This is a genomic window from Legionella nigrisilvae, from assembly GCF_977063395.2.
Genome location: NZ_CDRUGZ020000011.1, coordinates 288,358 through 346,028, shown reverse-complemented (window position 1 = coordinate 346,028; position 57,671 = coordinate 288,358). Strand labels below are relative to the sequence as shown.

Sequence of the window (57,671 nt, the reverse complement as noted above, 5' to 3'; positions counted from 1 at the left end):
AGGTGGTCAGTTAGATAATCCTGCAGATTTTGTAAATCGAGTGAACAAATTATTAGTTTCCTCTGCAGTTTAATAGGATTTTAATTTTTTGTAGTGTTATAACCTCTATCCACAGTTTTAGGGTGATAGAGGTTATACAAGTAACGGAACAGGACACTTAATAATAGAAATTATTTATGAGTAGAAGTGTATCCCGTAAAATCATCTATTTCTGGTGCTGTTGGTTTGTAGTTATCATGATTTATAGCGGAAAGAGATGGTTCGCTAAGGAATATTTGGCGGCTTGGGTAGATGACTTCTACTTTTCTTGCGCGTTCTAATTTTAATTCAGCTTTTCCATAAATATCTACGTACTCAGCAGTTGCCTTAAGAATCTCTTTGTCAGCTTTACTGATTTTAGTTTTAAGCTCCGGAATTTTCTTTTCTTCTAAATCATGTATCTCACTATTTTGCATTATAATTTTTGTGCAATTAAGTTCAATTGTACTTTTATTGTTATCTAATTTATTTTGATCAATACTTGCATTGATTGCATAGACTAAGGCTGCAATGAAGATACTCAGTGTAATAACAGCAAGTAATGCAGCAGGAGCAAAAACTAAAGAGGTAAGTGCGATTAATCCTCCCTCAATAGCTAATCCAGTTCCGGTTGCTCCACATGTAAAAAGAAGAGAAAAAAGTCCTGCTTTTGCAAGGGTATTTCTAGTGTTACGTGAGTTTTCAATCGAAATTTCTAGTCGTTTATTCTCTTCCACTAAAGCTGAATTTGCGGATGCCAACTCTGGATTTGATTTTTTAAATTGTTCGATCTTTTTTTCATGTTCGTCCAATTTTTTTACTAGTTGACTCTTAGAGCGCTGAGCTTCATCCATGATGCCTTTTTTAACGTACTCTATTTCTTTAGTTTCAAGATAGTCTTTCATGAATTGAATTATCTGTTTTAGCGCTTGATTTTCTGGATAATTTAGTTTGATTACGCGGTCTATTAGGTTTTCAAGCATGTTTAGATAAATTTGATAACTGATCTGCTTGGCGTTTTGCAGTAATTGTTCGTTTAGTTGGATTAATTTTTTATGTTCCAACTTAATTGCTGCATTCACTGCACTACGGTTTTCTTGTGAAAGTTGTAATAAATTGGGATCGTTATATAAACGAGCCTGATTTCTATAATCGCGTCCAAGAGCACGTTCCTTTCTTTGATTCTCTTTTAAGGGAAATTTTAATAGTTTTTCCTCTATTAATTTTTGGTGTCGTATCTGTCCCTCACAAGCTAATTTTTTGTTTCTCAGATCAATTTCATGGGAATTGAGAGTTTGAAGCAGTTCTTTTTTTTGGAGTTCAAGTTGAGATGTTGGATGTCCATGTTGTGTTGCATTTAAATGACTAGGAGATGTATGAATTTCTGGACTTATGGGAGTATGGGTAGTTACGGCGTGTTGTTTTGTTGAAGGATGTGTATGCTCCGTTGAATCATGCTGTACAGTTGTTTTAGGATGGGTATGATTATGTGGGGATGTTTCCGTTTCTGAATGGGAGTGATGATGTGTTATATCCTCTGAGTGCGGGAGGGGTATAGTAATTTGTTCATCAACCCGTTGTAAAAGAACCTGGATATGCTTAATTTGTTCTTGGTGGTGTTCTATCTCTTGCTTATTTTTTCTTATTTGTTCATTAACTTCTTGTAATTGACTTTTTAAATGTTTTTCTTCGCGCCAATCCTCCATTTCTTCTTGATGGTCAGCTTCGTTCTCCTTAAAATCCTGTTCTTGCTGCTTCATACATGCTTTCAAAATTATTTTAGAAGAGGATGTCTGTTTATCCTGAGAAAGCATTTCAACGAGTTGTATAGCAACCGCATCAGTTACAGCTGTAACTGGCAATGGGAGAATACAAGGATTGCGCAGTGCAGAATAGTCTGAAATATGAGCGTAAATGTAGTCAGACGTGCATCGTTCAACCAAGTCTTGGATATTTAATTTTGCTAGAGACATCCTATTTATTCCTTAATCAAAGATTTGCCCCATTCTATACGAGTTCATTAAATAGTCAACACGTGTTAATTTTAATTAGTCAATCCTGGAAATGTGTTTATATCTCCAGGATTAATGAGTATTTAGATAGGGGGTTAAGCATATGGAAGCACCAGTACAGTGGTTCCTACATCAATAAAATTCTCGTTAAGCCATTTGGCCGCCCCAGGTAGGACACGAATACAGCCATGACTGCTATTATACTTAGGAACTTCATAAGCGGCGTGAATCGCATAGCCATCATGGAAATGCATACAATACGGCATTTTAGCACCACCAACTACATGACCATCACGGGCAATAGGATATTCATTGGATTTGCAGTCAGCCCCTTTTTTATTGAACACATGATAGATACCAGTAACAGTGCGACATGTTTCATGAATATCGTCACAATAGTCCATTCCACCCGAAGCACTACCTGTCATGACCCTGTTCCCCTGGGCATCATAAGCAGCCCATGCATAGGCCTTAGGATCAAAAATAAAGAGTTTCTTGCCATGGACATCTTGTTTCATGGGAAAAACATTACGGCCTCTTGTATCATCTTGATAAGGAGTTGTGTAGTGTAATTGACCTGCATCATCTGCAATCACATCAGGTTTGTCAGTCACGCACGAGGTAAGAAAAAGGCCTAGTAAGGGCGTGAGATACATTATTTTTTTCATCAGGTAATAATCCTTAAAAACAATGAAACGTTTACTGTAAAAAAAGGGCTCGAATATCGAGCCCTTTTGAGAGACATAAGTAAATTGTGATTTAAATAGATTATTCGTCAGTTAAACGAAAATATTTAGTTCCAAAATATCTTTGAAGTTTCTTTCTGATTGTGCCGCGGCTAATGCCTAGCATCTTAGCAGCTTGCAGTTGATTGCCACGACGTTTTTCCATTACTGCTTGCAGTAGCGGAGGCTCAACTTCAGATAATATCATATCGTAAAGATCGTCAATGTTTTTGCTTTTGTTTTCAGCGAGAAAACGAGAGACTAGATTGTAGACTAAATCTTGGAGACCTTGGTCTTGTTTAGTTATGCTTGAAGTAGCTTCAGGTGTTTCAATGACAGTCATCTTAACTTCCTTATTATTAATTAAATCACACATTCCAATTGCTAACATTTAAAATGAAAGCAAAATTAATTGTACATGAAGCATAATTGATATTCTATATTTTTAAGAGAAAACTATGCATTTTTTTCGAGCAATTCATTCACCACAAGATCAAATAATGTGCGATCGGATTTTTCTGAAGACAATGAATTTTTTACTTTATTTAAATTGGAAATCATTTTCGTCGGTTGGCTTGGGTCCTTATAAAAATCATCTACATAACGGCTTAATTCATGAGCGTTACAATCATATTGCAAAAACTCAGGAACGATCATTCTGTTTGCTAAAAGATTACACAAGCCAAAAAATTTAACTTTAATAAATCTCATCGCTAACACATAGGAAAGAAAGGAAGACTTATAAATAATACACATGGGTTTTTCTAATAAAGCACATTCAAGAGAGGCAGTCCCTGAGGCAACAATAATAAAATTTGCAGCAGCCATGCAGTTTAGCGCTCGGCCTTGTACAAAGCTAACAGGTATATTCACATTTGAAAAATAGTGTTTAATTTTCTCTGGGTTAATGGTATCTGCAATAGGAATTACAAAATGCAAATTGGGGTAACGCTGATGCAAAAGGAGTGCAGTATCACGTAGGACAGGCATATGATATTTAATTTCATTTGCTCGACTACCTGGTAGAAGGGCGAAAATGTTTGCTTCTTGGGGAAGTCCTAATGCGGTACGCTGTAATTGGCATTCGTCCACAGAGGCTATTTTCTCCACTAGCGGATGACCAACAAAGTTTACTGGAACTTGAGCCTTTTCATATAAAATTTTTTCAAAAGGCAAAATAACTGCCATTCGATCCACACATTTCTTTATAAGGTGAATGCGATTGGCTTTCCATGCCCAAATTTGAGGGCTGATATAATACAGAATTTTAATACCTAATTTTAGCTTGGCGTATTTTGCTAGTCTCAGGTTAAAACCTGGATAATCTACGAGAATCAGTAGATCGGGTTTTTGCTGATTCAAATGTTGTTTGATTGCCAGAAATGCCTTGCGAATCACATGTAGATTACGGATAACTGCCGTAAGCCCGGTCACACCAAGATGCGCTAAATCTGAAATAACTTCTGCTCCAGCTTCTTGCATGTGTCGCCCCCCAATTCCACTAATTTCAAGATTGGGGTAGGTGGATTTTAATTGGCGAATTAAGACAGATGCGTGAACATCTCCCGATTCTTCGCCAGCAATAATAACAACGCGTTTAAATTCCTGCATGACGTTCAATTAAGTTATTGTGTATCAAAGAAGTAATTGTTTCTGCAACTTTCAGTGCTTGTAGACCATCTTCACCCGTCACCAGTGGTGTATTATCTTCTTGGACGCATCGGAGGAATGATTTTATTTCTTCCAATAATGCATCTCCTTGTTCGTATGCTGTTTCTTCACGCACTATATCAGGAATTCCGGGGAACATTTCACCGGTTCCTTTTTTGAATACAGCTACTTTTTTGCTTTGATAATCAATTGAAAGATACGAGTTTTTTTGGAAGATTCTGGTTTTGCGTTCTGTTTTAAAACTTACTCGACTGGCTGTAAGATTAGCTACACACTGGTTGGCAAAAGCAATGCGAGCATTAGCTATATCAATTGCCTTAGTCAGTATAGGCGTACCCTGTGCTAGAATGGACACTATAGGGCTCTTAACAATATTTTGAATTAAATCTATATCATGGATCATCAGGTCAAGAATGACATTGACATCTGCTCCCCGTGGTTTAAACGGAGCTAATCGCTCTGATTCAATAAATAAAGGAGTTTCTAAATAATCATCTAAAGCCAATCGCGCGGAATTAAAACGCTCAAGATGCCCAACTTGTAACTTTACTCGATTTTTTTTGGCAAGTTGAATTAACTCATCTGCCTGAGATACAGTTTCAGTAATTGGTTTTTCAATTAATACATGAATGCCGTGCTCCAAGAAAGCTTTGGCGATTTCAAAATGTTTGTTCGTTGTCGCGGCAATACTAACTGCATCAACTTTGCCAAATAGCTCGTGATAATCGTGATAACCAGCAACATTCAGTTCTTGAGATACAGTTTCTAATGCATTGGAATTCAGATCGCAAACTCCAACTAGTTCTGCATTTGGAAGAAGTTGATATTTTTGTGCATGAAATCTTCCTAGATAACCTACACCAACCACAGCACAACGAGTTTTATTCATTTATAATTCATATATATGTTAATTATTTGCGCGAATGATCGCATTTCCTGGATGATAAATCAATTTTAAAAGAGTATTATTGGCCAACATTATGTCTATCCATACACTGATTTTAGATACAGGGAATAATAATATTATGCTTATAGCTGGAGTTGATGAAGTAGGACGTGGTCCTTTAGCGGGTGCTGTTGTCACCGCAGCAGTAATTTTAAGAGCACCCATAGAGGGACTGGCAGACTCAAAAAAATTAAGTCCCAAAAAACGTGAATTGTTATCTATACAAATAAAGGAAGAGGCTATTGCATATGCTTATGGCAGGGCAGAAGTAGATGAAATCGATAGCCTAAACATTCATCATGCTACTCTGCTGGCTATGCAAAGAGCAGTTGAGGCCTTACCAATCAAACCCGATCAAGTATTGGTTGATGGCATACATCTCCCTAAGTTGAGTATCCCTTGTAAAGCGATTGTGCAAGGGGACAATTTGATTCCCGAAATTAGTGCCGCATCAATTCTTGCAAAGGTGTTGCGAGATGCAGAAATGGTTGCCTTTGATGCTATCTATCCGGGGTATGGGTTTGCGGAACATAAGGGATATGCTACGGTTGCTCATCGAGAAGCCTTAAATCGTCTCGGTCCTTGTATGATTCACCGTCGAAGCTACGAGCATGTAGCCGCTTTGCTATAATTTATACCGTTTGAGTGCACTGCAGCTTAAAGAAGTTAGAGCATTTTGAGTCACTTCGTGCTGCAGTCATAAAACATTCTAAGGGTTTCCTAAGTTAATGGGATCAATATGATGCAGAAAGGCCTCTACTAGTGGAAACACTTACTTATGATTTCTCGATAAACCATACCCATCTACTTCAACGTAAACTATTAAATAGAATTTTATGTGAGCTGATAGACATCAATATTCCAAAGCTTGCTAAAAAGGTAACCATTGCCGTTCCTCCGTAACTAACTAAAGGCAAGGGGATGCCTACAACAGGAATAATTCCCATAACCATTCCAATATTAACAAAACCAGATAAAAAGAAAGACATTGCAAGACTTGCGGCTAAAAGACGAGTATATGTTGTTTGAGCATTCGATGCGATATTCAAGCTTCTTAGTGAAACCAAAACAATCAGTGCGATGATGGCAAATCCCCCTGCAAAGCCGAATTCTTCACTGGTCACAGCAAAGATAAAATCTGTCGCATGTTCAGGCAAGAAGTTAAGATGGGATTGGCTTCCTTGTAACCAACCTTTACCAGCTAATCCACCTGAACCAATAGCAATTTTGGACTGAATAATGTGATAGCCAGCTCCAAGTGGATCTTGTTCCGGGTCAAGAAGCGTATATACTCGTTGCTTTTGATAGTCATGCATTACATGCCAAATTACTGGAATAGCTGAACTGACTAAAAGGATCAGCAACAAAATAACTTTAAATCGAATTCCAGCTAAAAATACTACACAAAGACCCGCCGCAGCAACCATGATCGCCGTACCTAAATCGGGTTGTTTGGCAATAAGTAGGGCTGGAACACAGATGATTAGTCCGGCTATGGCCAGAGATTTAAAACTACTCGGACGCGTCTGTCGATCAAAGTACCATGCAGCCATCATAGGAACAGCTAACTTCATGATTTCAGAAGGTTGGAAACGAAATAACCCTAATTCAAGCCAACGCTGGGCACCTTTGCCAATTTTCCCCATAAGCATTACAGCGATTAATAAAGTTAATCCAATGCTATATATCCATGGGGTCCATATCTTATATTTATGAGGGGGGATAAAACCGAGCACAACCATAATGAGGGATGCGAAAATAAGTCTCATTGATTGTCGTAAAATCATCCCCGAGTTAGCATTCGATGCACTATATAAAATTAAAAGACCAAAGCAGATTAATAAAAGCAATAATCCTAATAAGGGAAAATCCAAATGGAGTGATTTTGCGGTGAAGCGATAAACGGGTTTACTGTGTCGTCTGTTCATTTGTTTTCATCGGATAAAGTTGGTAGTAAGTATCAAGGACTTTGCGTGCAACTATTGAAGCAGCAACATCATTTTCTACAACAACTGCTAGGGCAATTTCAGGTTTTTCAACCGGAGTAAATGCAATGAACAAGGAGTTGTCGCGTAATGCTTCTGGAATATCCTCATATTTTGTTTTTTCATATTGTCTGCCGCTAAATACTTGTGCTGTCCCGGTTTTACCAGCAACAGGATAAGGTGGGTTGCGTCCAAATCGATACCCTGTACCTTCATTGCTGGTTAAAACGTTGTGCATTGCATCTGCAACGACTTCCCAATTAGCTTCATCCTTAAGATAAATTGGATATTCTTCGACCGGCTTATATTGCTCCGTCTCTCCACTGTCACTGTTAACCGTTTTAGTTAACAAATGAGGTCTAAATCGTTGTCCATGTTGACTCAACGAAGCGGTTGCATTTGCCATTTGCAATGGTGTAGCGAGCATAAAACCCTGACCTATTGAAGTAATTAAGGTATCTCCGGGATACCAGGGTACTCCTTTAGTTTGTTTTTTCCAACGTAGGCTTGGAACGATCCCCGAGGCTTCTTCATAAAGATCAATATGACTTAAATGGCCCAGACCAAATTTTACGAGCATATCCTCAATATTAGAGATACCCATTTTATTACCTAATTGATAAAAATAAGTATCGCACGAAACCGTGATCGCTCTTTTAAAATTGATCATTCCATGGCCCGTTTTTTTCCAGTCTCTATAAATATGACTAGCAGTAGGGAGCTTATACTTACCCGGATCATAAATCGTTGTCGCCGTAGTAATAAACCCTTTATCTAGGCCTGCCAAACCAACAAATGGTTTGATTGTAGATGCGGGGGGGTATACTCCCCGTACAGCTCTATTAAATAAAGGTCTTTGTAAGGTATTTGACAGTTTTTTGTACTCTTTAGAACTTACGCCACTAACAAATATATTAGGGTCAAAGCTTGGTGAACTTGCCATGGCAAGAACTTCACCATTTTTAGAGTTGATCATGACCACAGCACCTCTTTTATCTTTGAGTGCCTCGTAAGCCGCTTGTTGAAGTCTGACATCAATACTTAAGTAGAGTTTTGCTCCTGAGTGAGGATTTATCTTATTAACAACTCTTAATGTACGCCCGCTTACGTCAGTTTCAACCATTTGGTATCCAACTTTTCCATGGAGTACATCTTCGTAATATTTTTCGACCCCTGCTTTACCGATAAAGTTTGTAGCCCGATAATTCGTTGGATCCACCGATCTTAATTCTTCCACATTGATTCGACCTACATAACCTAAAACATGGGCCGTAATTTCACCTAAGGGGTAGTGGCGCATCAGCCGCGCTTTGATGCTAACACCTGGAAAATGATATTGATTAATGGCAAAAATCGCGACTTCCTCTTGCGATAATTTCAATTTAACAGGTATCGGCACAAAGGAACGGTTTTGCTTTCGTATTTTTTTGAAATTTTGTATGTCGTCTTCAGAGATTGAAGGAATTAATTTTTGTAATTCAATTAAGGTTTGATCTATGTTTTTTACATGTTCGGGGATTATCTCCAGAACGTAAACGGGAATGTTTTCTGCAAGCAAGACCCCATTTCTATCAAGGATTACTCCTCTTGGTGGAGCAATTGGGATAATACTCATTTGATTTTTTAAGGATAAGGTCTGATATTTTTTGAACTCTGAAATTTGTAAAAACGCTAGTCTTAGGACAAGAATTAAAGATAAAATAATAAGAAAAGTAACCAGCAAATTAATTCTAAAAAGTTGATGCTGGGATTCCATCCTATAATTTTTAAAAGATTGATTTCGACTCATTGACGCACAGTCAGTAGCTGGACTTAAAGACCTGCATAGTAACTTAAAATTGAATGCTTTACTATAGCTTTCTGCCCCTTGAAGTCTGGATGGAATCTAGTAATGTTTGGGTTTCTATCCCGTGTGGTCCCACTTTGTTTGCTGTGACTACAACTTGAAAAAACACTACTTATGATAAGGATGGTTATTAATAATAGACCACGCTCTATATAGAGTTTCTAGTAAAATAATACGGACTAAGGTATGGGGAAGGGTGAGTTTTGATAAAGACCAACGCTCATCACTTAATTTGAGTATTTCTTGTGAGAGGCCTTCAGGACCCCCAATAATAAAACAAAAATGACTATTTGTTTGTTGCAATTGAGAAATCTTAAATGCTAACTCTTCACTGCTAAATGTTTTACCTTCAATTTCTAAAGCAATAATTCGTGCATTGCTGGGTAACATATCTTTGATAAGCGCAGATTCTTTTTCTAATATCCGTGATAGGTCTGATGATTTACTGCGACGAATTAAAGGGATTTCAACTATTTTGAGTTGAACACCATCATTTAATCGTTTGGCATACTCATTTGTGCCTTGAGTAACCCAGTCCGGCATTTTATTGCCTAAAGTAATGATGGTGATTTTTAACATAACGTTTAAAATATTTAGTTCCCGGGGAGATCTTCCCAAAGACCTTCAAGATTATAGTATTGTCTGTATTCAGGTTGCATGACATGAATAATAAAGTCACCAAAGTCAATAAGAACCCAATCACCTGTTTCTAAACCAGTACAATTCCTTGCTGGAGCCCCTGCATTTTTCATATCTTCCATAACTTTTTGTGCAATTGCTTTAACATGTCTAGAGGAGCGTCCTGAAGCAATAATCATATAGTCTGTAATTGTAGTTTGTTTTTTTACATCAATTACTTTTACGTCGATGGCCTGATTATCATCAAGCAGCTGCAACAGTTTAGTTAATATTGGGTTTTTATCTAACATATATAAGCTAATAATTATAAAAGGCGCTGAATCATAACAGTATTTTGCTTATATAAAAAGAGTTATAGTCAATACACTCGATTCATTTAAGACAAAATACCAGTTTAAAGAAAAAATAGATTAAAAATGACCCCAATTACTTCTCATTCACTTGCATGCGCAGCATTGGCTGTACCATTGAATCTGAAGAATCATTTACATGAACATGAGTTAATAAAAATTTAATCACTGCAAATAAAACCAGACAGCATAAAGCTGCAATAAATAGTATTCCTAATTGTTGAGTAAAGGCCGCAGCATATAGAGTTTTTAACACGGCAATATTCGTTTCACCGGAGGGAATCGCTGTTAATGAAGCCAGTTTGCCTGATAAGAATCCGCCAATTCCAAGAGAGACAAAAAAGATACCCATTAAGGTACTTACCTTGTTTTTATCTGCAAGAAGTGTAATTGCAGATAATCCAACTGGAGATAAAAGGAGTTCCGCTAATGAAAACATTAAATATGCTGGAATGATTAAAAGTGGTGTTAGCAAAGCATTTTTGTCAGTGAAATTACTGACGAAAGCAATCACGGCATAAGCAGCGGTGATAATAAAGATTGCAAGTAGAAATTTCTTTCCAATACTTAATCCGCGTTCTACTAGGTTAAGTTTTGGATTTTTCTTAGCTAAAAAGTATCCAATAATTAACATGCCCACGCTTTGAATAGTCACATAATAAGGTGCTGGAAATTGAATGCCACAAAATGTGGGTTCAACAACTCGTGATATAAATAAGGTAAGTGACATAAACATTTGGAAGTAAAAAGACCAAAACACTACTGAAATAATACACAACAAACCAATTACTAAAGTTTGTCGCGACTGATTGGCATTTTCTCCACTGACAGAGTACAAAATGTATCCGGCTGAAAATAATACAACAAGTCCAAAAATTATATTAGCCAACTGAGGAGAATTTAAAATATAGAACGATAAAGACCATAAAAATATCATTAAGAAAATCGCTGCAACAATCTTTTTATATTGAAAGACAAATGGATTATAGTCTTGAATATTGTATTTTTTGATGCCATATAAAAAGACGCCAAAGGCGACGATCATACCAATTGCAGCGCTTGTGAATGAGGCAACCCAACCAAAATGATCATTCAAAATACTTGGTAGTGTGGTGCCTAAAATAATACCCGTTGTAATTCCCATATAAAAAATGGTAAATCCACTCTCACGACGTGCGGAACCCGTAAGATATTCATTTCCTAAAAGAGATGAAATATTTGGCTTTAACAATCCAGTTCCTACAGCAATCGCTGCAAGAGCTGCGGTCAGAACAGTAGTGTTATCTACTAATGATAAAACCCAGTAGCTTGCAAAGAGCACAATTGCACCAAGTAAAACCGCTCGTTTTTGGCCTATTAATTTATCTGCAATCCATCCACCTACTACAGGGGAAAGATAGGTCAGTGCAGTAAATGATCCAACTAAAGCATAAACTTGTTTGTCTGGCCATTTGAAATGTAAGGCTAAATAGAGTGCTAAAAGTGATTGGACTACGTAAAAACCATACCGTTCCCACATCTCAGTGGCGAAAAAAATACGAAGTGACTTTGGGTGTTTTTCAGAGTTGGTGTGCACTTTATTTAGATCGATAAGTTAACATGGGCCAATTATACCATAGTAATGTAATCTAGCATAGACAAGGTGTTTCTCTCGCGGGCATATTGATTTAAATTTGTATTAAACGAGCCGTGAACTGCGCGAATTGTAACTATCAGGAGCTGAAGAGTTGGGCTCATTTAGGAATTAAAATTGAATATCTATGCTCTGATATAGCTCTGGTGTATTATGCTTCTTTTTTTATTCGCTATGGAGCAGTGTTAATGGAAGAGTTTAAAACAAACCCTGTAATTAGAGCAAATCAAGGCAGCGAGAAACAAGCTAAAAGTTGGCTTACAGAAGCTGCACTCCGTATGTTGTGTAATAATCTTGATCCAAATGTAGCAGAAGATCCGAATTCTCTTATTGTTTATGGGGGCTTAGGTAAAGCAGCTCGTAATTGGGAATGTTTTAATAAAATTGTAGAAGTACTTAAGACATTAACCGATCAGCAAACACTCTTAATTCAATCAGGAAAACCTGTAGGTGTTTTTACCACTCATGAGGATGCTCCTCGTGTGCTTATTGCCAATTCCAATCTAGTTCCACGCTGGGCCACTTGGGAACATTTTAATGAATTAGATAAAAAAGGTTTGATGATGTATGGGCAGATGACTGCCGGAAGCTGGATTTATATTGGCTCGCAAGGTATCGTGCAAGGGACTTATGAAACATTTGTTGCTGCAGCTCAGAAACACTACGATGGAAGTTTGGAAGGCCGTTGGATATTAACTGGTGGTTTAGGTGGAATGGGAGGAGCCCAAACTTTAGCGGGTACAATGGCAGGGGCAAGTGTTTTGGCAGTTGAATGCGACATGTCCCGAATAGAAAAACGCCTTAAAACCAGATACTTGGATCGTTATACGACGGATTTAGATGAAGCTTTAGCCTGGATAAACGAATCCTGTCAAAAGAAAAGCCCTCTATCTGTGGCCGTTTTAGGAAATGCCGCTGAAATTTTTCCACAATTAATTCAACGAGGAGCCTCTCCTGCGTTAGTCACCGATCAAACCAGCGCTCATGATCCCTTAAACGGTTATCTTCCTGCTGGATGGACATTAGAACAAGCGGCAAAAATGCGCAAAACTGCCCCTGACGAGGTAGTTGCTGAAGCAAAAAAATCCATGGCTCTACAAGTTCATGCCATGCTTGAATTTCAAAAAAGAGGAATCCCTGTTTTTGATTATGGCAATAATATAAGGCAAATGGCTTTTGAAGCGGGAGAAAAGGACGCTTTCAAATTTGAAGGTTTTGTTCCTGCGTACATTAGGCCTTTATTTTGTGAAGGAATTGGGCCATTCCGATGGGTTGCTTTATCAGGAGATCCTGAAGATATTTATGCAACGGATGAAATGGTTAAAAAACTAATTCCGGATAATAAGCATTTGCATAATTGGCTGGATATGGCGAAGAAGAAAATATCATTCCAAGGTTTACCTGCACGGATATGTTGGGTTGGATTAAAAGATCGCGCACGTTTAGCATTGGCCTTTAATGAAATGGTTCGTAAGGGTGAAGTTAAAGCTCCTATTGTAATAGGACGTGATCATTTAGACTCTGGCTCAGTAGCAAGTCCAAATCGTGAAACAGAAGGGATGATGGATGGTAGTGACGCAGTATCGGACTGGCCCTTACTTAATGCATTATTAAATTGTGCTAGCGGGGCCACTTGGGTTAGCATCCACCATGGTGGTGGAGTAGGAATGGGATTTTCACAACATGCTGGTGTGGTGATTGTCGCTGATGGCACAGAGAAAGCGGCACAACGTCTGGCAAGAGTGCTTCATAATGATCCCGCAACCGGAGTTATGCGCCACGCTGATGCGGGGTATAAGCTTGCAAAAAAATGTGCTAAGGAAAACTCGCTTTGGTTGCCTATGGAATCCTAAAATAGATTTTGTAGTTTGGGTTTATACCAATAAGGATCTTAATCGAATTGTGATCTCAGGTGGGCCATAGAACCCAACCTATTTTTTAAGGAGGTAGTTAATGCAAGAGTCTTTTATTCTTCAACCAGGTGAGTTGAACTTGCATTCAATCAAAGAGATTTTAGCAAAACAATTGACTTGCGTTCTTGCTAAAGAGTCATTTGAGCGGATTCATGCATCACATCAAACAGTAAAGAAAGTAATTCTAAACAAAAAAACGGTATATGGGATCAATACTGGTTTTGGGTCTTTGGCAAATCAGACCATTTCAGAGGAAAATCTCAAACAATTACAACGAAATATCGTACTATCTCATGCTTGTGGTACGGGTGAATTATTAGCAGATGACATTGTTGCTCTAATTTTATTGCTTAAAATAAATAATCTCGCTCAAGGATATTCCGGAGTTCGTTTAGAACTAATTGAAGCATTAATCTCTTTATTTAATCATAAAGTATATCCTTGCATTCCAGAGAAAGGGTCAGTAGGTGCTTCTGGAGATTTGGCTCCTTTAGCCCATTTGTCTTTACCTTTACTGGGTGTTGGGGATGTTCGACATGAAGGAAAAGTTATCAGTGCGCTGGAAGGATTGAGGATTGCAGGTTTAAAACCAATAGAATTAGAGGCGAAAGAGGGTCTTGCTTTACTTAACGGACTGCAAGCTTCTACTGGAATTGCTTTAAATGCTTTATTTACTACAGAAAAGTTATTTGAAACAGCCCTTATTGCTGGAGCATTATCTGTTGATGCAGCGAATGGAAGTGATGTGCCATTTGATGATCGAATTCAAAAAGTACGAGGCCATCAGGCGCAGAGAAATGTAGCTGCATATTATAGGGAGCTATTAGCTGGAAGTGAGATTCGTGAGGCTCATCGCCATTGCTCTCGTGTTCAAGATCCTTACTCGTTAAGATGCCAACCTCAAATTATGGGAGCCATCTTGCATCAAATAGGCTTTGTAAGGGAAACGTTACAGGTTGAAGTAAATGCGATTTCTGATAATCCGCTTGTTTTCAGTGAGCAAGAGCAAATAATTTCAGGAGGTAATTTCCATGGTGAAATAGTTGCCATGGCTGCGGATAATCTTGCTTTGGCTATATCCGAAATAGGAGCGAGCGCTGAACGGCGCATTGCCTTGCTAATTGATAAAAATTTTAGTGGCTTACCAGCTTTTTTAATTAAAGAAAGTGGTTTAAATTCCGGTTTTATGATTGCTCATGTTACAGCAGCTGCTTGTGCAAGTGAGAATAAGGCTCTAGCTCATCCGCACTCGGTAGATAGTCTTCCAACTTCAGCGAATCAAGAAGATCACGTATCTATGGCAACCAGTGCCGCACGACGTTTACATGATATGAATGATAACACCGCAACGATTTTAGCTATTGAATTATTAGCCGCGGGGCAGGGGCTTGAATTTCATAAACCATTAAAGTCATCTGTATTATTAGATAAAATTTATCAGCAAATTCGTTCTCATGTGGCGCCATATAATACTGATCGGTATTTTGCGCCTGACATTGCCCTAATTAAGCAAAAGATTTTAAATAAGGAATTTGTTACTCCATTTTTCCGTTTATGGGATAAAGATTAGGAATTAAAGTGACTATTGAAATTTATACCGACGGCGCATGTAAAGGAAACCCAGGTCCCGGTGGTTGGGGGGTTTTGCTTCGTTATAAAGGACAAGAAAAGACCTTATATGGCGGAGAAGCACATACCACGAATAATCGCATGGAGCTTATGGCCGCAATTAAAGGCTTAGAAGCCTTAAAGCGTCCTTGTTCTGTTGATTTGTATACTGATTCGCAATATCTAAGGCAAGGAATGACCGATTGGTTGCCCACGTGGAAAATAAAAGGTTGGCGTAACTCCAAAAAGGAGCCAGTCAAAAACGCAGATCTTTGGCAAATATTAGATGTATTAGCTTCTCGTCATCAAATTAACTGGCATTGGGTAAAAGGGCATTCGGGTCATGTAGAAAATGATTTAGTAGATGCTTTGGCAAATCAGGCGATTGAAGAATTAAGTGAGTAAACGATGCGTCAAATTATTTTAGATACAGAAACTACAGGTATAGGACCTGAACAAGGACATCGGGTTATTGAAATTGGCTGTGTGGAGCTAGTAGAGAGAAAATTAACAGGAAAACATTTCCATGTTTATCTCAACCCCCAGCGCCAGGTTGATGAGGGCGCTTTTCGTGTTCATGGTATAAGTGATGAGTTTTTACAAGACAAACCCCTCTTTGAGGAAAAGGCTGATGAATTTTGGCAGTTTATTGTTGGGGCAGAATTAATAATCCATAACGCTCCTTTCGATGTTGGATTTTTAAATTCAGAGCTCAAGCTGATTAAATGGAGCAAAAAGCTTGAAGAGTATTGCAATATTGTTGATACCTTAGCGTTGGCACGTGAAAAATATCCTGGACAACGAAATAGTTTAGATGCTCTATGCAAACGCTTTGGCATCGATCACTTCAACCGTGAACTTCATGGCGCTTTGCTGGATGCTGAAATCCTAGCATATGTATATCTGGCAATGACCGGGGGTCAAACCAGCTTGTTTGCAGAAGTTGAAGAAACGTCCATTCAAACTAAAGTCAAAACGCAAGAAATTGCTGCACTTCAATTAGCAAATCCTATTGTGTTAAGTGCGGCGCGGGAAGAGCTTGATTCACATCAAGCTTTTGTGGAGTTTTTGAGTAAGAAATCAGGTGTCAATCATTGGGAAGAGGCTTGATATTCTGGAGCTTTTTCTTCTAATCTCTATCATATAAACTAATGGATACAAGGTCCAAAGGACCTAGTATCCATAGTTATCAATAATTTCAACTCTATTGGCTTTTGGGAATGAGGAATTTTATCGCAAAATCCTTACCAATACATTCTCCAAGCGCTTTACCCCAAATACCTGCATTATCACTGTTGATTTTCTCAGGAATATTACCATAAAGTTCTTGCTGACATTTACTAACGCTATCAGGAATCTTAGCAGCGCACTGGTCGTAAGTCATTTTAATTTCATCAAGTCTTTTTTTCAGCTGAGGATCGTTTTCAAATCCTTTGCATATGAGATCAGGTAATAAAGGGGTTACTGATTTAAGCCAACTGTCTTTAGTTATATCCACTTGGTTATTAGAACTAGCACTAGAAGAGTCATTACTACTAGAAGAAGCACCAGCAGCATTACTGGATGTGTCTTCAGCATTTATTGAGAAAGAAATAAATGTACAACCTAACAAAATGTACAACCCTGTAAGTAAATGTTTAGTCATGATTGGTTACCCTTTTAATATCCTTCCATTAAATAGTAGGACAAATATTTCTACTTTGCTTAAAAACAATTTGTGTTGGTCAAAAAATAAACTAAAATTAAGATGAAGATGGATAAATCATTTAGGAATTACTATGGAAAAACAAAGTTCTATTTTATTTTCATTAGTTTATTTTTTAATAATTCCTCTACTCCTATTACTTTTCTGTTCTCCCGCAGCTTTAGCAAACACCTTTGTTTTCAACCCTAATACCTTGACATGGAAGGCTATTGATTCAAATGGTAAAGTTGTGCGAGTAGGAAAAGGATCTGGTGGTAAAAAATATTGCCCCGATATTCACAGAGGATGTAAAACACCAAGTGGTGTTTTTACTATTTGGAGCAAGGGTGGGCCAGGATGTGTATCGAGTCGTTATCCTGTAGGACGCGGTGGTTCACCAATGCCATACTGCATGTTCTTTTCTAAATATTATGCAATTCATGGTTCGTATGAAGTCCCAAACTATAATGCGAGCCATGGGTGTATTAGAGTACATCCAGGCGATGCTAAATGGCTTAGTAAAAATTTTATTAAAATAGGAACTAAAGTTATTGTTAAATCTTATTGATTTGGAATTATCAAGTATAATGGGCAAAGTGAATTTGCCTCATTATACTTGATTATATTAGCAATATTACTAATCATCCTCATCATCAATGCTAAATGAAGAGCCGCATCCGCAAGTGGTTTTTGCGTTTGGATTACGAATAACAAATTGTTCGCCTTGTATTCCTTGGACATAATCAATTTCAGCATCATGTAAATACTGATAGCTCATTGAGTCAACCAGAAGTTTTACTGAAGACACACCATCTGAACATTGCTGAATGACTACAGTATCGTCTTCATTGACTTCTTCATCAAAACTAAATCCATACTGAAACCCAGAACACCCCCCACCTGTTATGGAGACACGGAGGTTCAAGTTTAAATTATCTTCTTCTTTTATTAGCTCTGCCACTTTATCTGCTGCACTGACAGAAAAGTGAATGTCGCTGGTAGTTGGGGATATATCAATAGCAGCCATTTTAACTCCCGTTGTATCATATAAATTATAACTCAATTATCGAATAATTTGTTCAATAGTAGCACCGCCCAGACATTGGTTTTTATCATAAAAAACTACATATTGTCCTGGGGTAACTGCTCTTTGTGGATTCGAAAACATCACATAATGCTGATTCTCATTTTGAGGAGAAATCATGCAGCCTTGTTCCGCTTGTCTATATCGTGTTTTAGCGTAACAGGTAAGAGGTAAGCTATCCTTACAATCAGCTAACCAATGAATTGGGCCGCAAATCAGTCCTTGTGCAAAAAGCATAGGATGTTGACTTCCTTGTGCTACATATAAGGTATTAGTAGCTACTTCTTTATCGACAACATACCAAGGATCATCGGTTGAATTGTGTAAACCCCCAATGCCTAGACCCTGACGTTGGCCTAAAGTGTAAAACATTAACCCATCATGCTTTCCTAAAACTTTGCCGTCAGCGCTTTTTATTTGTCCAGGTCGTGCCAAAATGAACTCTTGTAAAAAAGATTTAAAACGTTTTTCACCAATAAAGCAAATACCCGTCGAATCTTTTTTTGCTTGAGTCACTAAACCTAATTTTTTTGCAAACTCTCTAATTTCTGGTTTTGTATAATCGCCAATTGGAAACAGGGTTTTTGCTAGAGCCTTAGGATCTACCGCATGCAAGAAATAGGTTTGATCTTTATCACGATCTTTAGCTTTGTATAAAAGTCCAACGTCCCCCACAATTTTATTTTTAGCATAATGTCCTGTTGCAATGTAATCAGCTCCAAGTGTTAATGCATGATTTAAAAAAGCATTAAATTTGATTTCTTTATTACACAATACGTCAGGATTTGGCGTTCTTCCTTTTTCATATTCACTTAAAAAATGCGTAAACACCCTTTGCCAATAGTTTTCAGAAAAATTAACCGTATGTAGTGGAATCTTTAATTGATTACATACAGCTTGGGCATCAGCAAGGTCTATGGCCGCGGGACAGAATCCATCTTTATCGTCTTGTTCCCAGTTTTTCATGAACAAGCCTTCAACTTGATAGCCTGCTTCTTTTAATAACCATGCTGCAACAGATGAGTCAACACCACCAGACATTCCAACAATAACTTTAGCTTTCATAAAATTAAGATACCGCTTAATATTCTAGGATTTAGAACCGTAGTGTGGAAAATAGATCACAAACTGCTGTTCTATAATAGTATTATTCGAAAAATATAACTCTTTAGGATACGACAATAATGCTGCACTTACAAGAAATGGTTAAACAAGGCCAACAAACTAAAAAGGTCACAATCAGCGAGAGGTTACCTAATTTTATTACTTCTCCCTGTCAGTTGGATACTACTTATCATGTTGAAGCTAAAGAAGATTTTTATTTAATTCATCTTCATGTTAAAGGTGATTTACTCATTCAATGCCAGCGTTGTCTGGACGAATTTAATTTTCCATATGATAATATGACTGTAGTTGCTGTATGTCGGAATGATGAAAGGGCAGAACAGATATTAGAACATTACGAATGTATTGTTTCCGAAAATTTGCAGGTTAGCTTGGAAGATGTATTAATTGATGAGTTACATCTCTATGCGCCTCAATTTCATCCAAGAATTGATGATTGCAGCAGTGAAATAAATCAAATTTTAGTGGGAAAAAATGAATTTTATTGAAATTTTATCTAATTAACACTAATATTCCCGCTTTATGAATGCAATTTGTTTAGGAGTAATACAATGGCTGTACAACAAAATAAAAAGTCACGCTCACGTCGTGACATGCGTCGTTCGCATGATGCTTTGACAAAGCCAACATTGTCTGTTGATGAAACTACTGGTGAAACTCATCTTCGTCATCATATGACTCCAGATGGTTACTATCGTGGTAGAAAAATTATTGACACTGATACTGTTTACGAACAAGAGTAATTTTCTTGAAAAATATCACCATTGCAATTGATGCGATGGGTGGGGATCATGGTTTAAATGTTGTGATTCCTGCCTGTATTCGTGCAGCAAAGAATGATCCTGATTTGAAACTTATTCTTGTTGGAGTACACGACAAGATTAATGCTTTTCTAAAAAAACAGGGCGTAGCATCTTCAAATCAATTTTCCATAGTTCATGCTTCTGAAGTAGTGGCTATGGATGAATTGCCGTCACATGCTTTGCGCAATAAAAAAGATTCCTCCATGCGTGTAGCCATTAATTTGGTGAAGGAAGGTATGGCTCAGGCTTGTGTTAGTGCTGGGAATACTGGTGCTTTAATGGCTACAGCACGCTATGTTTTAAAGACCTTACCTGGAATCGATAGGCCTGCAATTGTTTCTGAACTACCCACTATGAAGGGTAGAACATGGGTAATTGATTTGGGTGCTAATGTAGATTCCTGTGCAGAACATTTATTTCAGTTCGCAGTTATGGGATCTGCATTGGTACAAGCGGTAGCCAATAAGCCTAAACCTAAAATCGCCTTATTAAACATTGGCGTTGAGGAAATGAAGGGAAATGATCAAGTGAAGCGCACAGCTCATATGCTTGCTGAATGCGAGATTATGAACTATGTTGGGTATGTAGAAGGTGATCATTTTTACTCCGGAGAGGTAGATCTGGTGGTTTGTGACGGTTTTGTGGGGAATGTAGCCTTAAAAGCGAGTGAAGGCCTTGCAAAGTTATTTGTAAGTTTACTCATGGAGTCATTCAACAGAAATTGGTATACCAAACTTTCCGCTTTAATTGCCCGGCCGGCATTAAAGCATCTTAAGAAACGCTTTGATCCTTCTCGTTATAATGGCGCAAGTATGCTCGGTTTGAATGGTATTGTCGTAAAAAGCCACGGTGGTGCTAATGAACTAGGGTTTCAACATGCTATTGAACAAGCCGTTCTTGAGGTTAAAAATAACGTTGTAGATTTAGTACGTGTCCAAATAAATGATTTTATAAATCAGGGATTGCTGTTATGAAAAATGCTGTAATACTTGGTACCGGAAGTTATATTCCTGAAAAGCAACTTACCAATCTTGAACTCGAGTCAATGTTGGACACTACTGATGAGTGGATTGTTACCAGAACCGGCATTAGCAGCCGTAGTGTAGCACAACCTTATGAAACAACCTCCTACATGGCTTCCAAAGCTGCCGAGCAAGCATTGATTGCTTCGAATTTAAATGCTGATGAAATCGATTTGATATTGGTTGCTACATGTACTCCTGATCATTTTTTTCCAGGAGTAGCTTGTTATGTTCAACATGCTTTAAAAATGAAACGACCTATCCCTGCTTTTGATGTCGGTGCTGCATGTAGTGGTTTTGTTTACGTCATGGATATCGCAAAACAGTATATTACATCCGGTGCAGCAAAAAATGTACTAGTCATTGGTAGTGAAAGCATGTCCCGAGCAGTAGATTGGACTGATCGCTCAACCTGTGTTTTATTTGGGGATGGTGCTGGAGCAGTGGTTTTAAGTGCCAGTGATAAACAAGGTGTTATGGGAAGTGTGTTACATGCTGCTTATGATGCTGAAAAATTGTTAAATCTTAGTAATGCCACCTTTGAGAATCAACGTGCAACGATTAGCATGCGTGGTAATGAAGTATTTAAAATTGCCGTCAAAATTATGGGCGATGTTGTTGATGAAGTTCTAGAGGCGAGCCATTTGAAAAAATCAGATATTCAATGGTTGATTCCTCATCAAGCTAATATGCGTATCATACAGGCCATTGCTAAAAAACTTGACCTGCCTATGTCACAAGTCATTGTTACCATCGGTAGCCAGGGTAATACTTCGGCTGCTTCTATCCCCTTGGCTCTGGATCATTCTATTCGGACCAATCAGATTAAAAGAGATGAGTTGTTATTGATTGAGTCCTTCGGTGGTGGAATGACTTGGGGAGCTATGGTAATTCGTTATTAATAATTTTTTTTCATCAACATTTTGAATTAAATTTTAGTTCGGAGCTATTTTTAAATGGTAAAAACAGCATTTGTATTTCCTGGGCAAGGTTCACAATCAGTAGGTATGTTGGCTGATTTTGAGTTGCAGTATCCTATTGTTGTAAAAACTTTTGCGGAGGCATCAGAAGCAGTAGGTTATGATTTATGGAAACTTGTGCAACATGGGCCGGAAGAAAAACTGAATCAAACAGAACATACACAAGTCGCAATGCTAACTGCTGATGTAGCTGTATATAGAGTATTAATCCAACATGGTATTGCTCAGCCCATGATTATGGCTGGCCATAGTCTGGGGGAATATGCTGCATTGGTTTGCGCTGATGCATTATCATTATTTGATGCTGCATGTTTAGTTTCTCGTCGAGGACAGGTAATGCAAAATGCGGTGCCTTTGGGTTTAGGTGCTATGGCAGCGATTGTGGGCTTAACCGATGAGCAAGTAATGTCTTTATGCAAGGAAGCGAGTCAAGAACATGAGGTTGTAACACCTGCTAATTATAACGCAATCGGACAAGTTGTTGTTGCGGGGCATACTCCAGCTGTTATGCGCATACTCGGATTAGCTGAAGAAGCGGGTGCCCGTCTGGCCAAAGTAATTCCTGTAAGTGTTCCATGCCATTGTCCCTTATTATCTGAAGCGGCGGTATCTTTTGCAGAATATCTGGCTAAAATTGAATTCAAAAACACAAAAACAGATGTAGTAAGCAATGTAGATTTAAGCGTTTATCATTCGGAACAACACATACGTGAAAAGCTAAAAGAGCAATTATATAGTCCTGTTCGTTGGGTTGAAACAATCCAGCTCTTTAAAAATCTTGGCATAGAGCTTATTTTAGAATGTGGCCCAGGGAAAGTGTTGAGCGGATTAATTAAAAGAATAGATAGAAGCTTAAATACTATTAGTGTTTACGATACTATTAGTCTGGATCAACTTGAAGAGCAATTTGCATAATTCAAAGGTACAACCTTAAAAATAATTATTTTCTATCGAGGAATACATAATGAGTCTAGAGGGAAAAATTGCCTTAGTTACTGGCGCAAGCCGAGGAATTGGTCAGGCTATAGCCCTTAAGTTAGCGCAACAAGGTGCTTTTGTATTTGGTACAGCGACTACAGAACAAGGTGCTCAAGCTATTAATGCCTACTTTGATAAAGAAAAGTTATCTGGAAAAGGTCTGGTTCTTGATGTTACCAATTCGGAACAAATAGAGCAGGTAATTGGTGAACTGACTCATGAGAATCAATCTCCTTCAATATTAGTGAATAATGCAGGGATCACATCAGATAATTTATTACTGCGTATGGATGACGAGGAGTGGTATAAGGTAATTGAAACGAATTTGAATTCAATATACAAAATGTCTAAAATTTGTATTAAACCTATGTTTAGAGCACGATGGGGACGTATTATTTCTATTGGATCAGTTGTGGGTTCAAGTGGAAATTCAGGGCAGGTAAACTATACTGCAGCAAAAGCAGGTATCGTTGGATTCAGTAAGTCCTTAGCACAAGAAATTGGAAGCCGAGGAATAACTGTTAATGTGGTTGCACCTGGTTTTATTGATACAGATATGACAGCTGCTTTACCTGACATGGTAAAGGAGGAAATGTTAAAGAGAATTCCTATGCGTAAGCTAGGAGAGCCTAACGATATAGCCGAAGCTGTAGCATTTTTAGCATCAGATAGTGCTAAATATATCACAGGCGAAACAATTCATGTCAATGGCGGCATGTATATGGACTAAATGCACTTGCGTTATCTGTATAAATGAATAAACTATACCACTTCCATTTAACTTTGGTTGTTTGGGTTGCTTAAAATATAAGTAATTGATTAGGTTATAAAATGTATTTTGATTTATTAACCAAGCAAGAAAAATTAAGTGGAAGTAGTATGTTAATAACCCGAAATTTTTTTAAATTTCTATCAACCGAAAGAGGAAAATCAAGTTATGAGTACAGTTGAAGAGCGTGTTCGCAAAATTGTTGTTGAACAACTAGGCGTTAAAGAAGAAGAACTGAAGAATGATGCATCATTTGTTGATGATTTAGGTGCTGACTCTTTAGATACTGTGGAATTGGTTATGGCCCTTGAAGAAGAATTTGAAACAGAAATTCCTGATGAGAAAGCTGAAAAAATTACCACGATTCAAGAAGCGATTGATTATATTGAATCAAATTTAAATAAAGAAGAAGCATAATATTTGCTTGATCTCTTTCTCTCCTACATGTATGTGGGAGAGGAATGAGAATGTTTTACGAGGAGCTTTCATTGAATAAGCGGCGTATAGTGATTACTGGTATGGGTATGATTACCCCTGTCGGTCTTAATGTAGAAGAAACTTGGCAAAATATATTAGCAGGTAAAAGTGGTGTTGTTTTGGCAGATGAATTTGATGCCAGCGAATACAGCACACGCATATGGGCTAAAGTTAAGAATTTTAATATTGAGAACTATGTTCCACTTAAAGATGCGCGTAAAATGGATGTATTTACCCAATATGGCATTGCTGCGGCTGATGAAGCAATGCGTGATTCGGGCTTGAAGATTGACGCAAATTTATCAAATCGTATTGGTGTAGCAGTGGGTGCAGGTATTGGCGGCATCCAGACAATTACCAATAATCAGGATAAACTGGTGGCGGGCGGTCCCCGCAAAGTTTCTCCTTTTTTTATTCCGGCAGGTATCATAAATATGGTTGCTGGACAGATTTCAATTAGACATCAGCTCAAGGGTCCCAATATTGCTGTTGTTACTGCGTGCACTACTGGAACTCATAATATTGGTCTTGCTGCACGTATGATTGCTTATGGTGATGCTGATGTTATGGTATGTGGTGGCGCTGAAATGACCTTAACTCCACTATGCCTAGCAGGATTTTCTGCAGTTCGATCTTTATCTAAACGTAATGATGAGCCCGAAAAAGCATCTAGACCTTTTGATAAAGATAGGGACGGTTTTGTTATGGGCGAAGGGGCGGGCATTCTTGTATTAGAAGAATATGAACATGCGAAAGCTCGTGGTGCAAAAATTTATGCCGAACTGGTAGGGTTTGGTATGTCGGGTGATGCTTTTCATATTACTGCTCCTGATGATGATGCTGATGGTGCCGCTCGAGCGATGGAAGCCGCCATACATGATGCAGGTATAGATCCTGAGCAAGTTGATTATATCAATGCACATGGTACTTCGACTTATCTTAATGATTTAAATGAAACAAAAGCAATTAAGCGTATATTTAAACAACACGCTTATGATTTAGCTGTGAGTTCTACAAAATCAATGACAGGTCATCTACTGGGTGCGGCAGGAGCTGTTGAAGCTATATTTAGTATTTTAGCAATTAGAGATCAAATCGCTCCCCCTACTATTAATTTAGATAATCCAGATGAAGGGTGTGATTTGAACTATGTACCCTACACACCTCAAAAACGAGCTATTAATTATGTTCTTAGTAACTCACTCGGTTTTGGTGGAACAAATGGTAGTTTACTGTTTAAGCGTGTGTAAATGACATTTCCAAGACATAAAAAACTAACACTATATGTTGTACTGTTTTTTATGTCTTTTTTTATCTTCTTTTTGATTGCCTATATTCAAATTACTAAACCTATTGTTCCTAAGCAGGGTTCCCCGGTTATTATTACTCTAGATCGAACAGCCACTGCCTCACAGTTTGTAAAAATATTAAAAGATAAAAATTTAATCAGCTCCAGTTCAATGCTTCTCATGATGATTCGTGCTTCAGGCTTGTCTTCACAGCTCAAAGCAGGGGTATATCAAGTAACACCCGGTGAAACCGCAATGCAATTAGTTCATCGAGTGGTAGCAGGAGATGTCTTAACGCAAAATTTTACAATTATTGCAGGGACAACCCAGCAAAAAATTTCCCAAGATTTACTCAAAGCGGCTTATTTGAATTATCATCCACAAGATTGGAATTCAATCAAAGACGATCACCCGAATGCTGAGGGATTATTGCTTGCTGACACATACCAATATCGGGGTGGAAGCACTGGTAAAAGTTTGTTAGAACATGCACATCGTAATTTAATTAATTATTTGAATTTAAGTTGGGCCAACAGAGAATCAAATTTGCCCTATAAGAATCCCTATGAGTTACTAATAGCGGCCTCAATTATCGAAAAGGAAACCGCTGTTCCACAAGAGCGGAAGCTAATTTCCGGGGTAATGATCAACCGCTTAAATAAAAAAATGCCTTTGCAGATGGATCCGACCGTTATTTATGGTTTAGGGGCGGCCTATACTGGAAAACTATCTCATAATGATTTACTAATCGATTCACCTTATAACTCATACCATTATCGAGGATTACCTCCAACCCCTATTGCCATGGTAGGAAAAGAGTCATTAGATGCTGCAGCCCACCCTCAATTATCCAATTATTTATATTTTGTTGCTAAAGGGGATGGAACTCATCAGTTTTCTGAAACTTATCAACAACAAAAGCAAGCAATTAATCAATATAAACGGAAGGATTTCTAATGTTGTCTTCAACCGGGAAGTTAATTGTTATTGAAGGATTGGAAGGGGCTGGTAAGTCCACTGCGATAAACACGGTTATAGAACTGCTAGCAAAAAGAGATATCAAAACGCTAACAACACGAGAACCAGGTGGCACGGTTCTAGGTGAGATTTTGCGTGATTTGATTAAAAATCCAGAATACAGAGATACTTTGGATGATCGAAGCGAATTGTTATTACTTTATACAGCCAGAATTCAGCTTCTTGAAGAAGTTATTAAGCCTTCATTACGGCAAGGAATATGGGTTATTGCGGATCGATTTGAACTATCCACTATGGCATATCAAGGTGGTGGAAGAGGATTAGATCAAGAGATGATTAATCGTTTATCTTCTTTTGCACTGCATGGATTTAAACCCGATTTGACTTTATATTTGGATATTACTCCTGAAGAAGGAATGAGGCGCGTTAAATCCAGAGGTGAAGTGGATAGAATTGAGCAGCAATCGATTGATTTTTTTCATCGAGTCCATGAACGCTATATTCATTATGTTGAGTTGTGTGATAATACCGTAACTATTGACGCACGACGCCCATTGCAGGAAGTCAAACAATCCATTCAAAATGCAATGAATAAATTTATAGAGCAGCAGTAATGACTCACGTTAATGAACTGCAGAGCCTTTCTTCTCTGGATGAAAAGAAACGCTATCAATCACAGTGGACTCAGATTCAATCTGCATGGGTCAACAATCGTATACCTCAGTCGATGTTATATGTAGGATCGTTTGATCATGCCTTTAATGATTTAATCAGAAAATTAACTCAGTTGTTTTTCTGTAGAAAGAACCAAAATGAACCTTGCCTTGAATGTGCTGATTGTCAAATGGTTGCTCGCGGCGAGCATCCTGATGTGAAATGGGTTAAGCCAGAAAAAAATGGTGGACCCATTAAAATTGATCAGATCAGGGAACTACAAAGTTACGCCTATTTAACTCCACAGCGGGCTAAGCATCGGTTGATTGTAATTGAATCGGCCGATCGCATGAACACTGCTGCTGCAAATTCCTTACTAAAGATTTTGGAAGAACCCGCGCCCCAGACCATTTTTTTACTTTTAGCCCGGCAATTAAGTACCGTATTACCAACAGTTTTAAGCCGATGCCAGATAGTCCGTTTTGCTTCGCCTGATAGTGCATTACTTAATAATTTTTTACGATTGGCTGAGTATTTTCCGGAAGAATCTGATCATGCAATAATTATTAAACACTCTGAATCTATTTTAGGTGGAATAATTGATGTATTGGAACAAAAGGAGCATCCAAGTGCGGTTGCAGCTCAATGGAGTCAGTTTGAATTTGGCGTATTACTGTGGTTTCTCTATTTAGTCTATGCGCAGCTCCTAATGATGCAAATTAATGGGGCAGCAGCTGCTGGCCCCGCTATAAACCAATTAAACCATTTAATGCCTAAAATAGATTCCGTAACGATTTTTTGCCAAATTGACAAAATAAATACATTGCAACGAAAATTAAGCCATAATATGAATGTAAATCAAACTTTAGCATTAGAAGATTTATTGTTAGGACTTCATAATAAATCTAATATGTTTCCATAAAAATGCATACATAATTTGATTTTATAGGAAATCCAGATGTATAAGGGAGATCTATGATGGATACTATACAACAGATTAATTGCTCGTTTCCTAATGAATCGACTCTTTATAAGGCTTATATGCCTTTTTTGAAAGGAGGCGGCCTATTTATCCGTACGGACACGAATTATTTATTTGGTTCAATAGTTAAACTCTCAATTAAATTAATGGATGAAGATGAACTCCATGTAGTTGAGGGTAAAGTTATTTGGATTACTCCTAAAGGAGCGCAGGGTAATAAAGTGCCAGGGATTGGCGTGCAATTTATTGGAGAAAATAGCCGCTATGTATGTAATAGAATAGAGACCTATTTAGCAGGCATGTTAAAATCTTCCCAGTTAACAGATACCATGTAAGATCAATTCAATCTGGAAAAAACGTTCTTATTTTATACTGAATTGATCAAAATTTTATGAGGTCATTCCATGTTAGTAGATTCGCATTGTCATTTAAACTTTCTTGATCTAACTGATTTTAATAATGATATGACTAATGTCTTGGCACAAGCAAAAGCAAATGACGTGCAGCATTTTTTATGTGTTTGTGTTGAACTCAATGATTATCCCCACCTAGAACGTCTTGCCGCTGAATATCCTAATATCAGTATTTCTGTAGGGGTCCATCCAAATACGGAGCTGGACTATCCAGTTACCTCACAAATGTTATGTGATTTAGCACTGAATCCAGCGTGTATTGCGATAGGTGAGACGGGATTGGATTATTATCGAACCCATACGGAAGAAGCGCGAGAGATCCAGCGTGCCCTTTTTAGAGAGCATATTCAGGCTGCTTTAAAATCTTCTAAGCCATTGATTATACATACTCGTCAAGCGGCAGAAGATACCATAACCTTAATGGCAGAGGAAAATGCGCAACAAATTGGTGGAGTCATGCATTGCTTTGCTGAAAGTCTGGATATAGCATATAAAGCGATTGATTTAAATTTTTATATTTCATTTTCAGGAATTGTTACTTTTAAAAATGCAACTGCACTTCAAGAAGTGGCACGAAAAGTGCCTTTGGATAGAATACTTATTGAAACCGATTCGCCTTATTTAGCACCCGTACCTTATCGTGGCAAACAAAATCATCCTGCTCTTGTAAAGTATGTAGCTGAGGCAATATCTGAGCTTCGTAAAATGTCCTACGCTGAGATTGCTGAAATTACCACAAATAACTTTTATAATTGTTTTAAATTGTAGTGTGTGTAGTCTGGATGAATTGTCTGGGTGCAGCAAAACGGAACACGGGCTTTCCTTCTCGTCATACCAGGCCTCGCTTCATTGCATCCGGGTACATCTAGTTGTTTCTAATATAATTGAATGATGAAGTGAGGACCAATTAATGACTTTATACATAGGTTTGATGTCCGGAACAAGTATGGATGGTATAGATACCGCGCTTGTTGATGTGTCAAAAAATATACTACATTGTGGAATCACTAAAAAATACACTAAAGAAGTCAAGGCCCATATAGATAAGACGCTTTCTGGCTCAGATTTAAGTCTCGCTGCGATCTGTCAATTAAACACCTTAATTGGAAGAGAATTTGCGAATGCCGTTAATGAATTATTGCAAAAAGTAAAATTATCCCCCAGTGATATTTCTGCTATAGGAAGCCACGGTCAAACACTATGTCATAATACCAATTGCACTATTCCATATACTTTACAGTTAGGTTGTGCGCATACTATTTCTGAATTAACTGGAATCACCGTTGTTGCAGATTTTAGAACTCGGGATTTAGTGTTAGGTGGACAAGGGGCTCCTTTTGCACCTATTTATCACCAACAATTATTTCATGATGCAAATAACCATATCGCTGTAGTAAATATAGGGGGTATTGCCAATATTACATTTATTAATCCGAATAAACCTATTAAAGGCTGGGACATAGGACCTGGAAATTGTTTAATGGATGCTTGGATTATGAAATATCAAGGCACATCCTATGATAAAGATGGCGCTTGGGCCCAGCAGGGAGAGGTGATTGAACCACTTTTGGAAACCTTAATGGCTGATTCGTTCATTCGTTCGTCAGCACCCAAGAGTATAGGAAAAGAATATTTTTCATTATCCTGGCTAGAGGAGTATTTAAAAGAAGGTTTTCAACCTGTAGACATTCAAAAGACTCTCCTTGCATTTACTGCTAAATCAATTGCACATACAGTATTAAATGAAGAAGAACCGATTAAAAAAATTTATTTATGTGGTGGAGGGGCTCATAATCTAGCTTTATTGCAAATGCTTGCCCATTTATTGCCTCAAACCAGTGTTATGAGCATTGCTGAAGTTGGTATGAGTCCCGACTATTTGGAAGCGATGATGTTTGCTTGGTTGGCAGCTCAAGCGATTAATCGAATTCCAGTGGATTTACGTACCATTACTGGCTCACGACGCCCTGCAATTTTGGGAGCAATTTATCCAGTAACTAAATAATTTAAAAGAAAAACTTTGGGTGCGGCGCAGCAAAAAACCGGTCTAAACCTAAAACTTGCCCAATATTATCTTTTATATGTCTTTTATGTACTAAGAACGTATTGACAACATAAATACGTATAGGCTTAAATGTTGAATTTCAAACGGAGTGACCTTAAATTGAGCGCACATTATACAGATAAAACACATCAAGGAGCGAGCACGAATCTTGCAGCCGCTTATTTTATATTCTTCCTTGCCGCATCTTTTTATTTATATGAATTTATTTTGCAAGTAGCACCCAGCGTTATGGCTGAATCCATGATGAAAACTTTTGGGGTTACTGGTCAAGGGTTTGGGGTCATATCTGCTTTTTATTTTTATGCTTATGCTCCAACGCAATTACCAGCAGGTGTATTATACGATCGATATGGCCCCCGTAAACTAATGACCTTTGCAATTATTTTATGTGCCCTAGGGTCAGCTTTCTTTGCATCAACGGATAGTGTGCTCACGGCGTGTATTGGAAGGTTTCTTATTGGAATTGGTTCTGCATTCTCATTTATAGGGGTTTTGGTTCTTTTATCACGTTGGTTTCCTCCTTATTATTTTGCTATTTTGGCAGGAGTCGCCCAATTGATGAGTTCAGTAGGAGCTATATTTGGTGAGATGCCGCTTGCTTATTTAATTCAAGCAGTTGGATGGCGAAATGCAAGTTTTATTCTTTCGATTATTGGTTTCATTTTAGCAGCCTGTTTTTGGCTGTATATACGAGATTATCCACATCAAAAGAGTCAATCAGTTCCTCAACATTACTTGCGGGATGAATGGAAACGACTTCTTGCTGTATGCAAACATAGTTATACCTGGATAATAGGATCGTATGCATTCACTATATGGGCCCCCATCGCCGTGTTTGCGGCACTCTGGGGTGTTCCATATTTACAAGAAAAATTCCAAATAAGTGTGGTTGCTGCTTCTGGATTATGCAGCATGATTTGGATTGGAATAGGCGTGGGTAGTCCTCTTTTAGGATGGTTTAGTGATAAGATTGAAAGTCGTCGTATTGCTCTGATTATTAGTGCAATTTTAGGATTACTTGCAACGTTGATTCTCTTGTATTTGCCAGGCTTGTCTTACGGATGGACACCTTTTATTCTCTTTGTTCTCGGTTTAGGGGCAGGTGGACAAACGGTGAGTTTTGCCGTGGTCAAAGAAAATAATGCTCCTGATCTGGTGGGTACTGCTTCTGGTTTTAATAATCTTTCCGTAGTGATAGGTGGTGCCATATTTCAGCCACTAGTAGGTTATATATTACAGCACACTAACTTATGGCATGTAGTGAATGGGGCGCATGTATATAGTGTTGCGAGTTACCAAATTGCCTTAGTGGTAATGCCAATATGCTTTCTAGCCAGTTTGATCATTGCAAGCTGCATACTCAAAGAGTCTCATCCAGCACGTAAGAAGCATTAACCTTTATTTCCCAACTCATTTTTCACTTAAAAATGAGTTGGTTTGTTCTCAAGATCCTAATTCAAGGTTGCAAAAAGGATCCAACAAACTCGAGGGAGATGTGTCCTTTTTTTCTTTGGGTGCAAACCATAATAAAGCACATTTTTCTTTATAAAAAATATAACTTGCTTCATTTAATCGACTTAAATATTTTAGCTTTGCATAGGCTTCATAGCATCCTTTTTCATGGGCAACCCGATTAAACTTCTCGTCAAAAGCTTTCAACTTTGCGGCTAGAAATTTAGCTGCCTCTGAACCGGACCAGGAACTGGTTAAGAGCGTAGTAATGTTATTAGGCTGAGTAAAAATATGATCCTCAAAAGAGTCAAATAGAATGTCCCATAAACTTATTGCTTCAAAAGAACCTTTAATTTGTGATATGTTTTTAACAAATTGGCAAATTGTGGGTGAATGCAGCTGTAAAATACCTTTCTTTCGTGCTTCCTCTAAAAGGTAAAACTGAATGGAGTGAGCCCACTTACCATGCTTGGGGCCTGCACCTGCATCAGCAGATAGATAACCATTTTTTAGTAAAACGTTATTAAATAGGTCAGCTGTCAATTCACCATACAAAACGGGTGTATGCTGAGGGTATTGGAATTGGGGACTGGTTTGGAATTCTGTACTAATGTCACGAGAATCCGGGGTATTAAAATGATTTTTACTGCCCCATTCATCAAAAAATTGGCGTAAAGATTTTTTGTCGTGTTGGGTAAATGCAAAATAGGTTGATACAAATTCTTCCAACCCTTTGTATATAAGTTCTTCATTGCAAAAAAACTTCCAAATGGCAATCACATCTTCTTTGAGAGGAGTATCTAACTCTGAGTAACCCAGATCTAGTAAGCTTTGCTCGTAATTATTTGTATCTTTTTTGCCTATTTGTATGAGTTCAACAGTCATGTTTTTTATTCCTTTCAAATATGACCTAATGGTCCTTGCTTTAGATACTTAGATTGCACAATGAAGTTTGGAAGTAAAAAAGAGTTCTCTAGGTATTAAATTTGATACTAATCATTTATTGGCATATATGTCAAATGATTGATCTTATGGTGTTTAATTGGATCCGTGAATGCAATGATTATACTGTTTGATACCTAATAACAAGCAAAAGCTTTTATGCCAGTATAATAGCGCGTAACGTTCCAGCGAATGCCGGCGGTAAATGGTTGTCTTCACCTGGAGTAGGTATGTATGAAAGTGCCGGTTCAATATAGATATTGGGGATTAATTTTGCTTGATAATAAATTTGATACATTAATTCAGAGGAGCGATTGGTGATTCTATGGTTGAGCCAAGCAAGAGAAAATCCTGCACCTAACGAGTCACCTTCACGATTTGCAATAAGTCCAAATAAGGTAAAACCAGCACCAATAGAGCGGGTCATGGGCAAAACACTAGAATTATTAATACTCAATTGATAAAACGCAGAAACACCACTGATATCATATCCAGGATGCCGATACCATAAACGTTGGGAACCAAATAGATAAGCCCCTGTCGCTCCCATTTCGCAGAGGTTGTGTTGACGTATTAAACCGGTCTGATGCCATACCCCTATTCCTGCTGTGCCAGGGCGATGGTTTTTACCTATAGTCCAGGCGCCACCCGTTTCACCTACTTGAAAATAATTTCCATTGAATGTTGGTCCACTTAAACCGGTTTGTTTACCACTTGCTAGATTGCCATCATATATGCCGTAGGAAAGATACCATTGATCAATCGGAGCCCAAGTCGTAGTAATGCCGTAAGCCGTGTTCGTGTAGCCAGGCATGACACCATCTACAGCTGGGTTAATAAAAATTGGAGTATAAATTAGGCTCGTTACTGCAGGAATATTGGGTTCATCAGAGCGGAGAGGGGCAGGCTTGATTACATTATTAAAATCAAGGGTGGTAATTGTTTTTCCAATTCGTACAAACATTTTTTTATCAAAAAGTTCTTGCCTGTACCAAAGAGCATAAAGTTCTGATCGATTAAAAGGATACACATCAGGTAATGAGTTATATCCTTGAATAATGCCTGCTTGAGCATTAGTATTCTGGGCATTTTGTTGCAGAAACTGAGCGCTAAATAATCCTCCCTTCCATCCATTGAATTGTTCCGTGTCCACCGTAAGATCTAGTAAAAATACGCTGTTTGAGGTGATACGATCAGCATCCGGTATTCCTCCTGAAAACAACTTATTGGTGTCCCCAATCCAGGCCCCTTGAACCATAATTCCATGATTATCTTCAATACCTAGTTTTTTCTCTATATAACGTTGAATTGCACCCGACCCTGTAGTCACATTGACTGCAGCGGGGTTTGAACTGATACTGGAGCTATTAGGTACGGCCGTGGGTTTCGTTGCTGTGGGAATAGTTTCTGAGGTTTTTGCATTCACAATATCAATGCAATTTATAAGAATAAATAAGATAAAAAAAATTAATCTGCTCATAATTTTTCTTTTAAAAGCATTAATATACATCCATTTATAACATCATTCACCATATACTTTTCTAAACTTAGATTCAATATTTTCTGGCCTAAAACCAACCTTAATACCGTGAAACAAATACCTACAACTAATTTTCTCAAAGAGTCTTATTAAAAAAAGATGAAGCAGTTTTTAATCATTTAAAGACAGTAACGGTTACAAAAAATGTATCGAATTCTTAATTAGACAGATTGAAAGTAGGAACATATTCCTTTTGAAAGAAATTTTTAAGCTTGCAGTTTAAATGGTCCACAAGCTTAAAAAGATTATATTGCTAACAGCCAGCTCCAGATACCAGTATTGCTGCTGCAAGTTGGTCTTGGTTTAGGGTATAAGTTTTATTGGGGACAATATCGACCCAGTTCGTAAGTAAATCAGGCTCTTTTTTATCAGTTGACCAGACAAGCACTCTGAAGTAATGGGCTTGATTAGGTAGACCGAGCGGGATTTGACCTTGTTGCGAGAGAATAATTATGGAACTTAAGTCTAATTTGAAACCATTGACAATGGCTCTATTACTCTCCTGAATGGCCTCAGCGGATGCTTTCCATTGTACTGCAATTTTACCTTGATTGTTTTTTGTAGGGTAATTTGTTTTATTATCAAGCACAATTTGAGTAGCTAAGGCCGTTGAAGCCATAAAGTACAAGCATAAATAAACTAAAATTTTATTCATTTATTTTCCCTAAAGGTTATTCAACAATTTTGCCTTCTTGGGGCACACATGTTGTATTCTCATCGCTCTTAGGCCTTGAGAGAGGAAACTTGCCTTCGGAGCTCAGCGTGCTCATTTTTCCATTATGTATGAAGGCCTCTTTAGGAATATGAACAGCTACATTTTTAATAACATTAACTGCTTCAGGAATTTTGAAATCACCCACCATACTTAAAAATTGATAACTTTCCTGTGGTGAGAACCCTTGAGTACGTACTAAAAAGTCAATTGCATTCTTAGAGGCAAGCTGCATGGCTTCAAATAGATTTTCATGTAAACCCATTATTATCCATTCATCCGCGTTTTCAACAATAGGCCAGGTGAATAAGTTACTACCATTTCGTTTGGTTTTATCAAATACTCCTTCGGCTTTTAAATCTTTTCTTACAATAAACTGCAGGGTGATACCTTCATAAGAAGTCTCGAGTGCTGTGACATCAATTTCTCCATTACTTTGCATCGCATGGGAATCACCGGTCCAAACTAAAGCACCTTTTTGAAAAACGGGTAGGTAAAGAATGGATCCTGTTTGCAGACTCGGTTGATCGAGATTTCCTCCAAAAGGACCTGGAGGGACGGAGTTGAATTGTCCTGGAACAGGTTGTCCCATATGCGTTTCTAAATTCACGGGCCAGCCATCAGGCCAATCCTTGGGTGGGGCTACCGCGATAACTCCCGGAAAGGGTTTTAGGCGTAAGCAAATACCTTTGGAGAATTCGGTGGTATTTCTCTCTTTATTATATTTGAAGTACATAATTCGTGGTTTCGTAAATTCTGATAAAATACCTTGTGTGGGACTTAAAAAATTGTATCCAAAATCATTTAACTTGATATCTAAAACTCGAATTTCGAGAACATCTCCTGGCTCTGCTTCTTCAATATAAACAGGGCCGGTTAAGCTATGCATACCCCGTCTTTTTTGAATGTCATATTTTGTATAAAATTTTGCAATTTCAGCCGGTGTGGTTTTATTAAAGACCATTTCATGCAAGCAACTGTTCCAAGTCTCTAAAGACACCGAATCCCCAGAGTGAACTTTAACGGCAGGTTTTTTATCAAGTGAAAAAAGACCAAGAGTTACGGTATCTTTTGTGGCGGGGACTCTATATGTTTCTGCCGAAACAGTAGAGAACAATGCGGTTGCAATTAATAAAGAGGATATCTGGATTGTCTTTAGCATGTCTTATCCTTAAGAATGGGTGTTGGCAATAGTGTATCGGATAACTTAATAGATTTAATATGAATTTTATAAAAATTCAAGTCAGTCCAATCAAGCTTGCGAAATCAATATTTAAAAGCATGGTTTCTTATGCCTGACTATTTAGTCCCATCCGCAATCGGATTTTTAGGTAGAAAAGTTAATGCTATAAATATCAAGAAGATAAGCTCGATTGCATTACAATAAAGTCCAAAATGAAGATTATTATGATGCTTATAGAATAGGTTAGCTCCTTCTGTTCCTATCGCGCCAACAACCATAACGCACAGGCTAACAAGAGCTGAAGCTGTACCCTTGCTTACAGGGGTTACAAAGAGACAGTATCTGTTTAAAGGCGCATTGATTATGCTCAGTGAAAAAAAATAAATAATCGTTCCAGGAAGCAAATAATAATAAGCATTCCCGAACAAATAAGGAAGCAAAGAAGTTAAAAATGCTCCCACAATCAGAATAATACAACCTAGAAAAACTATTTGTCTAATACTGTATTTATACGTCAGTTTATGTAAAAACCAATTGCCTAAAATGGTAGCGCCAAATACGGGAAGTTGCCAAAGCCCATATTGAATTACTGTAAGTTTTGCCTCAACAATAAGAATAATGGGTGCTAACGCAATCCAAGCAATACAGTGAATGCCCACTGTACCTGCCGCTAAAGTACCAAAACAAAATGCTTTATTAGTAAACAAATCTTTATAGTTCTGCAGTACTTTGTTTGCTGAGAATTTAGTTTTTGGAATTAATTGACCATTCCTCTTGATTTGACCTATTGGTTCAGGCATATAGCGCCATAATCCCCATAATACGACAAGAGCACTTAGCGCAATGGTCACAAATATGTAGCGCCAAGAAGTGTAATGGATTACCAGCGCTCCAATAAGAGGACCAAGTAATGGGGCGAGAATTGCAACATTCGCCATAATTGCAATTAAGCGAATCGCATCCATTTCTTCAAAGATTTCTTGAATCGTCGCATAACCGATTACACCAATAAAGCATAATCCCATACCTTGGAAAAAACGCGCAATTAAAAATTGATTCATTGAATTGGAGCACGCTATAAATAAAGTAAAAATAAAAAATAGAAATGCACCAAGAAGCATCATCGGCCTGCGTCCATAGCTATCAGATATGGGTCCTAAGAAGATCTGTAAACTTGCGCCTCCGAGTATATAAACGCTTAAAGAAGTAGCTACCACAGATTCCGGTGCATCAAAAGAACGAACAACTTGAATCATGCCCGGCATGATCATGTCGTTTGCTATATAAGTTAGAAACTCATACATGACAAAAAAACAGGTAAATATAAGCGCCTGTTTTTTTGTTATAGGAATAAGGGGGTCAGTCATAGCAAGAGCCCTTGTTGTTTATTTTTTTCTTTAAGTGTGCTGTCTTGTAAATCTGTGTCTAAATTTTATATACTCGTTTGATGTTCAATTTTCAAAACAATCTTATGAAATGGCATTTTTTTGGCGAAGATAGTGGCAAACCGAGAATTAATGAACATTTAATGATTTACATTCTTAGTCTACTTGATCCAACTTCGCAGTTCAAGGCGTCCTTGGTAAATCATAAATGGAAAAAAATGGTCGATTTAACTCAAAAATACATGAGTTTATTGCCAACAATTCATCGCATTCCAATGCTTTCTGAAGTGGGACTTGATGTATTAAGATTAAAATTAATGTCAGGTGGCATGACAAATATTGTTTATAGGGTACAAACTGAACAAGATTACTCTAAATACCTTGCAAAAATTCCTGGGATCAATCCAGTTATTATTGAACGTAAAAAACCGCAACGGTGGGTATTAAGAATTCCGGGAGATGTATCGTTATTTTCAGTATCGCGTAAGGATGAAGCAAAAAATGCTCATAAGGCATCAATATTAGGACTTAATGTTCCTATAGAGTACGTTGGACCGGATGGCTTACAACTTACTAAATTCATAGAGGGAGTTCAGAATTTAGATAAGGAAACATTACAACGAGATGGTATATTACAAACCTTAGCTGGTATGGCAAAAAAACTTCATGCCTCAGAACGCTTTGACAATGATACTGCTGTGTTCGAGCGTAATGAGCAATTGCTCCAACAATTAAAACTTAAAAATTTTGCTTTTCCTGAGAAAGTTGAGTTTGTAATAGAACAAATGTCTTATTTAAAGAAATTATTTTCTTCTTATAAAATTGAAATGTGCCCATGTCATAATGATTCGACGCCTTTAAACTATATGAGGGCAGTTGAGGGAACAAACAAGCAAGAAAGGTTCTATCAAATTGATTGGGAATACTCAAGCAACAACGATTTTATGTGGGACCTTGCTTATTTTGCTATAGAATCGAAACTCAGCAAAGAACAAGAATTAGCTTATTTAAGTGCATATTTCGGTAAAGAAAAGCCCTCAGATTCAATATGGGCATGGTATACCGCTTATAAACCTGTTGTAGAGTGGTGGATTACTCTTTGGTCTTGGACCCAACTAGCAAATGAGGCAAAATCAGTAAGTATGGATGAATATCGAAACTTAGGGATAGAGCGTTTTGCAAAGACTGTGGAGAATTTGCAAAGCAAAGGATATAAAGATGCATTAAATATTATTGAGGCAGATCGTTTGGAAAACACTTTTGACGGTCATCGGCCTTTCTGAAAATCAAGTAGTTTTGGGGCAGCTCAGCAGAACCTGGGAATATAATATCTCTCATATCCCCAGTTTTTTTTCGCTGTCGCCAAGCGAAAACATCTACTTTCGACTGTTTTATGCCATGTTATTCAAAAATTCTTGTAGGTGTGTTTTTTCTTGCTCGGATTTTAAATATATTTTGAGTAATTCCAGTGCATGGTTATATTCATCATTTTGAAGCACACCGCGCATTAATTCAAATCGTAAAAAAACACAGTAAGTATTGAGTACATCTGTTTCACAATAGTCACGAATACTTTTTAGTTGTCCTAATAAATACTGTTCCCATACTTTAGAACCACTCATACCCATTTTCCCAGGGAATCCAAGCATGCTGGAGATTTCATCCAGCGGAGCAAAAGCTTTATTTTGATATCCTGCAATTACATCCATGAGATCAAGATGTCGGTAATGAAAACGACTTAAGTAATTGTTCCAACGAAAGTTCTGTTGATTTTCACCGACTTCCCAATAGGTAGGGGCGGTGATCCCGTGTACCAATGCGCGGTAATGTAACACAGGCAAATCAAAGCCACTGCCGTTCCAGCTGACTAATGTTGGGGTATGTTTGTCGATTCCAGAAAAAAACCGGGTTATTAGGTCTTTTTCATCAGAGGACTCATCACCTAAAGACCAGACTTTTATTTGCGAACCATGACTCATAACTAAAGAAATAGCACATATTTTTTGTAAATAATGAGGTAAAAAATCGTTACCTACCTTAGCGCGACGTAATGCAAACATTGCATCTGCAGTATCTTTATCAGATAGTCCATGCAAATCATATAAATTCCGGCCAGCTTCAATATCTGGAATTGTTTCTATATCAAATACAAGAATGGTCATTGGTTCAGCTTAACTTATTATGAATGAACTATATCTTAACATGGGGCAAAGCAGCGAAATAGTAGTTTATTTCTTAGAAACAATAGCATATTTTGAGTTTGTCATGATAATAATCACGGCAATCACGATGTGCGCCCAGAGCATTTATAATGATGTTAGTGCTTATATATTGGCATATTATTGGGTAAATTAATTGATTGAGGTTATAGATTCCTTTTCAACATAACACTTCGTTATGTTAAGATGCGTTCCATAAAGACGTCTCTAAATATACTTAATTAACAACTTTGTACCGATATGAATCATTTAAAATCTCAAGCAGAAAAAATTGAATTTGCTAAAGCCAGAATTAATAAATATAGAACGGAGAATAGCTTTATTCATCCTAGTGTTAGTATTCCAGAACATGTCATCATTGGAAAAAATGTAATTATTCATGAACACTGTACTTTAGGAACCGACGGTTTATATGTCATTGCAGATGAAAATGGGGATCTGATAACTATGCCCCATATTGGCAAATTAATTATTGAAGATAATGTTGAAATACAAGCGTGCACCAATATCAGCAGGGGCTTTACTGGGGATACTATTATTGGCAAAGGAACTAAAATTGCGGCACATTGCCACATCGCTCATGAAGTTAAGATCGGCAAAAATTGTATAATATGCGCTCAAGTTGTTGTTTGCGGCTTTGTCAGTATCAGCGATAGAGTCTGGATAGGCCCAAATTCTTGTTTAAAAGAGCTGATTAAAATTGGTGAGCACGCATTTATCGGCATGAGTAGTAATGTAATTCGCGATGTCGAGCCAGCACATGTTATTGCTGGGAATCCCGCCAAAATACTTCGAAATAGCAAACCGTCTCACTTAGAACATATATTTGGCGAAAAATATTGATCTAAGAAATAAAATCAGGACAGAACATCTTAAATTAAACCCTCTTGCCTGTGATAATAATGCAGGCGTAGATTGTAGTTAGCAAATTTGTTAAAATGATCTTTTTATTGTTTGGTTGCTCATGGACGCATTATTAAAAATTAAGAAGTTACGCATCGTATTTTTGTTGTTTACTTTTTTTCTTACTGCGTGTGTTAGTCATCCCCCTGCAGATATAAACAACGTATGCAGTATATTTAGACAGCATCCAAAGTGGTATAGAAGTGCTAAGGATGTTGAGCGTCGATGGCGGGTTCCTATTCCCGTCCAAATGGCTATTATCCATCAGGAATCCAAATTTAATGCTCGAGCTCGGCCACCACGGAAAAAACTCTTTTGTATCATTCCTTGGAAACGACCTTCGTCAGCATATGGGTACACCCAAGCATTACATGGGACCTGGAGTCATTATAAACAAAATTGTGGGGGATGGTTTGCTTCCCGTGATAATTTTGCTGATGGTGTTGATTTTATTGGTTGGTATGCGAATGAGGCTTATAAAAAAGCAAGAATTCCTCGCACAGATGCTTATGCGCTATATTTGGCCTATCATGAAGGTATAGGTGGCTATCAACGTAGAACTTATTTGAGAAAATCGTGGTTAATTCCTGTTGCACGTAAAGTGAAAGCACGTTCTCAACTTTACGCAATGCAACTCAATTCGTGTAAAAGATCATTAAAATCACGATTTTGGTTTTAAAATTAGAAAGGTAGCGGCTTTGGATTGATAATTGAATCGATGGCTGCATTTGAATTTGTATAGGTTAATAAGTAATAATATATACAGTTATTAAAACTGATATAGATCACTAAGGAGTTTTTAATGCGATTAATGCTTTTGGGTGGGCCGGGTGCAGGAAAAGGAACCCAGGCTTTGCGTTTGATTGAACGTTATCAAATTCCGCAAATCTCCACTGGTGACATGCTGCGTGCAGCTATTGCACAGGGAACGCCCTTAGGACAAAGTGCTAAAAAAATTATGGAAACAGGTGGTCTAGTATCTGATGAGATTATTATTGGATTAGTTAAAGAACGTTTAAAAAAAAGTGATTGTGCTAACGGGTTTCTTTTTGATGGTTTTCCTAGAACAATTGTTCAGGCAGATGCCCTGAAACAAGCTGGAATTTATTTAGATCACGTTATTGAAATTGCTGTAGATGATGAAGAGATTATCAAGCGAATTAGTGGACGTCGAATCCATCTCCCTTCAGGTCGAGTCTATCATGCTCAAAACCATCCTCCTAAACGAGAGGGGATAGATGATGTTACTGGTGAGCCTTTAATTCAACGTGAAGATGATAAAGAAGAGACAGTAAGAAAACGTTTAGAAGTATATCGCAGTCAAACTGCACCTCTAGTTCACTATTATAAATCATGGGCTGAGAGTGGTGATCCTAGTGCTCCAGAGTTTCATAGTATTTGCGGTACTGGTGATGTAGACGACGTTTTTCAAAAAATTGTTAAGTCGATCGAAATTAAGGAAGCAATATGACCAGCTTCAATGTATCCAGTGCAGAATTCCAATCTTTAATTGACCAAAATAGCATTGTGTTCATTGATTTTTGGGCTGACTGGTGTGCTCCCTGCAAACAGTTTTCTAAGGTTTATGAGCAGGTGGCTGAGCAGTTTCCAAATATAAAATTTGCGAAAGTTAATATTGAAGTCGAACAACAATTGGCTGATTTCTTTGAAATACGCTCGATTCCTCATCTGATGGTATTCAAGGAAGGAATAGTCATTTATTCAAATGCTGGCAGTATGCCAGCTTCGACTTTAAAAGAGTTGGTTGAACAAGCAGTAGCAGTTGATGTTAGTGCAATAAAAGCGGAACTTCAACAGCAGGAAAAGAAGTAACTCGTGATAAGTAAGTAGCGAGTTCTTTCTTGCCTTTTTCATCAATTATCAAATCGAGTTTGGTTCTTCGTTTGAGTATATCATCGCAGTTTTGAGCCCACTCTTCCAATATCAAATAATCAACCTCGACTTGATACAGGTATGTACAGTATTTCTTTCCTAAGGATTCTTGATTTTTACAAGAGGCAAGAAATAGTTCCATTCGACTTCCATATGTATATAAATAACGATTAAGTAAGTTTGGATCCATCCAATTATATTTATTTTGAGCATAATCTACATATTGCGCAAAATTCATATTCTCCAAAATGGCCCCGGGGAGGGGAGTTGAGGCTGTAAGTGAAGAACCAATTTGTGGAAAGATTGAATTAAGCTGATCTATAACTTCTTCCGCTAATTGACGATAAGTAGTAATTTTACCGCCATAAATTGTAACGATCGGTGCAGGTTTAAGGTGGACCTCATAGGAATAGTCGCGACTTAAGGCTCTGGCTTCCTTATTCTCTTGAGCAAGCAAGGCACGAACGCCACTCCAAGTATAGAAAATATCTTTTTCAGATATCGTGCATTTAAAATATGAATTAACCAGATCTATTAAATAATGAATTTCTTGATTGCTAATCCTAGCCTCATTAGGATTTTCTGTTAATGGGATATCGGTTGTGCCTATCATACTAAACCCATGATAAGGGATGACAAAGATAATACGGTTATCTTGATGTTGTAATACATAGGCGTGATTACCCTCATAAATTTTGGGTACAATAATATGACTTCCCTTAATTAAACTAATTTTTTTCCGATCGGGAATATTAGTGAGCTCTTCTACTGATTTTACCCATGGTCCTGCTGCATTAATTACTGATTTAGCATAGAGGGTGTAATTTGAACCTGTTTTAGGCTGTATTGTTAATTTCCACAAGTTATTGACTACTTCAGCATGAATTACTGTTGAATGAGTTCGTATGCTAGCTCCATGATTTTTGGCTTGTAGGGCATTAACAATAGTTAAACGAGCATCATCAGTAACTGCGTCATAAAATAGAAAACCCATGTTCAGTTTATCGATAAGGGAGGAGAAATAATCCTTTTTACTCTTCCTAGAAATCATTTTGCATTTAGGTAAACGGTTTTTACCGCTTAAATGGTCATAAATAAATAACCCTAAACGCAAAAACCAAGCAGAACGCATGTGTTTTTCATAGGGGAGAACCAGGGGTTGGGGATGTACTAAATGGGGTGCAAGGTCTAAAAGTCTTTGTCGTTCATTAATTGCTTTTTTAACCATGCCAAATTCAAAGTTTTCTAAATACCTTAATCCACCATGAATAAGCTTGGTGCTACTGGAAGATGTTTTCGAGGCTAGATCATCCTGCTCAAAAAGTACCACGGATAATCCTCTTAATGCTGCATCTGCAGCACAACCACAGCCGTTGATGCCGCCGCCAATAATTGCAACATCAAAAACCGAATTCATGTTTTGGTCTCCAGAAAAAAAGTATACACTATCAATATACACTAATAGTTGGGACAAGGAACTCTGCAACAATGAATTATTTACTTGCAATTGATCAAGGAACGAGTAGTACCCGTGCCATGATATATGATATTTGTGGTGGGTTAGTTGCCAGTAGTCAATATCCGCTCACTCAATATTATCCTCAAGCAGGCTGGGTCGAGCATGATCCAGAAGAAATATGGCAAAAAACCTTAACTGCAATGCGCGATGTAGTCACAAAAGTTCCAGCAGATCAAATACTATGTTGTGGTTTAACAAATCAAAGGGAAACTACTGTAATTTGGGATAAAAGGTCAGGCAAATGTCTTGCTCCTGCGATTGTATGGCAAGACCGCAGAACAGCCGAATATTGCAATACTCTGGCGATTGATGCACCCATGATTCAAGAAAAGACCGGTTTAATTCCCGATCCTTATTTTTCAGCAACAAAATTAAAGTGGCTTCTAGAGAATAATCAAGAAGCAAATGACCTTGCAAAGAAAGGTGATCTAGCTTTTGGTACTATTGATAGCTTTCTAATCTGGCGTTTAACTACCGAGCATTTGCATTTAACCGATGTGACTAATGCATCGAGAACGATGCTTTTTAACATTAAAAAAGAACAATGGGATTTAGAGCTACTGGATTATTTTAAAATACCCGAGTCAGTTTTACCGAAGGTTTGCGCCAGTGATAGCCGTTTTGGGCTTATTGATAAGCAATGGCTTGGCAATGAGTTACCTATTACGGGAGTTGCGGGAGATCAACAAGCTGCTTTAATTGGCCAAGGCTGTTTTAAAATTGGTATGGTAAAAGCAACTTTTGGTACGGGTGCCTTTCTATTACTTAATACAGGTAATAAACCCGTATTATCTCAGCATAAACTTCTAACAACAATTGCTTATAAAATTCAAGGAAAAACAGTATACGGGTTAGAGGGTAGTATTTATCATGCAGGTACCACAGTCAAATGGCTACGCGATTCAATGAAATTAATAACAAGTTCTGATGAAACTGAGGCCCTGGCAAGCTCCTTATATGGAAATGAGGGAGTTTATTTAGTTTCAGCATTTACAGGTTTAGGTGCACCACATTGGTTATCCGCTCCGGGAGCATCCATTGTTGGCTTGAGTCTATCCACTCATAGAGCGCATTTTGCCCGCGCAGCATTAGAAGGGGTTTGTTATCAAACACGCGAAGTCTGTTTTTGTATGAGAGAGGACAGCCAATTGGATTTATCACTATTGCGAGTTGATGGTGGAATGGCAGTTAATCGGTGGTTTTTACAATTTTTAGCTGATCAGTGTCAATTAGAGGTACAAAAACCTAAAGATATTGAAACCACTGCAAAAGGTGCAGCCATACTAGCGGGTTTGGGGTGCGGAATTTTTAATTCATTGGATGAACTGCATGCAATTTGGGATGTAGAACAATCCTTTAAACCGCAAAGGCCTTTGGAGCAGGTAGAGCAAGAATATCGTGGTTGGCGGCATGCTTTACAAAAAATAAAAAGATAAAGTCTAAATTAGGTTGTGTAACCTAGCATTACAAGAGCTGGAGAATTCGAGTGATCCTGGGTGCATGGTCTTTGGAAAACCCACACCCAGTTAATTATACTAAGGAACATTTCTTGTTTTTTCACCAGTATAAAGCTGGCGTGGTCTACCAATTCTTGATTTAGTGGCAACCATTTCCATCCAATGACTCATCCAACCAACAGTACGAGCTAGAGCAAAGACCACTGTAAACATATTTGTTGGAATTCCTATAGCACTTAAAGTCAGGCCTGAATAAAAGTCAACATTGGGATAGAGTTTTTTCTCAATAAAATAATCATCTTCAAGAGCAATACGTTCAAGTTCCATTGCAAGTTTGAATAATGGAGCATCTTTTGCACCTACTGCTTCCAATACATCATAGCAGGTTTGGCGCATTACTTTTGCTCTGGGATCGTAGCTCTTATAAACACGGTGACCAAACCCCATTAATCGGAACGGATCATCCTTATCTTTTGCGCGTTTGATGTAATGTTGAATGCGATCAACGCTTCCAATTTCTTTAAGCATGTTGAGGCAGGCCTCATTCGCACCACCGTGAGCAGGCCCCCATAAAGCACCGATTCCCGCAGAAATACATGCAAAAGGATTCGCTCCTGTTGATCCAGCGAGACGAACAGTGGAGGTAGATGCATTTTGCTCATGGTCAGCGTGTAAAATAAAGATTGTATCCATGGCGCGTACAAGGACTGGATCAGGAGTTGATTCTTCAGTCGGAACGCTAAACATCATATGCAAGAAATTTTCAGCATAAGACATTTTATTTTGAGGGTATATATAGGGTAATCCTATTGAGTATTTATAACTCATTGCCGCAAAAGTCGGCATTTTAGCAACCATTCGAATTGCAGAAATAAATCGGTCTTCCGCATTATTTAAATCCATGGTGTCATGATAAAAGGCAGATAAAGCCCCAACCATTCCAACCATAATTGCCATTGGATGCGCATCACGTCGGAAACCATTTAAAAATTGATACATTTGTTGATGTACCATGGTATGGTTATTAATTAAATTAACAAATTTTTTCTTTTCGTCGGCATTAGGTAGTTCGCCATTGAGTAAAAGATAACTTACATCCAGAAAATCTTTTTTCTCGGCTAATTGTTCGATTGGATAGCCTCGATAGAGTAATATCCCTTTCTCACCATCTATATAGGTGATTTTAGATTCACAGGAGGCAGTCGATAAAAAACCTTGATCAAAGGTGAAAACGCCACGCGCACCTAGTTGTGTGATATCAATCACATCATTTCCTAACGTAGGTGTATATACTGGTAATTCGAGTGGCTCTTGCCCTTCAAGGCTAAGTTTCGCTGTTTTTTTTGTCATTGCTTCTCCTGAGAAAAGGATTCGTTTGTTTGTGCGTGGCACTATATACAAAATGAGCACTTACAGTCAATTTTATTATGGGTTAGAATTTCAAAGAATAACAGTAAAAAAGTAACAAATTTATCTATGTTGAGATGAGAATCTAAAATTTACCGTACATTTTATCCCTTGTCCTAGGAGGATACTGCATGTTATGCGGTACTTGAGGTACATTTTAGTGTAGATGATTTAATTAAATTCGTCTGTATGGTATCCTTTATCATTAAAATTTATCGTCAAGGATACGTCCAAACTATGGTTTATCTAGCTAAAGAAGTCTTGCCAGTTAATATCGAAGATGAATTAAAACAATCCTATCTAGATTATGCGATGAGCGTTATTGTGGGGCGGGCTTTGCCTGATGTTCGCGATGGCTTGAAGCCAGTTCATCGACGCGTACTTTTCGCAATGAGTGAATTAGGCAATGACTGGAATAAACCCTATAAAAAATCTGCACGTGTTGTAGGGGATGTAATCGGTAAATACCATCCACATGGCGATACCGCAGTTTATGACACCATTGTTCGTATGGCACAACCTTTTTCGATGCGTTATCTTTTGGTTGATGGTCAGGGTAACTTCGGTTCTGTAGATGGCGATGCACCTGCGGCAATGCGGTATACCGAAGTAAGAATGTCTAAGGTAGCCCATGCTTTATTAGCGGACCTCGAGAAAGAAACTGTAGATTTTAGTCCTAACTATGATGAGACAGAGTTTGCCCCTGTAGTTTTGCCTTCACGTATACCTAACTTATTGGTTAATGGTTCTTCCGGTATTGCTGTAGGTATGGCGACGAATATTCCACCCCATAATCTTACTGAAGTAATTAATGCATGCATTGCTCTGGTTGATGACCCGGAACTAAGTTTAGATGACATTATGGAAATTATTCCTGGGCCAGATTTTCCAACAGCTGCAATTATCAATGGTCGGGCTGGAATTATACAAGGCTATCGCACAGGAAAAGGGCGCGCAATTATTAGGGCACGCACAGAAATTGAAACCGATGAAGATTCAGGACGCCAAGCCATTATTATTACCGAGCTTCCTTACCAAGTTAATAAAGCCCGTTTAGTAGAGCGTATTGCTGAGTTGGTGCGAGATAAAAAAATTGAAGGAATTTCTGGACTTAGAGATGAGTCCGATAAACAAGGTATGCGAGTCGTTATCGAGTTAAAGCGTAATGAGGTTGCTGATGTTATCTTAAATAATTTGTACGCTCATACCCAAATGCAAAATGTGTTTGGAATTAATATGGTTGCCTTAGTTGATGGTCAACCACGCACTTTGAATTTGAGACAAATTCTTGAGTATTTCATTAAACACCGAAGAGAAGTTGTAACTAGAAGAACCTTATTTGATCTAAAGAAAGCACGTGCTCGCGCCCATTTATTAGAAGGCTTGGGAATTGCTTTAGCAAATATTGATGAAATGATTGATTTGATTAAAAAATCACCAACCCCTCAAGATGCTAAAGAAGGATTGCTTGCCAAGCTATGGCAACCCGGTATGGTTAAGTCAATGCTGGAGAGGGCTGGATCTGATGCATCACGGCCTGATGATTTGGCTGCTGAATTTGGATTAGGAGCTCATGGATATAAATTATCAGAGGCTCAAGCCCAAGCTATTCTTGAATTAAGACTTCATCGCTTAACTGCATTAGAGCAAGATAAAATTTTAGGTGAGTTTGAGGAATTATTGCAGTTAATTCGCGAGCTGTTGGAAATATTGGCTTCTCCAGAGCGACTCATGCAAGTAATACGTGATGAGTTAATAGATATAAAAACTCAGTTTGGTGACGAACGCCGTACTGAAATCACTGCCTCCCAAGAAGATTTGACAATTGAAGATTTAATTACTGAAGAAAATGTAGTAGTCACTCTATCGCATCAAGGCTATGTAAAATACCAACCTCTAACTGCATATCAAGCTCAACGTAGGGGGGGGAAGGGTAAATCTGCGACCAACGTTAAAGATGAGGATTTTGTTTCTCGTTTAGTGATTGCAAGTACGCATGACACATTGCTTTGCTTCTCTAACCTCGGAAAACTTTATTGGCTAAAAGCATATCAACTTCCTTTAGCCAGTCGTATCTCTAGGGGTCGTCCCATTATTAACATATTACCACTTGCTGAAGGCGAAGAAATCAATGCCATGCTACCTGTCAGAGAGTACCAAGAAGGTTATTATGTCTTTATGGCTACTAAAAAAGGAACGGTTAAAAAAGTTCCGTTAAATGCATTTAGTAGACCCAGATCTAATGGAATTATCGCTGTGGATCTCGATGAAGACGACAGTTTAGTTGGGGTTGATATTACAGATGGTAGTAAAGATATCATGCTATTTACCGATGCAGGTAAAGTGGTACGATTTGATGAAAGTAAAGTACGACCCATGGGCCGTACTGCCCGTGGAGTACGAGGTATCCGCATCGAAGAGAAGCAAGCAGTAATATCTCTAGTTGTGGCTCATTCAGATGGAACCATATTGACTGCAACCGAAAATGGATATGGAAAACGTACCTCCATTGAGGAATATCGGGTTTCTGGACGAGGTGGACAAGGTGTCATTTCCATTCAGGTTAGTGAGCGTAATGGTAAAGTGGTCCGTTCCGTGCAAGTTACAGATGCAGATGAAGCCATGTTGATTACCGATAAGGGTACCCTGGTACGGTTTAAAGTTGATGAGTTATCCGTAATTGGTAGGAATACGCAGGGTGTTCGCCTAATTAATGTTAGCCCAGGGGAAAAAGTAGTGGGCATGCAAAAAATTGAAGATTTGGGCGAGGATACTGAGGATTCTAATGAGTCTGATGACATAACTGAAATTGAAGAAAATGGCGATGACAACTCGAGTCTATAATTTTGGTGCGGGTCCTTCAATGCTTCCTGAGACTATTCTTAAGGAAGCACAAGAAGAATTTCTCGATTGGAAAAATCTTGGCGTTTCTGTTCTTGAAGTTGGACATCGTAGTCCGGAGTTTACAGCTCTTTTATCCAGTGCAGAACAATCTTTAAGGGAACTACTCTTTATCCCTTCAAATTATCATGTTTTATTTTTGGGAGGAGCTGCCCGTACTCAGTTTGCCATGATTCCAATGAATCTTTTAGGGCCAAAAGATGAGGCAGGTTATCTGGTCACTGGGGTTTGGTCACAGATGGCTTTTTCTGAAGCACAACATTTGAAAAAAGCATATTGTATTGCCAGTGATGAACAAAATGGTTATAAAACCATTCCTGATCCAAGAAGTTGGGACTTAAAAGAAAATACAACCTATATTTATTATACTCCAAATGAAACTGTGAATGGGGTGCGATTCCCTTTTGTTCCAAAAACTAAAGAAATTCCATTAATCGCTGATATGACGTCTGCTTTGCTTAGCGAACCTATAGATGTCAAAAATTTTGCTTTAATTTTTGCTGGAGCCCAGAAAAATATCGCAAACGCAGGATTAACCATAGTGATTATTAGGGATGATTTATTAGAAAAAATACCCACACCCTATGTGCCAACCATGTTAAATTATAAAACTCAAGCCGAGCATCATTCGCTTTATGCGACCTCACCCGTATTTAATTGTTATTTAGCGGATAAAATGTTTAATTGGATAAAAGCACAAGGCGGAGTTGAAGAAATATACCGGCTTAATTGTCAAAAGGCAGGTAAATTATATCAATATTTGGACAACAACGATTTTTATACTACTCATGTAGATCCTGAAGTTCGTTCAATAGTTAATGTCTGTTTTTCCCTCCAAAATGCTACATTAGAGGATGAATTCTTACATTTAGCTCAGCTACGAGGTTTATATGCTTTGAAGGGACACCGACTCGTGGGTGGTATTCGTGCGAGTCTTTATAATGCAATGCCTATGGCTGGGGTAGATGCGCTTATAGAGTTCATGTCTGAATTTGCAAAGGAAAATAGTTAGTGAGAGTACTTAATTTTGTTAGTAAACCTGTTCGGTCAATTAAAGGTGAGATCACTGTACCTGGTGATAAATCGATTTCACATCGTTCAATTATTTTTGGTTCTTTAGCTAAGGGAACAACAATCATCAATGGGTTTCTTGATGGTGTTGATTGCATGGCAACCCTAAAAGCTTTCCAAGCAATGGGAGTTACAATAGAAGGCCCTGATGAACAACAAGTCGTAATCTATGGAGTTGGCAAGCATGGATTGAAAAAACCAGATCACGTTATTGATTGTGGAAATTCTGGAACCAGCATTCGTCTGCTCGCAGGATTATTAGCTGCTCAATCTTTTGATAGTCAATTGACAGGGGATGAGAGCTTATTAAAAAGACCGATGATGAGGGTGAGTACACCATTAACACAAATGGGTGCCGATATTACTACCGTAGATGGAAAACCTCCTATAACAATTAAAGGTGGCAAAAAACTGAAAGGAATTCACTATATAATGCCTGAAGCAAGTGCCCAGGTTAAATCATGCATTCTATTGGCTGGCCTTTATGCTGAAGGAGAGACACGAATCACAGAAGCAGGGGTGAGTCGTGACCATACAGAACTCATGCTAAAAAACTTTTCTTATCCTGTTCACCGCTCTGGTAATACTTTAATGGTTAACTCCAAGAGCGAATGCATGGGTACTGAGGTAGATATTCCTGGAGATATTTCATCCGCGGCATTCTTTATTGTGGCAGCTACTATTATTCCTGACTCCGATATTCTCATTCGAAATGTAGGTATTAATCCAACCCGTACTGGAATACTGCATATTTTATTGGAAATGGGGGCTAATATTACCCTTTTAGATCAGCGACAACTTGGAGAAGAATTGGTGGCTGATTTACGCGTTCAGTATGCACCATTGAAAGGAATTAATATTGATCCAAAAATGGTACCCCTTGCAATAGACGAGTTCCCTGTTATTTTTATCGCCGCTGCTTGTGCGCAAGGACAAACTACGCTGCATGGTGCAAGTGAGCTACGCTTTAAAGAAAGTGATCGGATTGCTGCAATGGTTGAGGGTCTAAATGAATTAGGTATTCATGCAAATGCATTAGACGATGGCGTGCTAATCGAGGGAGGGACCTTACAAGGAGGTACTGTTGAAAGCAGAGACGATCATCGTATTGCTATGTCATTTGCAATTGCTGGGGCTGTAGCTAAAGAACCTGTTACTATTAGAAATTGTGTCAATGTAGCTACCTCATTTCCTTTGTTTGTGCAAACGGCAAAGGAGCTTCAATTACAAATAGAGGAATCTGTTAATAATGTACAATGATGCAGTACCTGTTATAACCCTAGATGGACCAAGCGGCACTGGAAAGGGCACTTTATGTCAATTACTTGCGAAACATCTTAAATGGAATATGCTTGATAGTGGTGCTATTTATCGTGTTCTTGCTTATGCCGCTAGGAAGAATGAAATTGATTTTCATGATGTAGATAAATTAACTACACTTGCGCGTTCACTAAATTTACGTTTTGAATCTTCTGCTGATTATGGGTCGCAAGCTATTTTAGATGAAAGAAACATAAGTTCCGAAATTCGAAGTGAGCAATGCGGACAAGATGCATCACAAATTGCTGCGATTCAAGAGGTTAGACATGCATTACTCGAGCGACAGCGTAATTTTGCTCAATATCCAGGACTCGTTACTGATGGTCGAGATATGGGCACCGTAGTCTTTCCTGATGCTGTTTTAAAAATATTTTTATATGCTAATGAAGAAGAAAGAGCAAATAGACGTTATTTACAGTTGAAAGAACAGGGAATTAATGTTAGCCTCGCGCAGGTTGTAGAAGAATTGGCTAAGCGTGATGTTAGGGATACTGCTCGTGCGCATGCGCCATTGAAGCCTGCGGATGATGCAGTGCAAATTGATACAACCAGATTATCCATTGTACAAGTGTTTAATATTGTATTAAAATTAATTAATGAGCGTTTGTACCGTGCTTAATTATTTGTTGGGGGAAAGATGAGTGGAACTCAATCTTTCATTTTTTTACTAAAGAGTTTATTAACATGTCTGAAAGTTTCAAAGAATTGTTTGAGCAAAGTATAGCCGGTGCTCAATTTTACCCTGGTGCCATTATTAATGCTAAAGTTATCGGAATCGATAGCGATTATGTCATTTTAAATGCTGGTCTAAAATCAGAAGGGATTGTACCTAAAGAAGAATTTTATGACAAAGATGGTGCTTTGGAAGTTAGCCTAGGTGATACTGTCGAAGTAGCACTGGATTCTGTTGAAGATGGCTACGGCGAAACGCTCCTTTCAAGAGAAAAAGCAAAACGTCAGGAAGCTTGGCGTAAATTATCTAAATCACACGAAAACAATGAAACAGTCACTGGTCTTATTTCTGGAAAAGTTAAAGGCGGATTTACTGTTGAAATTGGTACTATACGCGCCTTCTTACCTGGTTCATTAGTAGACGTCAGACCTGTAAGAGATCCTTCTTATCTAGAAGGCAAAGAGCTTGAATTCAAAGTTATTAAAATGGATTTAAAGCGCAACAACATCGTTGTATCCCGTCGAGCAGTTGTTGAAGAAGAAAGTAGTGCTGATAGACAAGCATTGCTTGAGTCCTTACATGAGGGACAAGAGCTTCATGGTATTGTTAAAAACCTTACCGATTATGGTGCATTCATTGACTTGGGCGGCATAGATGGCTTGTTGCATATCACTGATATTTCATGGAAACGTGTAAAACATCCAAGTGAAGTGTTATCAGTTGGCCAAGACGTAAAAGTAAAAGTATTGAGCTTTGATAGCGAAAGAAACCGTGTTTCTCTAGGTATGAAACAATTAGGTAACGATCCTTGGGTTGATCTAGTAGAGCGTTATCCAATAGGCAAAAAATTACAAGGTAAAGTAACTAATATTACTGATTATGGTTGCTTTGTTGAAATCGAAGAAGGTGTGGAAGGCTTAGTCCATATGTCTGAGATGGATTGGACCAATAAAAACGTACATCCTAGTAAAGTAGTTTCTCTGGGTGATTTAGTTGATGTGATGGTTCTTGAAATTGATGAAGAACGACGCCGTATTTCTTTAGGCATGAAACAATGTGTTGGTAATCCATGGCAACAATTTGCTGCCTCACACAATAAAGGCCAAAAAGTTAGTGGTAAGATTCGTTCAATCACCGATTTTGGAATATTTATTGGCTTGGATGGAGATATTGACGGTTTGGTACATTTGTCTGATATTTCCTGGACTGTTCCTGGTGAAGAAGCGGTAAAACAGTTCAAGAAAGGCCAAGAGTTGGAAGCAGTTATTCTTGCTATAGATCCTGAGCGTGAGCGTATTTCTTTAGGTATTAAACAACTTGAAGGCGATAACTTCGCAAGTTTTGTTGATGAGTATACTAAAGGTGCCATAGTTAAAGGTACTGTTGTAGCTGTAGATCCTAAGACAGTTACGGTAGCTTTAGCAGATGATATTACTGGTACTATTCGTGCAAGTGAATTGTCTGATGAGCGTGTTGATGATGCGACTACTCTTGTCAAAGAAGGTGATGAGATTGAAGCAAAAATCATAAATGTGGATCGTAAAAACCGCTCAATTACTCTTTCAGTAAAAGCGAAAGATGCTCAAGATGAAGCAGATGCAATCAAGAAATACTCTAGAACCGAAGGCGCTTCAACAACAACCTTAGGTGATTTACTCAAAGAGAAAATGGCAAGTAAAGAGAGTGATTAATTCTTTATAGTTAATTAGTTAGAAAGCGTAGATTTTTCTACGCTTTTTTGTTTGTATATTTTAATCACCTGGGTGATGGGAAGTGGAGCTCAGGTTAATATTGCTGTATCATCCTGGAATCCCGGGTTCCGCTTCGAATTGCCCTGGAAACAAAAAAGGAAGAATTTATGCGCATATTAATGCTAGTTATTTATATACTTCTTATCATTATTGGCGTTAGTTTTGCTGCTCTAAATGCAACTTCAGTGGATGTTAATTTATATTTTAAAACAATAACAATCCCTATATCTGTTCTCATGACAATCATGTTGGGTATTGGTATAGTAGTAGGCTTTATACTTTTTATTGGAAGATATTGGCGTTTAAAAGCTGAATGCCACAAAATTAAAAACCAATTAAAATTAACTGAAAAAGAAATTAAAAACTTACGATCAATTCCATTGCAAGATCAACATTAATTTTTTTATTATTATGAAAGTCTAACAAGCAGAGGGGAGGGTAATAATGATTGATTTATGGCCATTACTATTGCCTGCTGCTGCGTGGTCTGGTTGGTGGATGGCAAATCGTAGTAAACCCAAGGAAGATCCCACTCTATATAATCGCTTATCTCGCGAATATGTTGTTGGACTTAATTATCTTTTAAATGAGCAGCCCGATAAAGCGGTTGATGTTTTTATTAAATTACTAGAAGTTGACAGTGATACGGTAGAAACTCATCTTGCATTAGGAAGTTTATTTAGGCGTAGGGGTGAGGTTGATAGAGCCATACGTATTCATCAAAATTTAATTGCAAGGCCTCAATTAAGTATTCTGCAAAGGAAAGAATCATTAATGGCCTTAGGCCAGGATTATATGAGTGCTGGTTTATTCGATCGTGCAGAGCGAATATTTTTAGAAGTTGTTGAACTAGGTGGATCTAAAGAAACAAGCAGCTTGCATGGTTTGTTAGCAATTTATCAGCAAGAAAAAGCTTGGGAAAAGGCTTTAGATGTAATTAAAAAGTTAGAAATTTCAACAGGAACAAGTTTTCATAACCAAGCGGCTCATTATTATTGTGAAATGGCTAATCAGGCATTAAAAAGCAATGCCATTGATAAAGCTACTTATTGTATCAAACAAGCTATAAGCGTTGATAATGAATCAGTTAGAGCCAGTTTAATGAACGCAAGTCTTGAAATGAAAGAGGGACGTTACAAACATGCGATTCGTTCGTTAAAACGTGTTCCTCAGCAAGATGCAGATTTTTTAACAGAAATTATCGAACCTCTAGTTGTTTGCCATAAAGAATTAAATACAATGGATGAGTGTGTCAAATATCTTGAAGAGACTTTAGAGGATAACCCTAGAGCTTCGGTAATTTTTGTAATAGCGGAATATTTAAGACAACAAAAAAATATGGATGCCGCTATAGATTTCGTAGCGGATAACTTGAGCAAACATCCATCCATACGAGGTTTAAATCAGTTAATCTATTGGCATCTTGAATCTGCCCATGGAAAGGTACGTGACAAATTACAAATGCTTTATGATATAACGAGTAAATTTTTAGACAATAAGCCAGTTTATCGATGCGTTCATTGCGGTTTTGGTGGCAAGCATCTTCATTGGCATTGTCCCAGCTGTAAAAACTGGGGGAGAATGAAACCTGTCCATGGATTGGAAGGATATTAACTAATTTTTTAAGAGATTATGATGCAATTTATCGATTTAAAAAAACAATATTCAATAATAGAAAACGAAATTTTAGCAAGTATTAAAAACGTTTTAGATCATGGTCAATATATTATGGGGCCTGAAATTGCACAACTTGAACGGCAATTAGCTGATTTTATAGGAGTTAAACATGCAATTGTCAACTCAAGTGGAACAGATGCATTATTAATGGCATTGATGGCCTTGGAAATTCAGCCGGGAGATGAAATTATTACCACTCCTTTCAGTTTTTTCGCTACTGCTGAGGTGATCAGTCTTTGTCAAGCTAAGCCTGTTTTCATAGATATTGATCCACTTACGTATAATATGGACCCTAACAAGCTTGAGGCAGCAATTACCAGAAAAACTAAGGCAATAATGCCCGTCGGATTATATGGTCAATGTGCTGATCATGACGAGATTAATGCTATTGCAGCTCATCACGGTATCCCAGTAATTGAGGATGCAGCACAAAGTTTTGGCGCCACTTATAAAGGTAAATATTCCTGTGCTTTATCAACGATTGGATGTACCAGTTTCTTTCCATCTAAACCTTTAGGAGGATATGGAGATTCGGGAGCTTGTTTCACAAATGATGATAATTTAGCCCAAAAACTCCTTGAAATAAGAATTCATGGTCAAAATGCGCGTTATTGCCATAACCGTATAGGGATTAATGGAAGAATGGATACGATTCAGGCAGCTGTTTTAATTGAAAAATTGAAACTGTTCCCCGATGAAATTATTATGCGCCAAAGAGTCGCCAAAGCGTATGATCAGATTCTGTCACCCCTTGTAAAAACGCCCTTTGTTCATAGTTATAATACAAGTGTTTATGCACAATATACCATTGAAGTAAGTAATCGAGATTCATTCCAAAAGGCAATGCAAGAATCAGGAATTCCAACTGCAGTGCATTATCCTGTACCCCTACATCAACAAGCTGCCATGGCCTATTTGGGTTATAAAATGGGAGATTTTCCTCATGCTGAATATGCAAGCAGTCGTGTTATTAGTTTACCCATGCATCCTTATTTGCAGGAAGCAGAGCAAATAAAA

At 37.9% G+C, this 57,671-nt stretch carries 57 protein-coding genes (2 of these 57 only partly in view); 36 read left to right on the top strand and 21 right to left on the bottom strand.

Annotated features, from left to right (window positions below):
- Positions 1 to 73 carry the end of a molecular chaperone HtpG gene (gene htpG, locus ACWTE2_RS01595; protein WP_454783868.1) on the top strand. The gene continues 1,802 nt to the left of window position 1, outside the view, so 73 of the gene's 1,875 nt are visible here — the last part of the coding sequence; its start codon lies off the left edge, out of view; it ends in the stop codon at positions 71 to 73.
- A gap of 97 nt (positions 74 to 170) precedes the next feature.
- On the opposite strand, the gene ACWTE2_RS01590 is transcribed toward htpG, so the two are convergent.
- From ACWTE2_RS01590 to ACWTE2_RS01570, 5 genes are all read right to left on the bottom strand, one after another.
- Positions 171 to 1,991 (bottom strand): hypothetical protein, encoded by a 1,821-nt coding sequence (locus ACWTE2_RS01590; protein ID WP_454783867.1) that lies wholly within the window; start codon positions 1,989 to 1,991, stop codon positions 171 to 173.
- 134 nt (positions 1,992 to 2,125) lie between these two features.
- Complete coding sequence (locus tag ACWTE2_RS01585; RefSeq protein WP_454783866.1) at positions 2,126 to 2,698, bottom strand: L,D-transpeptidase; 573 nt, start codon at positions 2,696 to 2,698, stop codon at positions 2,126 to 2,128.
- 100 nt (positions 2,699 to 2,798) lie between these two features.
- Positions 2,799 to 3,098 carry a helix-turn-helix domain-containing protein gene (locus ACWTE2_RS01580; protein WP_182390823.1) on the bottom strand — a complete coding sequence of 100 codons (300 nt, stop codon included), beginning with the start codon at positions 3,096 to 3,098 and terminating at the stop codon, positions 2,799 to 2,801.
- 113 nt (positions 3,099 to 3,211) lie between these two features.
- Positions 3,212 to 4,366, bottom strand: a complete 1,155-nt coding sequence (gene lpxB, locus ACWTE2_RS01575) for a lipid-A-disaccharide synthase (protein ID WP_454783865.1) — start codon at positions 4,364 to 4,366, stop codon at positions 3,212 to 3,214.
- The gene (locus tag ACWTE2_RS01570) at positions 4,353 to 5,315 is read right to left on the bottom strand and encodes a Gfo/Idh/MocA family oxidoreductase (protein WP_454783864.1); all 963 of its coding nucleotides are present in this window, start codon (positions 5,313 to 5,315) and stop codon (positions 4,353 to 4,355) included. Before ACWTE2_RS01570 ends, lpxB begins: the two co-directional genes overlap by 14 nt.
- 136 nt (positions 5,316 to 5,451) lie before the next feature.
- Here ACWTE2_RS01570 and rnhB point away from each other — a divergent pair, with 136 nt between their 5' ends.
- The gene (rnhB, locus tag ACWTE2_RS01565) at positions 5,452 to 6,003 is read left to right on the top strand and encodes a ribonuclease HII (RefSeq protein WP_182393667.1); all 552 of its coding nucleotides are present in this window, start codon (positions 5,452 to 5,454) and stop codon (positions 6,001 to 6,003) included.
- A 178-nt stretch (positions 6,004 to 6,181) separates the two neighbouring features.
- Here the strand turns inward: rnhB and rodA are convergent, their stop codons facing one another.
- The 5 genes from rodA to ACWTE2_RS01540 all read right to left on the bottom strand — a co-directional run bounded on the left by rodA (position 6,182) and on the right by ACWTE2_RS01540 (position 11,768).
- Positions 6,182 to 7,300, bottom strand: a complete 1,119-nt coding sequence (gene rodA / locus ACWTE2_RS01560) for a rod shape-determining protein RodA (protein WP_454783863.1) — start codon at positions 7,298 to 7,300, stop codon at positions 6,182 to 6,184.
- Positions 7,281 to 9,146 carry a penicillin-binding protein 2 gene (gene mrdA / locus ACWTE2_RS01555; protein ID WP_454783862.1) on the bottom strand — a complete coding sequence of 622 codons (1,866 nt, stop codon included), beginning with the start codon at positions 9,144 to 9,146 and terminating at the stop codon, positions 7,281 to 7,283. Before mrdA ends, rodA begins: the two co-directional genes overlap by 20 nt.
- 165 nt (positions 9,147 to 9,311) lie before the next feature.
- Positions 9,312 to 9,782: a 23S rRNA (pseudouridine(1915)-N(3))-methyltransferase RlmH gene (gene rlmH / locus ACWTE2_RS01550; RefSeq protein ID WP_454783861.1), complete on the bottom strand. Its 471-nt coding sequence runs from the start codon at positions 9,780 to 9,782 to the stop codon at positions 9,312 to 9,314.
- A 14-nt stretch (positions 9,783 to 9,796) separates the two neighbouring features.
- Positions 9,797 to 10,132: a ribosome silencing factor gene (rsfS, locus tag ACWTE2_RS01545; protein WP_454783860.1), complete on the bottom strand. Its 336-nt coding sequence runs from the start codon at positions 10,130 to 10,132 to the stop codon at positions 9,797 to 9,799.
- Between the two features lie 136 nt (positions 10,133 to 10,268).
- On the bottom strand, positions 10,269 to 11,768 hold the full coding sequence (locus tag ACWTE2_RS01540) for a peptide MFS transporter (protein WP_454783859.1): 1,500 nt from the start codon (positions 11,766 to 11,768) through the stop codon (positions 10,269 to 10,271).
- Positions 11,769 to 12,013: 245 nt separating this feature from the next.
- On the opposite strand from ACWTE2_RS01540, the gene hutU reads away from it, so the two are divergent.
- The 4 genes from hutU (at position 12,014) to dnaQ (ending at position 16,456) form a co-directional block, all read left to right on the top strand.
- Positions 12,014 to 13,678, top strand: coding sequence for a urocanate hydratase (hutU, locus tag ACWTE2_RS01535; RefSeq protein WP_454783858.1), 1,665 nt, complete (start codon positions 12,014 to 12,016; stop codon positions 13,676 to 13,678).
- A 100-nt stretch (positions 13,679 to 13,778) separates the two neighbouring features.
- Positions 13,779 to 15,308, top strand: a complete 1,530-nt coding sequence (gene hutH / locus ACWTE2_RS01530; RefSeq protein WP_454783857.1) for a histidine ammonia-lyase — start codon at positions 13,779 to 13,781, stop codon at positions 15,306 to 15,308.
- 8 nt (positions 15,309 to 15,316) lie between these two features.
- Complete coding sequence (gene rnhA, locus ACWTE2_RS01525) at positions 15,317 to 15,751, top strand: ribonuclease HI (RefSeq protein ID WP_182390813.1); 435 nt, start codon at positions 15,317 to 15,319, stop codon at positions 15,749 to 15,751.
- Positions 15,752 to 15,754: 3 nt separating this feature from the next.
- Positions 15,755 to 16,456 carry a DNA polymerase III subunit epsilon gene (gene dnaQ / locus ACWTE2_RS01520; protein WP_182390812.1) on the top strand — a complete coding sequence of 234 codons (702 nt, stop codon included), beginning with the start codon at positions 15,755 to 15,757 and terminating at the stop codon, positions 16,454 to 16,456.
- A gap of 94 nt (positions 16,457 to 16,550) precedes the next feature.
- Here the strand turns inward: dnaQ and ACWTE2_RS01515 are convergent, their stop codons facing one another.
- A complete protein-coding gene (locus ACWTE2_RS01515; RefSeq protein WP_454783856.1) occupies positions 16,551 to 16,991 on the bottom strand; it encodes a hypothetical protein in 441 nt (146 codons plus the stop codon).
- Between the two features lie 133 nt (positions 16,992 to 17,124).
- Here ACWTE2_RS01515 and ACWTE2_RS01510 point away from each other — a divergent pair, with 133 nt between their 5' ends.
- A complete protein-coding gene (locus ACWTE2_RS01510; RefSeq protein WP_454783855.1) occupies positions 17,125 to 17,598 on the top strand; it encodes a L,D-transpeptidase in 474 nt (157 codons plus the stop codon).
- A gap of 69 nt (positions 17,599 to 17,667) precedes the next feature.
- Here ACWTE2_RS01510 and erpA read toward each other — a convergent pair whose 3' ends face one another.
- Positions 17,668 to 18,057, bottom strand: a complete 390-nt coding sequence (gene erpA, locus ACWTE2_RS01505) for an iron-sulfur cluster insertion protein ErpA (RefSeq protein ID WP_182390809.1) — start codon at positions 18,055 to 18,057, stop codon at positions 17,668 to 17,670.
- A 36-nt stretch (positions 18,058 to 18,093) separates the two neighbouring features.
- Positions 18,094 to 19,179: a tRNA 2-thiouridine(34) synthase MnmA gene (mnmA, locus tag ACWTE2_RS01500; protein WP_454783854.1), complete on the bottom strand. Its 1,086-nt coding sequence runs from the start codon at positions 19,177 to 19,179 to the stop codon at positions 18,094 to 18,096.
- Between the two features lie 119 nt (positions 19,180 to 19,298).
- On the opposite strand from mnmA, the gene ACWTE2_RS01495 reads away from it, so the two are divergent.
- The 15 genes from ACWTE2_RS01495 to ACWTE2_RS01425 all read left to right on the top strand — a co-directional run bounded on the left by ACWTE2_RS01495 (position 19,299) and on the right by ACWTE2_RS01425 (position 32,044).
- Positions 19,299 to 19,727, top strand: coding sequence for a YceD family protein (locus tag ACWTE2_RS01495; RefSeq protein WP_454783853.1), 429 nt, complete (start codon positions 19,299 to 19,301; stop codon positions 19,725 to 19,727).
- Positions 19,728 to 19,790: 63 nt separating this feature from the next.
- On the top strand, positions 19,791 to 19,982 hold the full coding sequence (rpmF, locus tag ACWTE2_RS01490; RefSeq protein WP_028380381.1) for a 50S ribosomal protein L32: 192 nt from the start codon (positions 19,791 to 19,793) through the stop codon (positions 19,980 to 19,982).
- 5 nt (positions 19,983 to 19,987) lie between these two features.
- On the top strand, positions 19,988 to 21,016 hold the full coding sequence (gene plsX / locus ACWTE2_RS01485) for a phosphate acyltransferase PlsX (RefSeq protein ID WP_454783852.1): 1,029 nt from the start codon (positions 19,988 to 19,990) through the stop codon (positions 21,014 to 21,016).
- A complete protein-coding gene (locus tag ACWTE2_RS01480) occupies positions 21,013 to 21,966 on the top strand; it encodes a beta-ketoacyl-ACP synthase III (RefSeq protein WP_182390805.1) in 954 nt (317 codons plus the stop codon). The genes plsX and ACWTE2_RS01480 overlap by 4 nt, the downstream gene beginning before the upstream one ends.
- A 54-nt stretch (positions 21,967 to 22,020) precedes the next feature.
- Complete coding sequence (fabD, locus tag ACWTE2_RS01475) at positions 22,021 to 22,959, top strand: ACP S-malonyltransferase (protein ID WP_182390804.1); 939 nt, start codon at positions 22,021 to 22,023, stop codon at positions 22,957 to 22,959.
- Positions 22,960 to 23,005: 46 nt separating this feature from the next.
- Positions 23,006 to 23,752, top strand: coding sequence for a 3-oxoacyl-ACP reductase FabG (fabG, locus tag ACWTE2_RS01470; RefSeq protein ID WP_454784426.1), 747 nt, complete (start codon positions 23,006 to 23,008; stop codon positions 23,750 to 23,752).
- A 207-nt stretch (positions 23,753 to 23,959) separates the two neighbouring features.
- A complete protein-coding gene (gene acpP / locus ACWTE2_RS01465) occupies positions 23,960 to 24,208 on the top strand; it encodes an acyl carrier protein (RefSeq protein WP_003631752.1) in 249 nt (82 codons plus the stop codon).
- Positions 24,209 to 24,279: 71 nt separating this feature from the next.
- Entirely contained in the window at positions 24,280 to 25,518 is a 1,239-nt protein-coding gene (gene fabF / locus ACWTE2_RS01460; RefSeq protein ID WP_454784425.1) for a beta-ketoacyl-ACP synthase II, read from the top strand.
- Positions 25,519 to 26,514, top strand: coding sequence for an endolytic transglycosylase MltG (gene mltG / locus ACWTE2_RS01455; protein ID WP_454783851.1), 996 nt, complete (start codon positions 25,519 to 25,521; stop codon positions 26,512 to 26,514).
- Positions 26,514 to 27,149 (top strand): dTMP kinase, encoded by a 636-nt coding sequence (tmk, locus tag ACWTE2_RS01450; RefSeq protein WP_454783850.1) that lies wholly within the window; start codon positions 26,514 to 26,516, stop codon positions 27,147 to 27,149. The genes mltG and tmk overlap by 1 nt, the downstream gene beginning before the upstream one ends.
- Complete coding sequence (locus ACWTE2_RS01445; protein WP_454783849.1) at positions 27,149 to 28,111, top strand: DNA polymerase III subunit; 963 nt, start codon at positions 27,149 to 27,151, stop codon at positions 28,109 to 28,111. The genes tmk and ACWTE2_RS01445 overlap by 1 nt, the downstream gene beginning before the upstream one ends.
- 56 nt (positions 28,112 to 28,167) lie before the next feature.
- Positions 28,168 to 28,506 (top strand): PilZ domain-containing protein, encoded by a 339-nt coding sequence (locus ACWTE2_RS01440; protein ID WP_454784424.1) that lies wholly within the window; start codon positions 28,168 to 28,170, stop codon positions 28,504 to 28,506.
- Between the two features lie 69 nt (positions 28,507 to 28,575).
- Complete coding sequence (locus ACWTE2_RS01435) at positions 28,576 to 29,352, top strand: TatD family hydrolase (protein WP_454783848.1); 777 nt, start codon at positions 28,576 to 28,578, stop codon at positions 29,350 to 29,352.
- Positions 29,353 to 29,494: 142 nt separating this feature from the next.
- Entirely contained in the window at positions 29,495 to 30,589 is a 1,095-nt protein-coding gene (locus ACWTE2_RS01430) for an anhydro-N-acetylmuramic acid kinase (protein ID WP_454783847.1), read from the top strand.
- A 159-nt stretch (positions 30,590 to 30,748) separates the two neighbouring features.
- Entirely contained in the window at positions 30,749 to 32,044 is a 1,296-nt protein-coding gene (locus tag ACWTE2_RS01425) for an MFS transporter (RefSeq protein WP_454783846.1), read from the top strand.
- 48 nt (positions 32,045 to 32,092) lie between these two features.
- Here ACWTE2_RS01425 and ACWTE2_RS01420 read toward each other — a convergent pair whose 3' ends face one another.
- From ACWTE2_RS01420 to ACWTE2_RS01400, 5 genes are all read right to left on the bottom strand, one after another.
- Complete coding sequence (locus ACWTE2_RS01420) at positions 32,093 to 32,986, bottom strand: LirA/MavJ family T4SS effector (protein WP_454783845.1); 894 nt, start codon at positions 32,984 to 32,986, stop codon at positions 32,093 to 32,095.
- A gap of 214 nt (positions 32,987 to 33,200) precedes the next feature.
- Positions 33,201 to 34,523 (bottom strand): carbohydrate porin, encoded by a 1,323-nt coding sequence (locus ACWTE2_RS01415; RefSeq protein ID WP_454783844.1) that lies wholly within the window; start codon positions 34,521 to 34,523, stop codon positions 33,201 to 33,203.
- 313 nt (positions 34,524 to 34,836) lie between these two features.
- Positions 34,837 to 35,238 (bottom strand): hypothetical protein, encoded by a 402-nt coding sequence (locus ACWTE2_RS01410; protein ID WP_454783843.1) that lies wholly within the window; start codon positions 35,236 to 35,238, stop codon positions 34,837 to 34,839.
- Between the two features lie 16 nt (positions 35,239 to 35,254).
- Positions 35,255 to 36,457, bottom strand: coding sequence for an acetamidase/formamidase family protein (locus ACWTE2_RS01405; RefSeq protein WP_454783842.1), 1,203 nt, complete (start codon positions 36,455 to 36,457; stop codon positions 35,255 to 35,257).
- A gap of 137 nt (positions 36,458 to 36,594) precedes the next feature.
- On the bottom strand, positions 36,595 to 37,845 hold the full coding sequence (locus tag ACWTE2_RS01400) for an MFS transporter (protein ID WP_454783841.1): 1,251 nt from the start codon (positions 37,843 to 37,845) through the stop codon (positions 36,595 to 36,597).
- A gap of 104 nt (positions 37,846 to 37,949) precedes the next feature.
- Between ACWTE2_RS01400 and ACWTE2_RS01395 the strand changes: the two genes are divergently transcribed.
- Positions 37,950 to 39,146, top strand: coding sequence for a phosphotransferase (locus ACWTE2_RS01395; RefSeq protein WP_454783840.1), 1,197 nt, complete (start codon positions 37,950 to 37,952; stop codon positions 39,144 to 39,146).
- Positions 39,147 to 39,254: 108 nt separating this feature from the next.
- Here ACWTE2_RS01395 and ACWTE2_RS01390 read toward each other — a convergent pair whose 3' ends face one another.
- Entirely contained in the window at positions 39,255 to 40,025 is a 771-nt protein-coding gene (locus ACWTE2_RS01390; protein ID WP_454783839.1) for a 3'-5' exonuclease, read from the bottom strand.
- Positions 40,026 to 40,322: 297 nt separating this feature from the next.
- On the opposite strand from ACWTE2_RS01390, the gene ACWTE2_RS01385 reads away from it, so the two are divergent.
- The 4 genes from ACWTE2_RS01385 (at position 40,323) to ACWTE2_RS01370 (ending at position 42,818) form a co-directional block, all read left to right on the top strand.
- Positions 40,323 to 40,925 (top strand): LbetaH domain-containing protein, encoded by a 603-nt coding sequence (locus tag ACWTE2_RS01385; protein ID WP_454783838.1) that lies wholly within the window; start codon positions 40,323 to 40,325, stop codon positions 40,923 to 40,925.
- Between the two features lie 121 nt (positions 40,926 to 41,046).
- Complete coding sequence (locus tag ACWTE2_RS01380) at positions 41,047 to 41,664, top strand: transglycosylase SLT domain-containing protein (protein ID WP_182390784.1); 618 nt, start codon at positions 41,047 to 41,049, stop codon at positions 41,662 to 41,664.
- A gap of 123 nt (positions 41,665 to 41,787) precedes the next feature.
- The gene (gene adk / locus ACWTE2_RS01375; protein ID WP_454783837.1) at positions 41,788 to 42,456 is read left to right on the top strand and encodes an adenylate kinase; all 669 of its coding nucleotides are present in this window, start codon (positions 41,788 to 41,790) and stop codon (positions 42,454 to 42,456) included.
- Entirely contained in the window at positions 42,453 to 42,818 is a 366-nt protein-coding gene (locus ACWTE2_RS01370) for a thioredoxin family protein (protein WP_454783836.1), read from the top strand. The genes adk and ACWTE2_RS01370 overlap by 4 nt, the downstream gene beginning before the upstream one ends.
- Here the strand turns inward: ACWTE2_RS01370 and glpD are convergent.
- Positions 42,775 to 44,295, bottom strand: a complete 1,521-nt coding sequence (gene glpD / locus ACWTE2_RS01365; protein ID WP_454783835.1) for a glycerol-3-phosphate dehydrogenase — start codon at positions 44,293 to 44,295, stop codon at positions 42,775 to 42,777. The two genes, ACWTE2_RS01370 and glpD, sit on opposite strands and share 44 nt — an antisense overlap.
- A 71-nt stretch (positions 44,296 to 44,366) precedes the next feature.
- Between glpD and glpK the strand changes: the two genes are divergently transcribed.
- Complete coding sequence (gene glpK / locus ACWTE2_RS01360; RefSeq protein ID WP_454783834.1) at positions 44,367 to 45,833, top strand: glycerol kinase GlpK; 1,467 nt, start codon at positions 44,367 to 44,369, stop codon at positions 45,831 to 45,833.
- 99 nt (positions 45,834 to 45,932) lie between these two features.
- On the opposite strand, the gene gltA is transcribed toward glpK, so the two are convergent.
- The gene (gltA, locus tag ACWTE2_RS01355) at positions 45,933 to 47,204 is read right to left on the bottom strand and encodes a citrate synthase (protein ID WP_182390778.1); all 1,272 of its coding nucleotides are present in this window, start codon (positions 47,202 to 47,204) and stop codon (positions 45,933 to 45,935) included.
- A gap of 294 nt (positions 47,205 to 47,498) precedes the next feature.
- Between gltA and gyrA the strand changes: the two genes are divergently transcribed.
- From gyrA to ACWTE2_RS01315, 8 genes are all read left to right on the top strand, one after another.
- Entirely contained in the window at positions 47,499 to 50,105 is a 2,607-nt protein-coding gene (gyrA, locus tag ACWTE2_RS01350) for a DNA gyrase subunit A (RefSeq protein ID WP_454783833.1), read from the top strand.
- Positions 50,086 to 51,174 (top strand): 3-phosphoserine/phosphohydroxythreonine transaminase, encoded by a 1,089-nt coding sequence (gene serC / locus ACWTE2_RS01345; RefSeq protein WP_454783832.1) that lies wholly within the window; start codon positions 50,086 to 50,088, stop codon positions 51,172 to 51,174. The genes gyrA and serC overlap by 20 nt, the downstream gene beginning before the upstream one ends.
- Entirely contained in the window at positions 51,174 to 52,493 is a 1,320-nt protein-coding gene (gene aroA, locus ACWTE2_RS01340) for a 3-phosphoshikimate 1-carboxyvinyltransferase (protein WP_454783831.1), read from the top strand. The genes serC and aroA overlap by 1 nt, the downstream gene beginning before the upstream one ends.
- Positions 52,483 to 53,172, top strand: a complete 690-nt coding sequence (gene cmk / locus ACWTE2_RS01335) for a (d)CMP kinase (protein ID WP_454783830.1) — start codon at positions 52,483 to 52,485, stop codon at positions 53,170 to 53,172. Before aroA ends, cmk begins: the two co-directional genes overlap by 11 nt.
- Before the next feature lie 65 nt (positions 53,173 to 53,237).
- Positions 53,238 to 54,917 carry a 30S ribosomal protein S1 gene (rpsA, locus tag ACWTE2_RS01330; RefSeq protein ID WP_182390771.1) on the top strand — a complete coding sequence of 560 codons (1,680 nt, stop codon included), beginning with the start codon at positions 53,238 to 53,240 and terminating at the stop codon, positions 54,915 to 54,917.
- A 167-nt stretch (positions 54,918 to 55,084) separates the two neighbouring features.
- Entirely contained in the window at positions 55,085 to 55,375 is a 291-nt protein-coding gene (locus ACWTE2_RS01325; protein ID WP_182390770.1) for a LapA family protein, read from the top strand.
- Between the two features lie 46 nt (positions 55,376 to 55,421).
- Positions 55,422 to 56,591: a lipopolysaccharide assembly protein LapB gene (gene lapB, locus ACWTE2_RS01320; RefSeq protein WP_182390769.1), complete on the top strand. Its 1,170-nt coding sequence runs from the start codon at positions 55,422 to 55,424 to the stop codon at positions 56,589 to 56,591.
- A gap of 21 nt (positions 56,592 to 56,612) precedes the next feature.
- Positions 56,613 to 57,671, top strand: partial view of a DegT/DnrJ/EryC1/StrS family aminotransferase gene (locus ACWTE2_RS01315; protein ID WP_182393663.1) — the 5' portion only. Its footprint extends 57 nt past the window's final position; 1,059 of the gene's 1,116 nt are visible here — the first part of the coding sequence; the start codon lies at positions 56,613 to 56,615; its stop codon lies off the right edge, out of view.

What these genes read in the sequence shown, in the direction of transcription:
- ACWTE2_RS01590 (WP_454783867.1), bottom strand. Translation starts at nt 1,991, where the DNA reads ATGTCTCTAGCAAAATTAAATATCCAAGACTTGGTTGAACGATGCACG.
- ACWTE2_RS01585 (WP_454783866.1), bottom strand. Translation starts at nt 2,698, where the DNA reads ATGAAAAAAATAATGTATCTCACGCCCTTACTAGGCCTTTTTCTTACC.
- ACWTE2_RS01580 (WP_182390823.1), bottom strand. Translation starts at nt 3,098, where the DNA reads ATGACTGTCATTGAAACACCTGAAGCTACTTCAAGCATAACTAAACAA.
- lpxB (WP_454783865.1), bottom strand. Translation starts at nt 4,366, where the DNA reads ATGCAGGAATTTAAACGCGTTGTTATTATTGCTGGCGAAGAATCGGGA.
- ACWTE2_RS01570 (WP_454783864.1), bottom strand. Translation starts at nt 5,315, where the DNA reads ATGAATAAAACTCGTTGTGCTGTGGTTGGTGTAGGTTATCTAGGAAGA.
- rnhB (WP_182393667.1), top strand. Translation starts at nt 5,452, where the DNA reads ATGCTTATAGCTGGAGTTGATGAAGTAGGACGTGGTCCTTTAGCGGGT.
- rodA (WP_454783863.1), bottom strand. Translation starts at nt 7,300, where the DNA reads ATGAACAGACGACACAGTAAACCCGTTTATCGCTTCACCGCAAAATCA.
- mrdA (WP_454783862.1), bottom strand. Translation starts at nt 9,146, where the DNA reads ATGAGTCGAAATCAATCTTTTAAAAATTATAGGATGGAATCCCAGCAT.
- rlmH (WP_454783861.1), bottom strand. Translation starts at nt 9,782, where the DNA reads ATGTTAAAAATCACCATCATTACTTTAGGCAATAAAATGCCGGACTGG.
- rsfS (WP_454783860.1), bottom strand. Translation starts at nt 10,132, where the DNA reads ATGTTAGATAAAAACCCAATATTAACTAAACTGTTGCAGCTGCTTGAT.
- hutU (WP_454783858.1), top strand. Translation starts at nt 12,014, where the DNA reads ATGGAAGAGTTTAAAACAAACCCTGTAATTAGAGCAAATCAAGGCAGC.
- hutH (WP_454783857.1), top strand. Translation starts at nt 13,779, where the DNA reads ATGCAAGAGTCTTTTATTCTTCAACCAGGTGAGTTGAACTTGCATTCA.
- dnaQ (WP_182390812.1), top strand. Translation starts at nt 15,755, where the DNA reads ATGCGTCAAATTATTTTAGATACAGAAACTACAGGTATAGGACCTGAA.
- ACWTE2_RS01515 (WP_454783856.1), bottom strand. Translation starts at nt 16,991, where the DNA reads ATGACTAAACATTTACTTACAGGGTTGTACATTTTGTTAGGTTGTACA.
- ACWTE2_RS01510 (WP_454783855.1), top strand. Translation starts at nt 17,125, where the DNA reads ATGGAAAAACAAAGTTCTATTTTATTTTCATTAGTTTATTTTTTAATA.
- erpA (WP_182390809.1), bottom strand. Translation starts at nt 18,057, where the DNA reads ATGGCTGCTATTGATATATCCCCAACTACCAGCGACATTCACTTTTCT.
- mnmA (WP_454783854.1), bottom strand. Translation starts at nt 19,179, where the DNA reads ATGAAAGCTAAAGTTATTGTTGGAATGTCTGGTGGTGTTGACTCATCT.
- ACWTE2_RS01495 (WP_454783853.1), top strand. Translation starts at nt 19,299, where the DNA reads ATGCTGCACTTACAAGAAATGGTTAAACAAGGCCAACAAACTAAAAAG.
- rpmF (WP_028380381.1), top strand. Translation starts at nt 19,791, where the DNA reads ATGGCTGTACAACAAAATAAAAAGTCACGCTCACGTCGTGACATGCGT.
- ACWTE2_RS01480 (WP_182390805.1), top strand. Translation starts at nt 21,013, where the DNA reads ATGAAAAATGCTGTAATACTTGGTACCGGAAGTTATATTCCTGAAAAG.
- fabD (WP_182390804.1), top strand. Translation starts at nt 22,021, where the DNA reads ATGGTAAAAACAGCATTTGTATTTCCTGGGCAAGGTTCACAATCAGTA.
- acpP (WP_003631752.1), top strand. Translation starts at nt 23,960, where the DNA reads ATGAGTACAGTTGAAGAGCGTGTTCGCAAAATTGTTGTTGAACAACTA.
- mltG (WP_454783851.1), top strand. Translation starts at nt 25,519, where the DNA reads ATGACATTTCCAAGACATAAAAAACTAACACTATATGTTGTACTGTTT.
- tmk (WP_454783850.1), top strand. Translation starts at nt 26,514, where the DNA reads ATGTTGTCTTCAACCGGGAAGTTAATTGTTATTGAAGGATTGGAAGGG.
- ACWTE2_RS01445 (WP_454783849.1), top strand. Translation starts at nt 27,149, where the DNA reads ATGACTCACGTTAATGAACTGCAGAGCCTTTCTTCTCTGGATGAAAAG.
- ACWTE2_RS01440 (WP_454784424.1), top strand. Translation starts at nt 28,168, where the DNA reads ATGGATACTATACAACAGATTAATTGCTCGTTTCCTAATGAATCGACT.
- ACWTE2_RS01435 (WP_454783848.1), top strand. Translation starts at nt 28,576, where the DNA reads ATGTTAGTAGATTCGCATTGTCATTTAAACTTTCTTGATCTAACTGAT.
- ACWTE2_RS01430 (WP_454783847.1), top strand. Translation starts at nt 29,495, where the DNA reads ATGACTTTATACATAGGTTTGATGTCCGGAACAAGTATGGATGGTATA.
- ACWTE2_RS01420 (WP_454783845.1), bottom strand. Translation starts at nt 32,986, where the DNA reads ATGACTGTTGAACTCATACAAATAGGCAAAAAAGATACAAATAATTAC.
- ACWTE2_RS01415 (WP_454783844.1), bottom strand. Translation starts at nt 34,523, where the DNA reads ATGAGCAGATTAATTTTTTTTATCTTATTTATTCTTATAAATTGCATT.
- ACWTE2_RS01410 (WP_454783843.1), bottom strand. Translation starts at nt 35,238, where the DNA reads ATGAATAAAATTTTAGTTTATTTATGCTTGTACTTTATGGCTTCAACG.
- ACWTE2_RS01405 (WP_454783842.1), bottom strand. Translation starts at nt 36,457, where the DNA reads ATGCTAAAGACAATCCAGATATCCTCTTTATTAATTGCAACCGCATTG.
- ACWTE2_RS01400 (WP_454783841.1), bottom strand. Translation starts at nt 37,845, where the DNA reads ATGACTGACCCCCTTATTCCTATAACAAAAAAACAGGCGCTTATATTT.
- ACWTE2_RS01395 (WP_454783840.1), top strand. Translation starts at nt 37,950, where the DNA reads ATGAAATGGCATTTTTTTGGCGAAGATAGTGGCAAACCGAGAATTAAT.
- ACWTE2_RS01390 (WP_454783839.1), bottom strand. Translation starts at nt 40,025, where the DNA reads ATGACCATTCTTGTATTTGATATAGAAACAATTCCAGATATTGAAGCT.
- ACWTE2_RS01385 (WP_454783838.1), top strand. Translation starts at nt 40,323, where the DNA reads ATGAATCATTTAAAATCTCAAGCAGAAAAAATTGAATTTGCTAAAGCC.
- ACWTE2_RS01380 (WP_182390784.1), top strand. Translation starts at nt 41,047, where the DNA reads ATGGACGCATTATTAAAAATTAAGAAGTTACGCATCGTATTTTTGTTG.
- adk (WP_454783837.1), top strand. Translation starts at nt 41,788, where the DNA reads ATGCGATTAATGCTTTTGGGTGGGCCGGGTGCAGGAAAAGGAACCCAG.
- ACWTE2_RS01370 (WP_454783836.1), top strand. Translation starts at nt 42,453, where the DNA reads ATGACCAGCTTCAATGTATCCAGTGCAGAATTCCAATCTTTAATTGAC.
- glpD (WP_454783835.1), bottom strand. Translation starts at nt 44,295, where the DNA reads ATGAATTCGGTTTTTGATGTTGCAATTATTGGCGGCGGCATCAACGGC.
- glpK (WP_454783834.1), top strand. Translation starts at nt 44,367, where the DNA reads ATGAATTATTTACTTGCAATTGATCAAGGAACGAGTAGTACCCGTGCC.
- gltA (WP_182390778.1), bottom strand. Translation starts at nt 47,204, where the DNA reads ATGACAAAAAAAACAGCGAAACTTAGCCTTGAAGGGCAAGAGCCACTC.
- gyrA (WP_454783833.1), top strand. Translation starts at nt 47,499, where the DNA reads ATGGTTTATCTAGCTAAAGAAGTCTTGCCAGTTAATATCGAAGATGAA.
- serC (WP_454783832.1), top strand. Translation starts at nt 50,086, where the DNA reads ATGACAACTCGAGTCTATAATTTTGGTGCGGGTCCTTCAATGCTTCCT.
- cmk (WP_454783830.1), top strand. Translation starts at nt 52,483, where the DNA reads ATGTACAATGATGCAGTACCTGTTATAACCCTAGATGGACCAAGCGGC.
- rpsA (WP_182390771.1), top strand. Translation starts at nt 53,238, where the DNA reads ATGTCTGAAAGTTTCAAAGAATTGTTTGAGCAAAGTATAGCCGGTGCT.
- ACWTE2_RS01325 (WP_182390770.1), top strand. Translation starts at nt 55,085, where the DNA reads ATGCGCATATTAATGCTAGTTATTTATATACTTCTTATCATTATTGGC.
- lapB (WP_182390769.1), top strand. Translation starts at nt 55,422, where the DNA reads ATGATTGATTTATGGCCATTACTATTGCCTGCTGCTGCGTGGTCTGGT.